Annotated in this window: 36 protein-coding genes; 9 read left to right on the plus strand and 27 right to left on the minus strand. The window is 76.6% G+C overall.

Going from position 1 to position 42,582, the window contains the following annotated elements:
• Window positions 1–1,627 (minus strand): CoA-acylating methylmalonate-semialdehyde dehydrogenase (locus ACRYMN_RS14355; protein ID WP_432496436.1); only part of this gene is annotated, 1,627 nt, incomplete at its 3' end.
• A gap of 275 nt (window positions 1,628–1,902) precedes the next feature.
• On the opposite strand from ACRYMN_RS14355, the gene ACRYMN_RS14360 reads away from it, so the two are divergent.
• On the plus strand, window positions 1,903–3,825 hold the full coding sequence (locus ACRYMN_RS14360; RefSeq protein ID WP_432496355.1) for a glycosyl hydrolase family 28-related protein: 1,923 nt from the start codon (window positions 1,903–1,905) through the stop codon (window positions 3,823–3,825).
• Between the two features lie 88 nt (window positions 3,826–3,913).
• On the opposite strand, the gene ACRYMN_RS14365 is transcribed toward ACRYMN_RS14360, so the two are convergent.
• Window positions 3,914–4,954, minus strand: coding sequence for a LacI family DNA-binding transcriptional regulator (locus ACRYMN_RS14365; protein WP_432496358.1), 1,041 nt, complete (start codon window positions 4,952–4,954; stop codon window positions 3,914–3,916).
• A 101-nt stretch (window positions 4,955–5,055) separates the two neighbouring features.
• Between ACRYMN_RS14365 and ACRYMN_RS14370 the strand changes: the two genes are divergently transcribed.
• The gene (locus ACRYMN_RS14370) at window positions 5,056–6,081 is read left to right on the plus strand and encodes an AAA family ATPase (RefSeq protein WP_432496361.1); all 1,026 of its coding nucleotides are present in this window, start codon (window positions 5,056–5,058) and stop codon (window positions 6,079–6,081) included.
• A 37-nt stretch (window positions 6,082–6,118) separates the two neighbouring features.
• Here the strand turns inward: ACRYMN_RS14370 and ACRYMN_RS14375 are convergent, their stop codons facing one another.
• The 14 genes from ACRYMN_RS14375 to ACRYMN_RS14440 all read right to left on the minus strand — a co-directional run bounded on the left by ACRYMN_RS14375 (window position 6,119) and on the right by ACRYMN_RS14440 (window position 24,143).
• Window positions 6,119–6,985: an Lsr2 family DNA-binding protein gene (locus ACRYMN_RS14375; RefSeq protein WP_432496363.1), complete on the minus strand. Its 867-nt coding sequence runs from the start codon at window positions 6,983–6,985 to the stop codon at window positions 6,119–6,121.
• Window positions 6,986–7,051: 66 nt separating this feature from the next.
• Window positions 7,052–7,768, minus strand: coding sequence for a biotin transporter BioY (locus tag ACRYMN_RS14380; protein ID WP_432496366.1), 717 nt, complete (start codon window positions 7,766–7,768; stop codon window positions 7,052–7,054).
• A 19-nt stretch (window positions 7,769–7,787) separates the two neighbouring features.
• On the minus strand, window positions 7,788–8,462 hold the full coding sequence (locus ACRYMN_RS14385; protein WP_432496369.1) for a carbonic anhydrase: 675 nt from the start codon (window positions 8,460–8,462) through the stop codon (window positions 7,788–7,790).
• Between the two features lie 93 nt (window positions 8,463–8,555).
• A complete protein-coding gene (locus ACRYMN_RS14390) occupies window positions 8,556–9,137 on the minus strand; it encodes an ATP-binding cassette domain-containing protein (protein WP_432496371.1) in 582 nt (193 codons plus the stop codon).
• A 400-nt stretch (window positions 9,138–9,537) separates the two neighbouring features.
• Window positions 9,538–10,488, minus strand: coding sequence for a universal stress protein (locus ACRYMN_RS14395; protein ID WP_432496374.1), 951 nt, complete (start codon window positions 10,486–10,488; stop codon window positions 9,538–9,540).
• Between the two features lie 247 nt (window positions 10,489–10,735).
• Window positions 10,736–13,342, minus strand: a complete 2,607-nt coding sequence (locus ACRYMN_RS14400; RefSeq protein WP_432496376.1) for an ExeM/NucH family extracellular endonuclease — start codon at window positions 13,340–13,342, stop codon at window positions 10,736–10,738.
• A 90-nt stretch (window positions 13,343–13,432) separates the two neighbouring features.
• Window positions 13,433–15,358: an ABC transporter ATP-binding protein gene (locus ACRYMN_RS14405; protein ID WP_432496379.1), complete on the minus strand. Its 1,926-nt coding sequence runs from the start codon at window positions 15,356–15,358 to the stop codon at window positions 13,433–13,435.
• Complete coding sequence (locus tag ACRYMN_RS14410; RefSeq protein ID WP_432496382.1) at window positions 15,355–17,082, minus strand: ABC transporter transmembrane domain-containing protein; 1,728 nt, start codon at window positions 17,080–17,082, stop codon at window positions 15,355–15,357. Before ACRYMN_RS14410 ends, ACRYMN_RS14405 begins: the two co-directional genes overlap by 4 nt.
• A 166-nt stretch (window positions 17,083–17,248) precedes the next feature.
• Complete coding sequence (locus ACRYMN_RS14415) at window positions 17,249–17,989, minus strand: 3'(2'),5'-bisphosphate nucleotidase CysQ (protein WP_432496439.1); 741 nt, start codon at window positions 17,987–17,989, stop codon at window positions 17,249–17,251.
• A 74-nt stretch (window positions 17,990–18,063) separates the two neighbouring features.
• Window positions 18,064–18,891 (minus strand): SUMF1/EgtB/PvdO family nonheme iron enzyme, encoded by an 828-nt coding sequence (locus ACRYMN_RS14420; protein WP_490054839.1) that lies wholly within the window; start codon window positions 18,889–18,891, stop codon window positions 18,064–18,066.
• 161 nt (window positions 18,892–19,052) lie between these two features.
• The gene (locus ACRYMN_RS14425; protein WP_432496388.1) at window positions 19,053–20,489 is read right to left on the minus strand and encodes a sulfatase family protein; all 1,437 of its coding nucleotides are present in this window, start codon (window positions 20,487–20,489) and stop codon (window positions 19,053–19,055) included.
• Window positions 20,486–22,375 (minus strand): adenylyl-sulfate kinase, encoded by a 1,890-nt coding sequence (gene cysC, locus ACRYMN_RS14430; protein ID WP_432496391.1) that lies wholly within the window; start codon window positions 22,373–22,375, stop codon window positions 20,486–20,488. Before cysC ends, ACRYMN_RS14425 begins: the two co-directional genes overlap by 4 nt.
• Entirely contained in the window at window positions 22,375–23,286 is a 912-nt protein-coding gene (gene cysD / locus ACRYMN_RS14435; RefSeq protein WP_432496442.1) for a sulfate adenylyltransferase subunit CysD, read from the minus strand. The genes cysC and cysD overlap by 1 nt, the downstream gene beginning before the upstream one ends.
• A gap of 53 nt (window positions 23,287–23,339) precedes the next feature.
• Entirely contained in the window at window positions 23,340–24,143 is an 804-nt protein-coding gene (locus tag ACRYMN_RS14440) for a Stf0 family sulfotransferase (RefSeq protein ID WP_432496394.1), read from the minus strand.
• Between the two features lie 274 nt (window positions 24,144–24,417).
• Between ACRYMN_RS14440 and ACRYMN_RS14445 the strand changes: the two genes are divergently transcribed.
• The 3 genes from ACRYMN_RS14445 (at window position 24,418) to ACRYMN_RS14455 (ending at window position 27,252) form a co-directional block, all read left to right on the plus strand.
• Entirely contained in the window at window positions 24,418–24,522 is a 105-nt protein-coding gene (locus tag ACRYMN_RS14445; protein WP_432496396.1) for a putative leader peptide, read from the plus strand.
• 140 nt (window positions 24,523–24,662) lie between these two features.
• Window positions 24,663–25,589, plus strand: a complete 927-nt coding sequence (locus tag ACRYMN_RS14450; RefSeq protein ID WP_432496399.1) for a sulfite exporter TauE/SafE family protein — start codon at window positions 24,663–24,665, stop codon at window positions 25,587–25,589.
• A gap of 130 nt (window positions 25,590–25,719) precedes the next feature.
• A complete protein-coding gene (locus ACRYMN_RS14455) occupies window positions 25,720–27,252 on the plus strand; it encodes a hypothetical protein (RefSeq protein WP_432496402.1) in 1,533 nt (510 codons plus the stop codon).
• A gap of 118 nt (window positions 27,253–27,370) precedes the next feature.
• On the opposite strand, the gene pyrF is transcribed toward ACRYMN_RS14455, so the two are convergent.
• From pyrF to pyrR, 7 genes are read right to left on the minus strand one after another with little or no spacing between them, the layout of a single operon-like run.
• Entirely contained in the window at window positions 27,371–28,231 is an 861-nt protein-coding gene (pyrF, locus tag ACRYMN_RS14460; RefSeq protein ID WP_432496445.1) for an orotidine-5'-phosphate decarboxylase, read from the minus strand.
• Window positions 28,232–28,236: 5 nt separating this feature from the next.
• Complete coding sequence (gene carB / locus ACRYMN_RS14465) at window positions 28,237–31,542, minus strand: carbamoyl-phosphate synthase large subunit (RefSeq protein ID WP_432496404.1); 3,306 nt, start codon at window positions 31,540–31,542, stop codon at window positions 28,237–28,239.
• A complete protein-coding gene (gene carA / locus ACRYMN_RS14470; protein WP_432496406.1) occupies window positions 31,542–32,753 on the minus strand; it encodes a glutamine-hydrolyzing carbamoyl-phosphate synthase small subunit in 1,212 nt (403 codons plus the stop codon). Before carA ends, carB begins: the two co-directional genes overlap by 1 nt.
• Window positions 32,750–33,292, minus strand: coding sequence for a PH-like domain-containing protein (locus ACRYMN_RS14475; protein WP_432496409.1), 543 nt, complete (start codon window positions 33,290–33,292; stop codon window positions 32,750–32,752). The genes carA and ACRYMN_RS14475 overlap by 4 nt, the downstream gene beginning before the upstream one ends.
• Entirely contained in the window at window positions 33,289–34,626 is a 1,338-nt protein-coding gene (locus ACRYMN_RS14480) for a dihydroorotase (protein WP_432496411.1), read from the minus strand. Before ACRYMN_RS14480 ends, ACRYMN_RS14475 begins: the two co-directional genes overlap by 4 nt.
• Window positions 34,623–35,615 (minus strand): aspartate carbamoyltransferase catalytic subunit, encoded by a 993-nt coding sequence (locus tag ACRYMN_RS14485; protein WP_432496414.1) that lies wholly within the window; start codon window positions 35,613–35,615, stop codon window positions 34,623–34,625. Before ACRYMN_RS14485 ends, ACRYMN_RS14480 begins: the two co-directional genes overlap by 4 nt.
• The gene (gene pyrR / locus ACRYMN_RS14490; protein ID WP_432496417.1) at window positions 35,615–36,166 is read right to left on the minus strand and encodes a bifunctional pyr operon transcriptional regulator/uracil phosphoribosyltransferase PyrR; all 552 of its coding nucleotides are present in this window, start codon (window positions 36,164–36,166) and stop codon (window positions 35,615–35,617) included. The genes ACRYMN_RS14485 and pyrR overlap by 1 nt, the downstream gene beginning before the upstream one ends.
• Before the next feature lie 266 nt (window positions 36,167–36,432).
• On the opposite strand from pyrR, the gene bldD reads away from it, so the two are divergent.
• The gene (bldD, locus tag ACRYMN_RS14495; RefSeq protein WP_166609695.1) at window positions 36,433–36,927 is read left to right on the plus strand and encodes a transcriptional regulator BldD; all 495 of its coding nucleotides are present in this window, start codon (window positions 36,433–36,435) and stop codon (window positions 36,925–36,927) included.
• Window positions 36,928–37,019: 92 nt separating this feature from the next.
• On the opposite strand, the gene nusB is transcribed toward bldD, so the two are convergent.
• Both nusB and efp read right to left on the minus strand, forming a co-directional pair.
• Window positions 37,020–37,430, minus strand: a complete 411-nt coding sequence (nusB, locus tag ACRYMN_RS14500; protein ID WP_432496419.1) for a transcription antitermination factor NusB — start codon at window positions 37,428–37,430, stop codon at window positions 37,020–37,022.
• A gap of 1 nt (window position 37,431) precedes the next feature.
• A complete protein-coding gene (gene efp / locus ACRYMN_RS14505) occupies window positions 37,432–37,992 on the minus strand; it encodes an elongation factor P (RefSeq protein ID WP_432496422.1) in 561 nt (186 codons plus the stop codon).
• Window positions 37,993–38,147: 155 nt separating this feature from the next.
• On the opposite strand from efp, the gene ACRYMN_RS14510 reads away from it, so the two are divergent.
• Window positions 38,148–39,296: a hypothetical protein gene (locus tag ACRYMN_RS14510; protein ID WP_432496425.1), complete on the plus strand. Its 1,149-nt coding sequence runs from the start codon at window positions 38,148–38,150 to the stop codon at window positions 39,294–39,296.
• Complete coding sequence (locus tag ACRYMN_RS14515) at window positions 39,290–40,459, plus strand: hypothetical protein (protein WP_432496428.1); 1,170 nt, start codon at window positions 39,290–39,292, stop codon at window positions 40,457–40,459. The genes ACRYMN_RS14510 and ACRYMN_RS14515 overlap by 7 nt, the downstream gene beginning before the upstream one ends.
• On the opposite strand, the gene aroB is transcribed toward ACRYMN_RS14515, so the two are convergent.
• Together aroB and ACRYMN_RS14525 are read right to left on the minus strand one after the other, a co-directional pair.
• The gene (gene aroB / locus ACRYMN_RS14520; protein ID WP_432496430.1) at window positions 40,446–41,555 is read right to left on the minus strand and encodes a 3-dehydroquinate synthase; all 1,110 of its coding nucleotides are present in this window, start codon (window positions 41,553–41,555) and stop codon (window positions 40,446–40,448) included. The two genes, ACRYMN_RS14515 and aroB, sit on opposite strands and share 14 nt — an antisense overlap.
• Entirely contained in the window at window positions 41,552–42,067 is a 516-nt protein-coding gene (locus ACRYMN_RS14525; protein WP_432496432.1) for a shikimate kinase, read from the minus strand. The genes aroB and ACRYMN_RS14525 overlap by 4 nt, the downstream gene beginning before the upstream one ends.
• Before the next feature lie 207 nt (window positions 42,068–42,274).
• On the opposite strand from ACRYMN_RS14525, the gene ACRYMN_RS14530 reads away from it, so the two are divergent.
• Window positions 42,275–42,481, plus strand: coding sequence for a hypothetical protein (locus tag ACRYMN_RS14530; RefSeq protein WP_432496434.1), 207 nt, complete (start codon window positions 42,275–42,277; stop codon window positions 42,479–42,481).
• Window positions 42,482–42,582 lie beyond the last annotated feature (101 nt).

The following is a 42,582-nucleotide window of genomic DNA, read 5'->3' on the forward strand; positions in this document are numbered from 1 at the left end:
TACGCCCGCCCCCGCCCGGGGGGCGGGGGGGGGGGGGGGGGGGTGGGGGGGGCGGCCCCGGGCCCCCCCGCCGGGGCCCCCCCCCCCCCCCCCGGTTCTGCGGGAACCCCAGGTTCAGCCCGCCGTGGGAGGGGTCCGGCCAGCGCTCGGTGACGACCTTGCCGCGGGTGAAGAAGTGCACGCCCTCGGTGCCGTGGGCGTGGGTGTCGCCGAACAGGGAGTTCTTCCAGCCGCCGAAGGAGTAGTACGCCACCGGCACCGGGACCGGCACGTTGATGCCCACCATGCCGACCTGCACCTCGTTGCGGAAGCGGCGCGCCGCTCCCCCGTCGTTCGTGAACAGCGCGACGCCGTTGCCGTACGGGTTGGCGTTGATCAGCTCCAGACCCTCCTCGTACCCGCCCACGCGCAGCACCGAGAGCACGGGGCCGAAGATCTCGTCGGTGTAGATCGACATGCCGGGGCACACGTGGTCGAAGAGGGTCGGGCCCAGCCAGAACCCGTCGGCGGCCTCGACGCCCTCGGCGACGTCGGGGACGACCTCGCGCCCGTCGACGACGAGCGCGGCGCCCTCGGCCACGCCCGCGGCGACGTAGCCGGCCACCCGGTCGCGGTGCTCACCGGTGACCAGCGGGCCCATGTCGCAGCCGCGGCGGCCGTCGCCGGTGCGCAGCGTCGCCACGCGCTTCGCGATGCCGGCGACGAGGTCGTCGGCGACGGCGTCGACCACCACCAGCGCCGAGACGGCCATGCACCGCTCACCGGCGGAACCGAAACCGGCGTTGACGGCCGCGTCGGCGGCCAGGTCCAGGTCGGCGTCGGGCAGGACCAGCATGTGGTTCTTCGCGCCGCCCAGCGCCTGCACGCGCTTGCCGCGCGCGGTGGCGCTCTCGTACACGCGGCGGGCGACGGGGGTCGAACCCACGAAGGAGACCGCGGCGACGTCCGGGTGGGCCAGCAGCCCGTCCACGGCGACGCGGTCGCCGTGCAGGACGTTGAACACCCCGTCGGGCAGGCCGGCCTCCCCCCACAGCCGCGCCAGCAGGTTCGCCGCGGAGGGGTCCTTCTCGCTGGGTTTGAGCACCACCGCGTTGCCCGCGGCGATCGCCAGGGGGAAGAACCACATCGGGACCATCGCGGGGAAGTTGAACGGGGAGACGATCGCGACCACACCCAGCGGCTGGCGCAGGGAGTACACGTCCACCCCGGTGGAGGCGTTCTCGCTGAAACCGCCCTTGAGCAGGTGGCTGATCCCGCACGCCAGCTCCACCACCTCCTGCCCGCGGGCGACCTCGCCGGCGGCGTCGGCCAGCACCTTGCCGTGCTCGGCGGTGATGAGCGCCGCCAGCTCGTCGCGGTGGGCGTCGAGCAGCTGGCGGAAGCGGAAGAGCACCGCGGTGCGCCGGGCCAGGGAGGTGTCGCGCCAGGCGGGGAAGGCCGTGCGCGCCGCGGCCACGGCGGCCTCGACGTCCTCGGGCTCGGCGAGCACCACGTGGCGGCTCAGGCGCCCGGTGGCCGGGTCGTGCACCTCGCCGCGGCGCGCGCCCCGGCCGGCGGTGGGACGGCCGGCGATCCAGTGCTCGACCAGCTCGGGCGCACCGGGGGACGGGGTGCTGCGCTCGCTCATCGGGGTCTCCTCCTCGCCGGTCGCGGCCGGCGGGCCGTGGTGGACGGGCGTGCGCACGTGCCGGCTCCTCCGGAGGCGGCCCCGCCGGGGCCCTCCCGCGCCCCACCCTGCTGGCCGGGGGTGCGCGCGTCAACGCCCACGGGCGCCGGCCCGGCTGCGCGGGCGCCGTGCGCTCACCCGGAGCGACGTCTTGACAACCAGGAGCGCGCACATAGCCTGTGTCGACAGTGACACGAGTCACCTGGTTGGTGTCGGACTCGATGACGAGGACTCAGATGAACTCCCCAGGTACCCCGGCGCGCGCTGCGTCGCCAGCCCGCCACGGCCGCCGGCGCCTCGCCGGCCTGCTCACCCTGACGGTCGCGCTGTCGATCGTCCCCGCCGCGGCCGGCGCCGTCGCAGCGGCGCCCGCGGCCGGCGCCGCACGGCCCGACCTCGGCGTCAACGTCACCGTCTTCGACCCCAGCATGCCGGTCGAGGTCATCCAGGCGAAGGCCGACGCGATCCACGCCCAGCAGGTCGACGACGAGATGGGCACCCAGAGGTACGCGCTGCTGTTCGAGCCGGGGACGTACGGCACGGACGAGGACCCGCTGCAGATCAAGGTGGGGTACTACACCGAGGTCGCCGGCTTGGGCGCCTCGCCCGAGGACGTCGTCATCAACGGCAAGGTGGAGACCTACAACCGCTGCACGTCCACCGACCCCGACGGTCAGCCCGGCAACTGCATCGCCCTGGTGAACTTCTGGCGCACGCTGTCGAACCTCACCATCGACGTCAACGCCACCGGCCAGGACGGCTGCCGCGGCACCGCGAACTTCTGGGCCGTCTCGCAGGCGGCGTCGATGCGCCGGGTCAACGTCGTCGGCGGCACCCTCTCGCTCATGGACTACTGCACGCGCGGGCCGCAGTACGCCAGCGGCGGCTTCCTCGCCGACTCCAGGGCCGGCACGGTCGTCAACGGCTCGCAGCAGCAGTGGCTGACCCGCAACAGCACGATCGGCAGCTGGTCGAACGCCGTCTGGAACCAGATCTTCTCCGGCACCGAGGGCGCCCCCAGCGACGCGACCTACCCGACCCCCCCGTACACGACGGTCGAGCGCACCCCGCTCAGCCGGGAGAAGCCGTTCCTGTTCGTGGACGAGCAGGGCACCTACCAGGTGCGCGTCCCGCGGGCCCAGACCGACAGCCGCGGGGTCTCCTGGGAGGACGGGCCGACCGCCGGGCGCACGGTGCCGCTGCACGAGTTCTTCGTCGCCGGCCCCACGACCCCCGTCAAGGAGATCAACAACCAGCTGGCCCGCGGCAGGAACCTGCTGCTCACCCCCGGCGTGTACGACGTCGCGCAGAGCATCGCCGTCAAGCGTGCGGGCACGGTCGTCCTCGGCCTGGGCCACGCGACGCTCACGGCCGTCGGCGGCTCGATCCCGCTGACCGTCGCCGACGTCCCCGGCGTCGTCGTGGCCGGCGTCACGATCGACGCGGGCACGGTGGAATCGCCCGTCCTGCTGCGGGTGGGGACGAAGAACGGCAACAACGGATCGAAGAAGAGCGACCCCGCGAACCCGACCACGCTGTCCGACGTGTACTTCCGCGTCGGCGGACCCCACGTCGGCAAGGCCGACACCAGCCTGGAGGTGAACAGCGACCACGTCCTCATCGACCACACCTGGGTGTGGCGCGCCGACCACGGCGTCGAGGGTTTCACCGCCGGCGTCAACGGCGACACGGACCGCTGGAACACCAACACCGGACGCACCGGCGTCGTGGTCAACGGGGACGACGTCACCGCGACGGGGCTGTTCGTCGAGCACTTCCAGCAGTTCAACACGGTGTGGAACGGCGAGAACGGCCGCACGATCCTCTACCAGAACGAGCTGCCGTACGACCCGCCGACCCAGGCGGACTGGAACCGCCCGGACGGCACCCTCGGGTGGGCGGCGTACAAGGTGGCGGACGACGTGAAGACCCACAGCCTCACCGGCGGCGGCGTCTACGTCTTCAACCAGAACGACCCCTCCATCGTCACCGCCAACGGCTACGAGGTGCCGCAGACGCCGGGCGTGAGGTTGCACCACGTCATGACGGTGAACCTGACCGCCGGGACCATCCAGCACGTGGTCAACGGCATCGGCGGGCAGGCGGACGACAGCAACACCGGCTCGCCGCAGTTCGTCGTCGACTACCCGGCGCCGTGATCGACGCCTAGCACCAGCGCCACCACGCGCGCCGGTGGGCCGGAGCGGTCCTCGCTCCGGCCCACCGGCGCGTCCGCCGGGGCACCGCTCAGGCCGACTCGCGCACCACCAGGCGCAGCACGTCGGCGGGACGCGCTGGTTCGGAGCCCCCGTCCAGCGCCGCGACGACCGCGTCGCACAGGTAGCGGGCCTGCAGGTGCACCGACTGCGACACGGTGGTCAGCGCCGGCGCCGAGAGCCGAGCGGCGGGCACGTCGTCCACGCCGATGACGGCGACGTCCTGCGGCACGCGCAGGCGCAGGGCGCGCAGGCCCGCGAGGACCGCCAGCGCCACCTCGTCGTTGTACGCGGCCACGGCCGTCACCGGGTGGGGCGAGGCCCGCCAGGCGGGTGCGGCAGCCGCACCGGACTCGACGGAGACCTCCACCGCCCGCACGCGCGGGGCCGGCAGTCCCAGGCGCCGGCACTCCTCGCGCACGCCGGCCAGGCGCGGGACGGCGAAGTCGACCACGCGGGGGTCGGTGGTCTGCGCGTAGCCGAGGGAGCGGTGACCGGCGGCGGCCAGGTGCCGCACCTGCATCCGCCCGACCTCGGTCTGCGAGACGGCGAACGCACCCGGGTGGCGCGGGTCGTCGTCGAGCACGGTGCCGATGGCCTGGATGCCGGCCCGCTGCATGGCGCGCTCGTCCTCGGCGGAGAACGCGGTGAAGCCGACGACGGCCCGCGGGGTCACCGCGCGCCACAGGTCCGACAGCGGTCGCTGCTCGCGGCGGTGGTGCACGAGCACGGACAGGCCGCGGGTGGCCAGCTCCCCGGTCAGGTGGTCCAGCAGGGAGTCGATGACCGGGCCCACCGGCCAGTCCGGCAGCGCGCACAGCACCAGGTCGCTGCGTCCACGGCGCAGCGCCCGCGCCGCCGCCGACGGCACGTACCCGAGCCGCTCCGCCGCGGCACGCACCCGCTGCCTCGTCGCCGCGGAGATCGCGGCGCCCGCCGTGTCGTTGAGGACGTAGCTCACCGTGGTCCGGGACACACCGCTCTCGCGCGCGACGTCCGCGGTGGTGACCCGTGACACGCCTGTGCCTCCACTCCTCCCGACCCGCGGGCGCGGCCGCCCCGGCAACATCATGCCGGACGGGTCACCGCGACCCCCCGGAGCGGCTCGGGCCGCCCGGGAGGGACCCGGGCGCTCGGGGCGCCGCCCACCGGACCGGCCCCTAGGCTCGCGCCATGGCCCTGGACCGCAAGGCGCTCGACGAGCTGCGCGAGCGGGTCGCCCGCATCGGCGACCGGCTCGGGCGCTCCGGTCTGCGGGGGGTGGACGAGCTGGTGGGCGAGCGCCTCGCGGGCCGTGCCGGACCGGCCCGTCCGCTGCCGGTGCTGCAGGCCGAGCTCGACGGGCTCGTCGGGCTGGACACGGTCAAGGAGCAGGTGCGCGCGCTCGTGGCCTTCCTGCAGGTGCAGGCGCGCCGCAAGGCCCACGGGCTGCCCGAGGCGGCCACGTCCCAGCACCTCGTGTTCCTCGGCAACCCCGGCACCGGCAAGACCACCGTGGCGCGGCTGCTGGCGGAGATGTACAGGGCGGTCGGCCTGCTGCAGCGGGGCCACCTGGTGGAGGTGGACCGGGCCGCCCTGGTCGGGCAGTACGTCGGCGAGACGGCGGTCAAGACCGACCGGGTGATCCGCCGGGCCCTCGACGGCGTGCTGTTCATCGACGAGGCCTACTCGCTGGCGCCGGAGGGCGACGGCCGGCTCGACTTCGGCCCGGAGGCCATCGAGGTCCTGCTCAAGCGCATGGAGGACCACCGGCACCGCCTGGTGGTGATCGTGGCCGGGTACCCGCAGCTGATGGAGTCCTTCCTGCTCTCCAACCCCGGTCTGCGCTCGCGGTTCGCCCGCGAGGTCGACTTCCCCGACTACTCCACGGACGAGCTGCAGGAGATCTTCAGGATCATCGCGGACCAGCACGAGTACGAGCTCGCGCCCGGCGCGGAGGAGGCGCTGCGGCGCATCCTGGCCGGCCTGCGCCCGGGTGAGGACTCCGGCAACGCCCGCTTCGCCCGCACCCTGTTCGAGCAGGCGCTCAACCGCCAGGCGCTGCGGCTGACGCGCGACGGCGGCCGCAGCGCCGAGGAGCTGGACCGCGCCGACGTCGTGACGCTCACCGCCGACGACGTCACCGAAGCCGCCCGCGCGCTGGGCGAGGAGCCGGCCCCGGAACCCGACCCGTCCGGTTGGCGGCGCTGGCTGGGGTGACGAGCGGGCCGGCGCACCCGCCGATCCGCCCCCGGTCTCAGCGGGCGGCCAGGTACCGCTCGCGCACGGCGGCGCTCAGCGGTCCCCGCGGTGGGACGTCGATGCCGTTGGCCGCCGCCCACCGGCGCACCGCCCGGGCGTCCAGGCGGGCGGTATCGGCACCCGCGGCGGGGACGGTGGAACTCGCCGCCCTCGCCGGCGCGGACGTCACCTCCCGCGCAGCCGGCTCCCCCGCCCGGCGCGGCGGGGCCTTCTTCGCGCTCCGGCGCGTGGTGCCGGCGCGAACCGCGCCCCGGGCCGCCGGGACGGGTTCGGAGGTGGACGCGGAACCGGCCAGGTCCACCACCGGCGTCCGTCCGGACGCCGCGCCCGCGGCGGCACCCCCGACCAAGGCCGCGGTGCTCGAGCCCGCGCTGGACCCGGTCGAGCCGGAACCGGTCGAGCCGGAACCGTTCGAGCCGGAACCGTTCGAGCCGGAACCGGTCTCGGTACCGGAGCCGTCGGTGGCCGGGGCGGTCAGGCCCTCCAGGGGCAGCGGCTGCTGCCCCGGCACGTGCACGCTCCCGCCGTCGTCCGCACCGGTCCCCGCGCTCGGGTTCGGCACCGCGCCGGGACGTCCGGTGGCCTGGCGGGCCGCGCGGGTCGAACCGCGGCGCGCGCCGCTGCTGTTCGCCGCGCGCGCCTCCCGCGGGGGCGCGACCGAGGCCAGGGCGCTGGGCAGGTCCTCCCAGCTGACGTCGACCGCCGGCCTGGACGTGGCGGGTTCCCAGCGCACGCCCGCGCCGGAGACGGTGAGCACGCCGACGCGGCGGCCGCCTCGCCGGACGGGCAGTTCCACGGCGCGCGAGCCGACGGCTATAGCGGTGGGGGTGCTCAGCGAGACGGCGTGGTCGGCCTGGGCCATGGCGGGGCTCCGGTTCTTCTGCGCGGCGCTGCGGCTGGGGGGTCGCCCCCAGTGAACGCGGGGCGATCACCGACCGCAAGCGGTACCGGCGGCGCGTGCCCGGCGGGTTCCGCGGGCCGGGGCGGGGCGGCGGCACGTCGCGCCGGCGAGGGACCTCGGGGAACCCCGTCCCGCCCGGTGGTCCGGCGCGCCCGGGAACAGGCCCACCAGGCGCCGCGCCCCCCGCACCAGCAGCGCTCCCGACGCGGCCTTGAGCAGGGCGCCGGGAACGAAGGGGAGGAACCCCGCGCGCAGCGCCTCGCGCGCCGTGAGCCCGGCGCTGAGCGCCAGCCACGGCACCCCCACGGCCAGGACGACGCCCTGCCCGGCGGTGAACAGCAGCAGCGCGCTCCCGACACCGCGGTCCGCCCCGCGCCGGGCAGCCAGGCCGACGAGGAGCGCGGCGGGCACGAACCCCACGACGTAGCCGCCGGTGGGGCCGAGCAGCGCCCCGGGCCCACCCTCGCCGTCGGTGTCGAGGGGCAGCCCGGCGAGCGTCCCGAGCAGGTGCGCCACCTGCACGGCCGTGCCGCGAGCCGGTCCCAGGCAGGCGGCGGTCAGCACGACGGCGAGGCTCTGGCCGCTGACGGGCACGGGCGTGCCGGGCAGGGGTACGGACACCCGCGCCAGCGCGGCGGTCAGCGCCACCCCGCCCACCACCAGCAGGACGCTGCGGGTGGGCGAGGTGGCGAGGGGGTCCAGCAGGGCACCCGGGTGCGGCGGGGCGGGCGTGGTGGTGCTCACGGGCGCGGGCTCGCGCGCCTCAGAGGAGCTCGACCCGGCCGGTGTCGAGGTCGTAGCGCGCGGCCTGCACGCGCAGGGCACCGGAGCGCACCGCCCGGCGGATCGTCCGGCTGCGGTGCACCAGCTGCCCGGCGACCATCCGGGTGTTCTCGCGCACGGCGTTCTCCACGAGGTCCCCGGGCTGGTCGCGCACCGCCTCGACCGCCGGGCGGATCGCCTCGACGATGCTCTGCACGTGCTCGGGCGCGCGAGAACCGCTCTCGACGGCGTCGACGGTGGCGCTGACCGCGCCGCAGCGCTCGTGCCCCAGCACCAGCAGCAGCGGCGGGGCGAACTCGCCCACCGCGAACTCGATGCTGCCCAGGATCGCGTCGTCGACGATGCCGCCGGCCACGCGCTGGTCGAAGACGGCGCCGACGCCCTCGTCGAAGACGACCTCCGGGGGCACGCGCGAGTCGGAGCAGCCCAGGGCGATGACGAAGGGGTGCTGGCCCTGCGCGGCGGCGTGCACGGCGTCCACGTCCTGCCCGCGGTGGCGCGCGCGCCCGGCGGCGAAGCGGGCGTTGCCGGCCAGCAGGCGGCGCAGGGCCGCGTCGGCGCTCGCGGGCCACTCCTCGGCGCCGGGCGCGGCGGCGGCGGGGGCGCCGGCCCCCACGGCCGTCGCGGCCCCGGCCAGCGCCAGGGCGCCGATCACACCGCGCCGTCCGAGATCAGGTCGTGCAGGCACCAGAGCCTCCCCGTCGTCCACTCCGCGAGGCCGTTCGATCGAGCAACGGCTTCGGCGATGCTAAGCAGCCGGTCGCGCGGTGTCCACACCCCCGCCGGGACCGCGCACGGCGACGACGCGGTCGGACCAGGCGGTGGCGACGTCGACGTCGTGCACCAGCAGGACCACCGCGCGGCCGAGCTCGTCGGCGCTGCGGCGCAGCAGCCGCACCACCTGCACCGCGTGGCGGACGTCGAGGTCGTTCGACGGCTCGTCCAGCAGCACGCAGCGGGTGCCCCGCGCCAGCACCGTCGCGATGGGGGCGCGCCGGCGCTGCCCGCCGGAGAGCTCGTCGAGGTGGCGGTGCTGCAGGCCGGCGAGCCCCGGGAACCCCAGCTGGCGCAGCACGGAGACCACGTGGGCCACCTCGGCCGAGCCGGTGCGGTGCACGTCCAGGTCGGCGCCGTCGCGCCCGGCGCCGAGGACCGGGGTGGAACCCCACACCTCCCGCTCGGCGACGAACCGCCGCGCCGTGGAGGCGTTCGGGTCGTCGCCGGTGGCCGCGTCGCGGTCCGGCACGACCACCCGGTGCGGGTTCAGCTGGGCGCCGTCGTCGACGTGCCCGCCGGTGGCCACGGCCAGGGACACCGCCTCCCCGTCCACGGCGGCGGTGGCGCGCTCCTGCGCGGCCTCCAGCGCGGTGACGAGCTCGGCGCCCGCCTCTGCTCGCCGAACACCTCGCCGAGCACGGTCCTCCGCGCCGCCAGGCCGGCGACGGAACCGCCCTCGGCCTCGGCGTCCGGCGAGACGTCGATGGTGGGGGCGATCCTGGAGAGTTCCCCGGTGTGCTCGCCGAAGCGGTCGCCGCCGATGAGGAGGTCCGGTTCAGAGGTCCGGTTCAGAGGTCCGGTTCAGAGGTCCGGTTCAGAGGTCCGGTTCAGAGGTCCGGTTCAGAGGTCCGGTTCAGAGGTCCGGTTCGGCGGCGTCGATCTGCTCCACGAGGGCTCCGCGGTGGGCGCCGACGTCGGCGATCGACTCGTCGGCGACCCGGTCCTCGAGCGCGCTACCCGCGCCGCTCCGCGTCCGGGACGACCGCCACGGGCCCGTGCGCGTGGTGCACGACCTCGTGGCTGGTCGAGCCGAGCAGCGCGCGCGCGAACGCGCCGCGCCCGCGCGAGCCGACCACGAGCAGGCGCGCGCCGGCACCGGCGGCCAGCAGCGCCTCGGCCGGGTGGGCGTCCTCGACCAGGCGCCCGTGCACCACCAGCCCCGGGACGGCCGCGCGCACCCGCTCCAGCGCGCCCTCCAGGCCGTGCTCGGCCTCCAGGCGCGCCTGCTCGCGGGCGGCGGCGCTGACGTCGGCGTCCACCCGCGAGCGCGGCACCGGCGAGCGCCACACCCGCACCACGGTCAGCGCCTCGCCGTGGGCGCGCGCGTGGGAGGCGGCGAAGGCCTCCGCGGCGCGCGCGGCGCCGGAGCCGTCCGAGCCGAGCACGACGCCGCTGCGGGAGCGCTCGGCGCCCTCGCCGCCGGCGCCGCTGCGCACCACCACCACCGGGCAGCTCACGTGCGCGACGAGAAAGAGGCTGGTGGAGCCGAGCAGCAGCTCCCCCAGCGCGCCGCGCCGGCGCCCGGGACCGGTGACCACCAGGCGGGCCCCCGCCGAGGCGCGCAGCAGCGCGTGCCGGCGGTTGTCGTGCACCACCTGCACCCGCACGTCCAGCTCGGGGACCTCGTCGTGCACCTTGCCCGCCAGCCGGTGCAGGCGCTCGCGCGCGTCCCGGTCCAGCTGCTCGGCGACCTCCCCCGCCCACACCGCGCCCATGGAGTCCCCGGCGAAGGGGTAGGGCTCGGCGTGCAGCAGCAGCAGCGGCGCCGAGCGCCGCCAGGCCTGCTCCGCCGCCCACAGCACCACCGGCAGGCACTCCTCGCCGGAGTGCACGCCGACCACCACGGCCCCGCGCGCCGCCCCCGCAGGGTCCACGTCCACGCCGAACTCGTCCGCACCGCTCACGTCCACCGCCTCCTCGCGCCGTCGTGCCAGCCGCGCCGCGGGGCCGCACCAGCGCGGGCCGCGTCGTGCCCCCAGGGTGCCGCGCGGGAGGCTCGCACGACAGGGGTTCGGCGCACCCGGTGGGCGCGCCGGCCGGTGCGGCGCTGCCCACCGCCGGAACGCGCAGGAGCCCGGGACCCCTTGGGGGGTCCCGGGCTCCCGGGGTCCCGGCGCTCGGGGGCGCCGGTTCAGCGCGGTGCCCGCAGCGTCAGGACTCCGCGCCCTCCTGCTCCGCGCGGCCGCTGCCGCGGCCCTGGTCCAGCACGTCGGTGACGGGGCCGCCGACGAGGACGTCGTCACCGTTGGCGCCGGCCAGGCGGTCGGCGCCGAACCCGCCGAGGAGGACGTCCTCGCCGTTGCCGCCGTCGAGGCGGTCGTCACCGGCGCCGCCGCACAGCACGTCGTCGCCGTTGCCACCGGTGAGGACGTCGTCCCCGCCCAGACCCACGATGACGTCGCGGCCGTCGGTGCCCTTGAGCACGTCGTTCCCGGCGGTGCCGCGGATCGTGGGCACCAGACCCTGGCAGCGCTCGTCGAGGTCGATGCCGAGCACCAGCGGGTCGTGGTCGCTGGCGCGGTAGGGGTTCGGGGCGTACAGGGCCGGGTCGCCGACGTACTGGTAGGCGAACGACTCGACCGAGTTGATGTTCCAGTGCGCCACGCCCGTCACCTTGCGGGTCAGCTCGGCGGTGCCCAGCGCGTGGTCCAGGGAACCGGACAGCTCGTCGAAGACGTAGCTGTAGCGGCCCGGGTCGAACTCGCTGCCCAGGTCGGTCAGCCCCGCCCGGCGCAGCGCCTCGATCGGGTCCTCCTGCGTGTACGCGTTGAAGTCGCCGAGGGCGACGACGTCCGCGTCACCGCTGCGCTGGCGCAGCGTCGCGATGAACGCGGCGAGGGACTGCGCCTGGCGGACGCGGTCGCCGTTCCACTGCCCCTGCCCGTCACCGCTGTCGAGGTTGTCGCCCGTGGCGGCACCGGTGCTCTTGGACTTGAAGTGGTTGGCCACGACGGTGAACGCGTCACCGTCCTTGACGAACGTCTGCGCGATCGGCTCGCGGGCGTTCTTCCACACCGCCTCGTCGACCAGGCCGGCGGGGGCGCCGACGGGCTGCACGACGCCCCGCTTGTAGATGATGGCGCTGCGGATGACGTCGCGGTCGACGGCGTACAGCTCCTGCGGCATGGGCACGTACGCCCACTCCTCGGAACCGGCGGCGGTGTTCAGGCGGCGCACCAGGTCCGCCAGCGCGCCGTCGGCGTTGCCGGGGCTGGCGCCGGTGGAGTCGGTGTCCTCGATCTCCATGAGGGTGACCACGTCGGCGCCCAGGGCGCGGATGGCGGGCACGATCTTGCCGGCCTGCTCCTCGAAGTCCGCGGGGTTCGTCGCCCCGCGGCCCTGACCGCCCAGCGTGGTGAAGTAGTTCAGCACGTTGAACGCGCCGACCCGCACGTCGCCGCCGACGGCCGACGGGGCGGCCGGACGGGTGTTCTGCGGCGCGAAGACGCCGTCGGCGGTGCCGTCCCCCGGCTGCAGGCGCCACTCGGCGAACCCGTACCCCAGCACGAGGGGCTCGGTGAAGCGCACCGCGTCCCCCACGCGCACCGGGGTGCTCGGGGAGAGGTACGGGCGGTCCGTGGTGCCGGTGCGGGCGTTGCTGGCGTCGTCCAGGAGGACCTTGCGGGCGGTGTTGTCGGCGACGACGGCAGCGGCCTCGGGCGTGCCGGGGCGCGCCACCTCGGTGGGCTGCACGAGCAGGCCGCCCTGCGAGAGGGTCAGCTCGCCGTAGGACGTCAGGGCGTAGACCTCGCTGACGGTGAGCTGGTCGGCGGGGGCGACGAGCATCCCCTCCAGGCGCTCGCGGGCGGCGTCGCCGGCGGGCAGGTCCAGGGCGGCGGGCGCGGGCAGGTCGGCCGCGGTGCCCTCGGTGACGACCGCGACGGAGGAGGCGCGGAGTTGCGTCTGACCGCCGAACTCCTGGGCCTGGCCGGTCACGGTGACGGTGTCGCCGAGGTCGACGGCGGCGGAGCTGAAGATGAACACGCCGTCGGAGGTGGCCGGGTCGCCGTCGCCGTCGCGATCCTGCAGGTAGAAGCCGGACAGGCCCGGGGTGTCGCCGACGACGACGCCGGTGACGGCGACCTGCTGCCCGTCGAGCGGGGTCGTCGCCTCCCGGCCCTGGACGGCGCCGATCTCGACGGGGCGGGCCGGGGCGGGCGGCTGCGGCGTGGCGGCGGGGGCGTTGACCGCACCGCGGGTGGCGGCGGCCGGACCGGCCCAGGTGGAGGTGCCGTCGGCGGTGACGGTGCGCGAGAGGGACCGGCCGACGGCCTCGGTGCCCTGCTCGGCGAAGCCGATGTCGGTGCTGGTCGTCCCCGCGGCGGGACCGTTGGCGGCGGTGAACATGCCTTCGTAGGACAGGAACTCGAGGACCTCGCCGCCGCGCACGAGGGCCACGCCGTCCGGCGCGCCGTTCTGGATGCCGTTGCTGGCGTAGTTCACGACCGCGACGGCGGGAGCGGTGGCCTCGGCGGTGACGGCGGGCAGGGCGTCGGTGTCGTAGGTCGACCCGTTGTCGCCGTTGTAGAGCACGATCGACAGCCCGGTGGAGCTGGTGCCGGCGGGCAGTTGGACCTCGACGAACTCGCCGGTGTCGGTGCCGGTGTTGTCGTAGTGGATCTCGGAGATGAACGGGGTGCTCGGCGCGGCCGCGGAGGCGGTGGCGACCGGCAGGCCGAGCGCGGTGAGCGCGGCGCCGGCGACGCCGAGGGCGGCGCAGCCGCCGGTCAGGCGGGCGGCGCGGGTACGGCTGGGCATGGAGGACCTTCCGGAGGGGAGGTGGTTGCGCCGGGACGGTACCCCGCCCCGGGGACACCACGAGCACGGCCGGTGACGCGCCGGTGAACGTCAGGGGACGAGAGGGTGCGCGACGGGCGTGGCGGACGCGTCCCCGGACGCGGGCGCGGGCGCCGCCGCGCTCCACGTCGCCCACAGCCGCGCGTAGCGCCCGCCCGCGGCGACCAGCTCGTCGTGGGTGCCCAGCTCCACCAGCCGACCGGCCTCGAGCACCGCGACGCGGTCGCAGGCGCGCGCCTGGCTGAGCCGGTGCGCCACCACCACGGCGGTGCGCCCGGCCAGGACGGCGCGCGCGGCGACCTCCAGCTCGCGCGCGCCGGCGCTGCCGGCCTCGGCGGTGGCCTCGTCCAGCACCACCAGCGCCGGGTCGCGCAGCACCACGCGCGCCAGCGCGAGCTGCTGCTCCTGCGCGGCGGTCAGCGGGTGCTGCCCGGCGCCGACGCGGGTGCCCAGGCCCCGCGGCAGGGCCGCCACCCACGACGCCGCACCCACCGCCGCCAGCGCCCGCAGCAGCTGCGCGTCGCCGGCGCCGGGCGCGGCCAGCGCCAGGTCCTCGCGCAGGGTGCCGGTGAACACGTGCGCCTCCTGCGTGACGACGCACACGTGCTCGCGCAGCTGCCGCGGGTCCAGCAGCGCCAGGTCGGTGCCGTCCAGCAGCACCCGCCCGCCGCCGGGGGTCAGCACCCCCCCGACGAGCGAGGCCAGCGTGGACTTGCCCGCGCCGGACCCGCCCACCACCGCCAGGCTCGCCCCGGCGGGCACCTCGACGTCCACGCCGTGCAGCACCGGCGGCCCGCCCGGGTGGGCGTGGGTCAGCCCCCGCACCGACAGCGCCGCGGGGTGGCACACCGCGCGGCGCGGCAGCCGCGGCGGCGGCTCGACGTCGGCGACCCCGACCAGGCGGGCCAGCGCGGCACCGGCGCGCTGGACGTCGTCGAAGCTGAGCAGCAGCACGCCCAGCGGCCCGAAGAGGCGGTGGAAGAGCAGCGCGGCGGCGGTGACGTCGCCGACGCTGACCTGCCCGGAGCGCACCAGGTGGAAACCCGTCAGCAGCAGCGAGCACAGCCCCACCGCCTCCGCGGCGTTCATCGAGACCGACAGCCGCGCGAAGACGCGCAGCGCCGCCACGGCCGCGCCCACCCCCCGGCTCGAGGCCCGCTCGACGCGGCCGGCCTGCAGCTCCTCGGCGCCGTAGGCGCGCACGGTGCGCGCCCCGCGCAGCGACTCCAGCACCACCCTCGAGCGCTCGGCGGCCACGGCCCGCTCGCGCGCGTACAGCGGCGCCGCGCGCGGCAGGTAGCCGCGCAGCGCCAGCGCGTAGACGGGGAAGACGGTGCAGAACGCCAGCGCCAGGCGCCAGTCCAGCGCCGCGAACCCGGCCGCGGCCAGCACCACCGTCAGCAGCGAGGTCAGCACGGTGGCCACCAGCTCGGTGGAGGAGGTGAACAGCTCCACGTCCTCGGTCACGCGCGAGGCGACGTCGCCGCCGCCGGCGCGCTCCAGGCGCTGCGCGTCCATGCGCAGCGCGCGGTCGACGACCCGCTCGCGCAGGTCCGCGGCCACCTCCACGCCCAGGCGCTCGGAACGGGCGCGCGAGAGGGCGGCGAAGACGGCGGAGAGCACCGCCACCACCGCCAGCACGGCGAAGAGCACCCACAGCCGCTGCTGCTCGGCCGCGGACGGCGCCGCGGCGGCGGACCCGGCAGCGGACGCGGCGCCCGCCGCGGGTCCCGCCGCGCCGCCGAGGACGTCGGCGACGACGTCGACGACGCGCCCGAGCAGCAGCGGCACCAGGACGAGGCCGGCGCCGGCGGCGGCGGTCGTGCCCAGCGCCGACAGCAGCGTGCGCCGGTGCGCAGCGGCGGTGGCGGCCAGCACCGCGGCGCTGCGCCGGGCACCGGCCACCGGCAGCGCCGCGCCCGCCGCGCCCGCCGCGCCCGCCGCGCCCGCCGCGCCCGCCGCGCCCGTCGCGCTCACCGCAGCACCGCGGCGGCGTAGGAGGGCTCGGCCAGCAGCTCCTCGTGGGTGCCGGCGCGGCACCCGTCGGCGCGCAGCAGCACCACGCGGTCGCAGCGGGCCAGCAGCAGCGGCGACGTCGTCACCACCAGCGTGCTGCGCGCCCCGCACCCCCCGTCCTGCCGAGCACCGTCCCGCCCGCCGTCCCGCCCGCCGTGCCGCAGCGCGCGCAGCCCGGCCGCCACGGCGTCCTCGGTGACGGCGTCCAGCGCCGTGGTCGGGTCGCGCAGCACCAGCACGGGGCGGTCCGCGGCCAGCGCGCGCGCCAGCGCCAGCCGCTGCAGCTGACCGCCCGACAGGTCCGCGCCTCGCTCGAGCAGCGCGGCGTCCAGGCCGCCGGGCCGGGCGCGCACCACCTCGTCGGCGCGCGCCGCGACCAGCGCCGCGTCCAGCACGTGCGGCGCCGCGGCACCGCCGGTGTCCAGCGCCTCGCGCACGGTCGCGCCGAGCAGGGTCACGGTGTGCGGCTCGACGAGCAGACCCGCGGCGCTCGGCGCCGCACCGCCCACGCGCACCGCGCCCGCCTCGGGCGCGCGCCGCCCCGCGAGCACGTCCACCAGGGCGTCGGCGAGGGCGACGTCGGCGGCGACCACCCCCACCAGCTCCCCCGGCTCCACGCGCAGGTCGAGCCCGCGCAGCGGACCCGCGCGCACCCCCTCCACCGACAGCGCCGGCACCCCCGGGAGCGCGGGCGCCGCGCCGGCGGGCGCACCGCCGGCGGGACCGCCCGGCACGCCCGGCGCGGCGGCGAGCACCTCGGCCACCCGGCCGGCCCCGGCGCGCGCGACGGCCAGGCCCTGCACGCACGCGGTGATCGTGCGCACCGGGTCGGCGAGGAAGGCCGCGGCACCGACGACGGTGACCAGCTCGCCGACGTCGATGCGCCCGCGCACGGCCAGCGCGGTGGCCGCCGCCGCGGTGCCCAGCAGCAGCAGGCCCGTGGCCAGCGTGCTGGCGCCGACCACGAGCGCCGTGGCGCCCGCGGCCCCCACGGCCGCGTCGCGCGAGGTGCGGCTGACCGCGCCGTAGCGGCGCACCGCCTCGGGCACACCGCCGAAGCCGCGCAGGGGGCGCGACCCGGCCAGCAGGTCCGCGGCGGTCGCCGCCGCCAGCCCGGCGGCCTCCTGGCGGGTGCGCACGCGCCGCTCCAGGCGCGGGGCCAGGCGCTGCAGGCCCAGCACGAGGGCCGGCACCGCCACCAGCAGCCCCAGCCCCAGCACGACGTCCACCCGCAGCAGCACCACCGCGGACACCGCCGTGCCCACCCCGGCGGAGACCAGGTAGCCCAGCAGCGACAGCACGCCCGCGGCGTGGCGGGTGTCGGAGGTGGCCACGCTGAGCACGTCGCCGTCGCGCAGCGCCGGGGCGCCGGCCGGGCGGTGCAGGGCCGCGCGCAGCACCGCCACCCGCAGGTGGTGCGCCTCGCGGAACTGCGCCCCGTCGAAGGTGAGGAACGCCAGCGCACCGGCGGAGCTGAGCACGGCGAACAGCCCCAGCACGCCCACCACCGACCAGGTGGCCGCGCGCACGTCCCCGGTGGCGACGGCGCGCTCGACGACCAGGCCGACGGCCACGGGCACGAGCGCCTCGCAGACCTGGTGCACGGTGGAGGCGGCGCACCCGAGCAGGCCCGCCCGGCGCCGCCGGCGCAGCACGTCCCGGAGCAGCCGGTGTGGAGCAGTCACGCCCGACGACCCTAGCCCCGTGCAGCAGCCCTGTTGGTTCACGAAAGTCGCGATAACCGGAACTTACATGTGAAAGCCTCGTGTACTCGTCCTCGGCCGCCGACCTCGGCGGAGCCGCCGGCGGCGGGGCGGTGCGCGCACAGCGCCCGGCCGAGGCCGGCGCGGGTCACCGGGCGGCCGCGAGCACCCCCAGCACGGCCTCGGCCACCTCGGGCCGGCACACGAGCAGGTCCGGCAGGCTCGGATCGGGCCGGTTGTAGCGCAGCGCGGAGCCGTCCAGGCGGCTCGCGTGCAGCCCGGCGGCGCGCGCGACGGCGACGGGGGCGGCGGAGTCCCACTCGTGCTGCCCGCCCGCGTGGACGTACGCGTCGGCCTCCCCGTGCACCACCGCCAGCGCCTTGGCGCCGGCGGAACCCATGGGGACCAGCTGCGCACCCAGCTGCTCGTGCAGGGCGTGCGCGAGCGCGGGCGGTCGGCTCCTGCTGACGACCACCCGCAGCGGGCCGGGCGCGCGCGCCGGCACGGGCACCGCGGCGCCCGTGCCGGCGGCGCGGCCGGCCGCGGGCGCCTCGACGGCACCGGCCACCAGGTCGCCGTCCTCCCACAGGGCCACGTGCACGGCCCAGTCGGTGCGCGGCGGCTCGCCGTACTCGCGGGTGCCGTCGAGCGGGTCGACGATCCACACGCGCCGCGACGCCAGGCGCACGGGGTCGTCGGCGGCCTCCTCGCTCAGGACGGCGTCGCGCGGGCGCAGGCGGCCCAGCAGCGCGGCCAGGACCTCCTGACCGCGCGCGTCGCCGCGCGCGCGCAGCTCGGCGGGCGCGACGGCACCGCGCAGCGCGAGCAGCTGCCGGCCGGTCTCGGCGGCCAGGGCCGCGGCCACGCGGTGGTCGTCGGCGCCGGCCAGCCCGCCGGCCACCGCCGCCAGGGCCCCCGGGACCGCGGGGTCCGCGGGCCCGCCGGCGCGCTGCCCGGGGCCGCTCACGGGGCGCTCCCCACCGGAGCGCCCGCCGGGGCGGGGACGACGCGCTCCGGCGGCAGCACGCAGCGGAAACCGAGGTTGGCCAGCGTGGCGTCGGGGTCGTTGCAGGTGCGCGCCGAGACGCGGTAGCGGTTGCAGTACGAGTCGTGGCACAGGAACGAACCGCCGCGCATGGAGCGCCGGTCGCTGCGGCGCTGGCGCGGCGTCCACCACGTGTCGGCGCACCACTCCCAGACGTTGCCCGCGCACTGGTAGAGCCCGAAGCCGTTGGGCTCGTACCAGCGCGCCGGCGCGGTCCCGGCGAAACCGTCCTCGGCGCTGTCGTGCTCGGGGAAGCGGCCCTGCCAGGTGTTGCAGCGGTGCCGCCCCCCGGGGGTCAGCTCGTCGCCCCACGGGAAGCGGCGCTGCTCCAGCCCTCCGCGGGCGGCGCGCTCCCACTCGGCCTCCGTGGGCAGCCGGCCGCCGACCCAGGCGCAGTACGCCTCGGCGTCGAGCGCCGAGACGTGCACGACGGGGTGGTCCCACCGCCCGCGCAGCGTCGAACCCGGCCCCTCCGGCGCCCACCAGCACGCCCCGGGGACCGCCGCCCACCACGGGGCCGCGGCCACGCGCGGCACCTCCTCGCGCAGCGCCGGCGGCAGGGACCCCGCCACGACGAGGGACCAGCCGTGCCGCTCGGCGTCGGTGCGGTGGCCGGTGGCCGCGACGAAGGCGGCGAACTGCGCGGCGGTGACGGTGGTGGCGCCGATGCGGAAGGCCTCCACCCGCACCGGGCGCACGGGACCCTCGGCGTCCAGGGGGTTCACGTCGGCGTCCTCGCTGCCCATGAGGAACGTGCCGGCCGGGACGGGGACCCACTCCCCCGCCGGCGCGCCCGCGGGGGGCGGTGCCGGTGGCGCGGGCGGTGCCGGGACCGCGGGACCCACGGGTGCGGCGTCTGCCCGACTCGCGGCGGGACCCGCGGGCGCCGGGCGCGGCGCGCAGCAGCTCACGCGCGGCCCCCGGCGCCGCCGGTGTCGGGCGCGGCGCTGGCCGGGGAGCGCAACGGCCCGACGATCCCGCGCCCGCTGCTGCGCGGTTCGCGCGGCGGGGCGCCCAGGCGGGCCAGGTGGGCGGCCATGAACCGCGCCGCCACGGCCTCGCCCTCCTCCAGGGAGGGCAGGACGTCCCCGGTGGACTCGCGCCAGCGGTGCAGGCGCTGCGCCAGGTCGCGCTGCAGGTCGGCCACCTCGGGGCGGTCGGCGAGGTTGCTGCGCTCGTGCGGGTCGCTGCGCAGGTCGTACAGCTCGCGCTCGGGGCGCGGGCGGCGGTGCTCCGGCCCGAGGGAGGCCCCCGAGGGGCTGCCGGCGATGTCCAGCGGCAGGTCCAGGCGCGGGCGGGGCGCGTAGCTCTCGATGTAGCTGTGCGTGGCGGTGCGCACGGCGCGCACCGGGTCGTAGCTGTCGTGGAACGTCTTCTGCGTGAACACCTCCGTGCGCACGGGCGGCACGTCCGCGCCGGCGGCCAGCAGCGCGGGCGCGTGGGACAGGCCCTCGACCTCCTCCGGCACCTGCACGCCCAGCACGTCCAGCAGCGTGGGCACCAGGTCCACCCCGCTGAACAGGCCGTCGTGCACGTGCGGCGGGACGCGGCGGCGCCGCGGCGGGCGCACCACGACCGCGATGCCGGTGCCCGCGTCGTACAGGGTCGACTTCGCCCCGGGGAACGCCTCGCCGTGGTCGGTGACGAAGACGACCCACGTCGTCGCGTCCAGCCCGAGCCGCTCCAGCGCCGCCAGCAGGCGGCCGACCGCCGCGTCGGCGACGGCGATGGAGCCGTGGAACGCCGCCAGGTCCTCGCGCACCGACGGGTCGTCGTGCAGGTACCCCGGGACCCGCAGCGCGCCGGGGTCGGCGGACGGGTAGTCCTCGGGCGGGTAGGGGCGGTGGGTCTCGAAGAACCCGGCCGTCAGCAGGAACGGCGCGCGGGGCCCGGGGCCCAGCTGCTCCAGCCACTCCTCGCTGCGCCGCACGACCCAGTCGCAGCGCGAGTCGGTGACGTCGAACTCGTCGAAACCCAGGCGTTCGGGACGGGCCGTCTCGTGCTGCATCCCGAACAGCGCGGTGCGCCAGCCCGCCGCGCTCAGCAGCGCCGGCAGGGTGCGCACGTCGTCGTGGTACTCGAACCCGTGGTGGGCCAGCGCGACGAGGCCGTTGCTGTGCGGGTAGCGGCCGGTGAACAGCGATCCGCGCGCCGGCGAGCACAGCGGCGCGGTGGCGTGGGCGGCGGTGAACAGCACGCCCTCGGCCGCCAGCGCGTCCAGGTGCGGGCTCGGCGCCCCCGCCCCGTAGCAGGACAGGTGCCGGCCCAGGTCGTGCCAGTGCACCAGCAGGACGTCCTCGCGCGGGGCGTCCTCGCGCGCGGGCACGTCGCCCGGCGCGCTCACGCCCGCCCCTCCTCGTGCTGCTCGTGCTGCTCGCGCGCGTGCAGGGCGGCCAGCACCCGCTGCACGAGGTCGTCGAGGTCGGCGCCGGTGGTGTCGATGACGACGTCGGGCGCCTCGGGGGGTTCGTAGGGCGCGTCGACGCCGGTCAGCCCGGTCAGCTGCCCGCTGCGGGCGCGCGCGTACAGGCCCTTGGGGTCGCGCCGCTCGCACTCCTCGACGGGGGTCGCCACGTGGACCTCCAGGAAGGGGATGCCCGCGGCCTCGTTCATCGAGCGCGCGACGGCGCGGTCGGAGCGCAGCGGGGAGACCATCGAGGCGATCGCCACGACGCCGGCGTCGGCGAACAGGCGGGTGAGGTGGCCGACCCGGCGCACGTGCTCGGCGCGGTCGCCCGGGGAGAAGCCCAGGTCGTCGGACAGGCCGTGCCGGACGTTGTCGCCGTCCAGCAGGTACGCCACGCGGCCGGACTCCACCAGCGACCGCTCCAGCGCGACGGCGACGGTGGACTTGCCCGAGGCGGGCAGGCCCGTCAGCCACACCGTCGCCCCGCGCTGCCCGGTGGCCCGCACCCGGTGCTCGCGGCGCAGGGACGAGGGGTGCCAGGTGACGTCCTCGCGGTGGCGCTGCGGCGCCGGGGCCGGCGAGGCGCGCAGCACGGTGCCGGCGCCGACGGTGTCGTTGGTGTGCTCGTCGACGAGGATGAACGCGCCGGTCTCGCGGTTGCGCTCGTAGGGGTCCGCGAGCACGTCGGAGCTGGTGCGCAGGGTGACGGTGCCGATGTCGTTGAGCTCCAGGTGCACCGGGTCGGGGAACTCGTGCAGGGTCTCCGGGTCGAGGCGGTCGTGCAGGGCCTGCACGGTGGCGCGCACGGTGCGGGTGGTGTGCTTCAGGGCCAGCCGGTCCCCCGCGCGCAGCGGCGTCTCGCTCATCCAGCACACGCCGGCGACCAGCTCGCGCGCCGGGACCGGCTCGTCGCCGGCGCGCACGAGCAGGTCGCCGCGGCCGACGTCGACCTCGTCGGCCAGCTCCACCGACACCGACAGCGGGGGCACGGCGACGGTGCGCCCGGGGTCGAGGGTGTCGATCGCGCTGACGCGGGTGCGCACGCGCGAGGGCAGCACGAGCACCTCGTCGCCGGCGCGCAGGGTGCCCGCGGCCAGGCGCCCGGCGTAGCGCCGGCGCCGCCCGTCCTCGGGGCGCGAGACCCACTGCACCGGCAGGCGCAGACCGCCCGCGCCGTGGTCGGGAGCGGTGACCTCCACGTCCTCCAGGTGCTCCATGAGGGTCGGGCCCTCGTACCAGGGGGTGCGCTGGGAGCGGTGCACCACGTTGTCGCCGTGCTTGGCGGCGATGGGCACGACCGTCAGCTCCACCCCGCCCAGCAGCGCGGCCAGCTCGCGCAGCTCCGCGGCGACCTCCTCGAAGCGGGCGCGGTCGAAGTCGACGAGGTCCATCTTGTTCACCGTGGCCACCAGGTGCGGCACGCCCAGCAGGGTCGCGATGCGCGCGTGCCGTCGCGTCTGGCGCACCACCCCGGCGCGGGCGTCCACCAGCAGGACGGCCAGGTGGGCGTTGGAGGCGCCGGTGAACATGTTGCGGGTGTAGCGCTCGTGGCCGGGGGTGTCGGCCAGGATGAAACCCCGCTTGGCGGTGGAGAAGAACCGGTAGGCCACGTCGATGGTGATGCCCTGCTCGCGCTCGGCGCGCAGGCCGTCCGACAGCGCGGCCAGGTCGGGCACCCCGGCGTCGTCGATCACCGCCTCCAGGTGGTCCAGCGGCAGGGAGCCGGTGTCGTGCAGCAGCCGCCCGATGAGGGTGGACTTGCCGTCGTCCACCGACCCGGCCGTGGCCAGCCGCAGCAGTTCGCGCGGCGCCGGTGCACCCATCAGAAGTACCCCTCTCGCTTGCGGTCCTCCATGGCGGCGACGGAGGTGCGGTCGTCCGCGCGGGTGGCCCCGCGCTCGGAGACGGTGGCGGTGCCCAGCTCGGCGATGACGGCCTCGACGTCGGCGGCCTCGGAGCGCACCGCGCCGGTGATGGTCAGGTCGCCCACGGTGCGGTAGCGCACGAGCTCCTCGCGCACCTCCTCGCCCGGCCGCAGCGGCGTGTGCGGCGACTCGGCCAGCAGCATGCCGTCGCGCTCGAACACCCGGCGCCGGTGGGCGAAGTAGATGCTCGGCAGCTCCAGGCCCTCCAGCGCCACGTAGCGCCACACGTCCAGCTCGGTCCAGTTGCTCAGCGGGAACACCCGCACCTGCTCGCCGCGCCGGATGCGCCCGTTGTACAGCGACCACGGCTCGGGGCGCTGAGCACGCGGCTCCCACTGGCCGAACTGGTCGCGGAAGCTGAAGACGCGCTCCTTGGCGCGGGCGCGCTCCTCGTCGCGGCGCGCCCCGCCGAACGCGGCGTCGAAACCGCCCTCGGCCAGGGCGTCGAGCAGGGTGCGCGTCTGCAGGCGGTTGCGCGAGGCACCGGGGCCGTCCTCGCGCACCCGCCCGGTGTCGATGGCCTGCTGCACCGAGGCGACGACCAGGCGGTGCCCGCCGCGCGCCAGGCGCCGGTCGCGGAAGTCGAGCACCTCGGGGAAGTTGTGCCCGGTGTCCACGTGCATCACCGGGAACGGCACCGCTGCCGGTGCGAACGCCTTCTCCGCCAGGCGCAGCAGCACGATGGAGTCCTTGCCCGCGGAGAACAGCAGCACGGGCCGCTCCAGCTCCGCCACCACCTCGCGGATCACGTGGACCGCCTCGGCCTCCAGCACCCGCAGCTCGTCCACGCGCAGCTCGTCGCCGCGCAGCTCGTCCCCGCGGCTGGCGTCCGCGCGCAGCGCGCCGGTGGGCGCCGCCGCGCTCACGCCGCTCCTCCCGCGCCGGCCCGCTCGGAGCGGTAGCGCTCGGCCCACTGCTTCGAGCGGCCGTCGCCCTGCCGGCGCATCGTGGGCGGGGACACCGGCACGCCCGGCAGGCCGACGGCCTCCAGCACGCGCGCCGCGGCGGCGCGCACGTCCGCCTTGAGGTCGTCGAACCCGATGCGCACCGGCTCGATCCCCTCGTCCTCGAACCAGCGCCGCCAGGAGCGCTCCTGCTCGAGCAGGACCGCCTCCAGGTGGGCGATGCCGTCGGCGTGGTAGACCGCGCCGTCGTCGCCGGCCGGTGCGCCGTCGTCGCGCCAGCGCTGCGTCTGCACCGCCCGCCACATCGACACCGCCTGCGCCACGACGTCGGGGCGGTGCACGTGCACGTAGACGGGCTCCTCGCCCAGCAGGTCGGCGACCGCGCTGCGCAGGTCCGTCCCGCTGCGCCCGGGCAGCCCCTCGAGGCGGGCGAGGAGCTCACCCACCTGGTTCCACATGAGCTTGCCGCCCCACACGCCGTTCGGCGTGCGGCCCTCGGCCAGCACCCGCGAGCGCCACTCCACCGGGCCCTCGCTCGGCGGGGAACCCTGCTCCAGGGGTGCGAGCAGGGCCAGCAACCCGGGGTCGTCCACACCGGCGAACCACTCGCGCGGCTGCGGCGGCCGGCCCGAGGTGCGCAGGAACTCGAAGTGCTCCAACGGGTTCCCGGCGACCCCGGTGGAGCGCAGGGTTTCGCACAGGACGGTGCTGCCGCTGCGTTGCGACGCGCACACCAGGTAGGGGCGCAGGGCGGGGGGCATGTCCCCGGAGGTTACCCGCACCGGCCGTGCGCGCACCCCGGTCCGGGAACCCCGCCGCGAACGCCCCTCAGGAACTCCCCGTGCGAGCTCCCGAGCGGGAAACCCTCCAGGAGCTCAGCGGGTCCACCTCCGCGGGGACCCGCGGCGCCGCGGGGCCCGGCACCTCCCGGTCGGCGCGGTGGTCGGCGCGGTGGTCGGCGACGCGTCGGCGGAGACCGGCGTGGCGTCGACGAGGTGTTGACAAGGTGGACGGGGCTGGGCAGTCTCAGGTCCCATGCGCACGGGCGGGCTCCGGCACGGAGTGCTCCTCGTCGCTCGCACGCACGTCGACCTGCGACGCTGTGCGAGCGCGATCTGTTGCGCCGACGCGACCCGCTGACGGCCCTCCCCCCGCGGCCGCCGTCCGCCCCCCGGTCCTGAGCGCGCCCCCGGTCCCCCCGGGTGGTGCCCGGACCCCTCCTCGTCGATCGGCCCCCGCCCGCGCGCTCGTGCGGGCCCCTCGTCGGAAGGCCCCACCCCGTGCGCACCCTCATCGTCCTGGCCGTCGTGGGCCTGTTCGCCCAGCTCGTGGACGGCAGCCTCGGCATGGCCTACGGCGTCACGTCCAGCACGCTGCTGCTGGCCGCGGGCACGAACCCCGCGGCGGCCTCGGCCACCGTCCACCTCGCGGAGATCGGGACGACCTTCGTCTCCGGCGTCTCGCACTGGAAGTTCGGCAACGTCGACTGGAAGGTCGTCGCCCGCATCGGGATCCCCGGTGCGGTGGGCGCCTTCCTGGGCGCCACGGTGCTCTCCAGCCTCTCCACGGAGGTGGCCGCGCCGGTCATGTCCCTGATCCTGCTGGTGCTGGGCGTGTACGTCCTGGTGCGCTTCACCGCCTTCGGCCTGCCCGTCGGTCGGCTGGGCCGGCCGCTGCGCAAGAGGTTCCTGGGACCGCTCGGCCTCGTCGGCGGTTTCGTCGACGCCACCGGCGGCGGGGGCTGGGGACCCGTGGGCACCCCGGCGATCCTGGCCAGCGGGCGGCTCGAACCGCGCAAGACCATCGGTTCGATCGACACCTCGGAGTTCCTCGTGGCCCTGGCCGCCAGCCTGGGGTTCCTCCTCGGCCTGGGGACGCAGGGCGTGAACGCGAGCTGGGCCGCGGCGCTGCTCGTCGGCGGCGTGATCGCCGCGCCGATCGCCGCGTGGCTGGTGCGGCACCTGCCCCCGCGGGTGCTGGGCTCGGCCGTCGGCGGCCTGATCGTCCTGACGAACACCCGCACCCTGGTGCGCAGCGACTGGATCGACCAGGGCGAGAACCCCGCGCGCTTCGCCGTCTACGCGGTGATCGCGCTGGCGTGGGCGGCCGCGGTGGCGTACTCGCTGCGGCAGCACCGCAAGGCGCCCACCGACGTCCACAACGACGCCCGGCGCGCGGCGAGCGTGGCCGTCGGCGAGCCGGCCTGACGGGCACCGCCCCGCGGCCCTCCGACCCCCGCCGTCTCCCGGGCACCCCCTTGCGCTGCGCGGGCGGGTGACCGACCGTGGGTGCCGCCGCGCCAGGGACGGCCGGACGAGGCGGAGGGAGCAGCCAGCGATGGGCCCGCAGCACCCGAGCCACCCGTACCTGTCCCCGCCGCTGCTGCGGGAGCTGGCCGGGCGGTGGGAGGCCCGGCGCGCGGCCGAGCAGGGCGGCGCGCCCGTGGACCCGGCCGACCCGCGGCGGCTGGTCGAGGTGGCTACGCGGGCCGCCGACCGGCGCACCAGCCGCCTCGACGACGTCCTCCCGCCCCTGCCGGGCTCGTACGTGCGCGCCCGCCTGCCGCTGCTCGAGCAGCGCGTGGCGGTGCTGCGGCACCTGCACGACGACGCCGGCGGCCACCCCGTCGTCGGCTACCTCGGGTGCGTGGCCACCGCGCGCGGGCCCGTGTGCCTGGCCATGGTCGGCTCCACCCACCACCGCGCGGGCGGCGACGACCTGCCGGTGGGCGCGGGCACCAGCACCGCGTGGAGCGCCCTGTACGACCTCGTCGAGCAGGTGGTCAGCGACCGCCCCGGCACCCGGGTCGACCCCGCCGCCGCCGAGCGCAGCCGCCAGGACGCCGCGCACCACCCGCGCGGCTACGCCGAGGCGGCCCTGGCGGCCTTCCAGGCCTCGCGCTTCACCGGCCCGCGCACGGACGCGGACGTCCTGCTGCGCGTGCACCTGGCGCAGGAGGACGTGACCGTGCCGGTCACGGACGCCCTGGGCCGCCACGGCTACCAGCGCCTGCACCGGGTGGTCATCGGCACGCCCGTGTGGATCGGCGCACCCGGCGCCACGGGCGCGAGGGGGCAGGTGCGGGCGCCGGTGGCGACGGGCGCCGCGGACCCGGCGCCGGGGGCCGCGCCGGGCGACCTCCGGCGGGCCTGCGACGAGGAGGCGTGGCGCCTGAGCCGCGAACTGCTCGCCGCCCCCGCCCCGGCGCGGGTGACGGCCGAGCGCACCGCCCCGCCGGTGCTCGCCCCGGACGCCTCGACGCCGCGGGCGTTCGCGGAGGTCGCCGCCTGGTACGCCGAGCGCGCCGAGCGCCACGGCCGCCGCCCCGTCACGGCGCTGCGCCCGGAGCGGGCGGCACCGGCGCGGTGGCGGCGCGCGGCGCGGCGGGGCACCGCGACCGCGCCCCGCTCGGCGGAGCGGGCGGCGGGGTGGCGCCCGTTCGCCACCGGTCACCTGCTCGCCCTGCCCCCCGCGCCCGGGGACCGGCCGGCGCGCACGGGGCCGGCCCCGGTGCCCGGCCAGCGCCGCGACCCGGACCTGCGCGAGCCGGACCTGCGCGAGCCGGACCTGCGGGGCCTGCCGGCCTGCTACCTCGTGTGCGCCGACGGCGCGGTCCACCCGGTCGACTACGCGTCGTTCCACGGGCCCGAGGCCGACCGCCTGACCCAGGAGTGGCACTGGCACGAGGAGGACCCCGTGCCGGACGACGCCGACCGCACCGTGCGGCTCGCGCGGGGCGCCGACCCCGGTGCCGACCCGTTCGCCGACCCGGTGCCCCTGGCGCCCGACGCGGCCGTCGTGGAGGCGGCCCTGCTGCAGGCGGCCCTGTGGGCGGCCGGGGCCATCACGCCCGACGCGCGCACCGGTTGATCGTCCGCTCCGCTCGCCGGTCCGGCGAGCGCACTGGCCGCGGTAACCGGAAGTTACGAACGAACGAGGCGGTGCGCCAGGGAGCGGTCCTCGCGGTTCGGGACCCCGCCCCGGGCGCTCAGCCGGCGGTGAGCGCGGAGCGCACCGCGTCGGCGGTGCGCCGGGCCGCCGCGCGCAGGGCGGACGGGTCCGGCCCGGCGGCCAGCACCTCGCGCGAGCTGGCGGCGAGCACGGCGCCGCGCGCGGCGCCGAAGACGGTGCGCAGGTCCTCGGCGGTGGCACCCTGCGCCCCCACCCCCGGCGCCAGCAGCCAGCCGTTGACGGCGGCCAGGTCGATGCCGAGCTCGCCGACGGCGCCGCCGACGGTGGCGCCGACGACGAGGCCCACGTCGCCCACCGGCTGCGCGCCGGCGTTCTCCGCGGCCGCGGCCTCGGCGACCGCGCGCGCCACCGCGCGCCCGTCGGCGTCGCGCGCGTGCTGCACGCCGGCCCCCTCCGGGTTGGACGTCAGCGCCAGGACGAACACCCCTCGCCCGTGCTCGGCGGCGACGTCGAGCAGCGGGCGCAGCGAGCCGAAGCCCAGGTACGGCGAGGCGGTGACGGCGTCGCCGGCCAGCGGGGAGTCGCCGGCGAAGGCGTCGGCGTAGGCGGCCATGGTGGAGCCGACGTCGCCGCGCTTGGCGTCGACGACGGTGAGCACGCCGGCGTCGCGGGCGTCGGCCAGGACGCGCTCGAGCACGGCCAGCCCGCGCGAGCCGTGCCGCTCGAAGAACGCCGCCTGCGGCTTCAGGGCCGCGACGTGCCCGGCGAGGGCGTCGACGACGGTGCGCGAGAAGCGCTCCAGGCCGGCGATGTCGTCGCCCAGGCCCCACGCCGCCAGCAGGGCGGGGTGCGCGTCGATGCCCGCGCACAGCGGGCCGTGCGCGGCGACGGCCGCGGCCAGGCGCGCGCCGAAGCGCTCCCCCGCCGCGGCCGGCACCGCGCTCACGCCCGGAAGCCGTCCCAGGCGGCGGCCAGGGCCGCGGCGTGCTCCTGCAGCGGCGCGACGCTCGTGCCGTGCCCGGCGCGCAGCGCCTCGATGGCCTGCACCGCGGCGGCCAGCTCCTGCACCGTGGTGATGATCGGGGCGCCGACGGCGGTGGAGGCGGCGCGAATCTCGTAGCCGTCGGCGCGGGCCTTGTCCCCCGAGGGGGTGTTCACGACCATCGCGACCTGCCCGGCGCCGATCTGCCCGACGATCGTCAGCTCGCCGCCCTCGCCGGTGCCCTCGGAGTGCTTGCGCACCACGGTGGAGGCGATGCCGTTGCGGCGCAGCACGTCCGCGGTGCCCTCGGTGGCCAGCAGGGTGAAACCGAGGTCGGCCAGGCGCTTGACGGGGAAGACCATCGCGCGCTTGTCGCGGTCGGCCACGGAGATGAAGACCGTGCCGGTGGTGGGCAGGCCGCCGTAGGCGGCGGTCTGCGCCTTGCCGAACGCCGTGGGGAAGTCCGCGTCGATGCCCATCACCTCGCCGGTGGAGCGCATCTCCGGGCCCAGCAGGGAGTCCACGACGTCGCCGCGCGCGGTGCGGAAGCGCGCGAACGGCAGGACGGCCTCCTTCACCGACACCGGCGAGGACGGCGGCAGGACGCCGCCGTCGCCGCGGGCGGGCAGCAGCCCCTCGGCGCGCAGCTCGCGCACGGTGGTGCCGGCCATCAGGCGCGCGGCGGCCTTGGCCAGCGGCACGCCGGTGGCCTTGGAGACGAACGGCACGGTGCGCGAGGCGCGCGGGTTGGCCTCGAGGACGTAGAGCACCCCGGCGGCCAGGGCGAACTGCACGTTGAGCAGGCCGCGCACGCCCACGCCGCGGGCGATGGCCTCGGTGGCGCGGCGCACCCGCTCCAGCTCCGAGCGCCCCAGCGTGGCCGGGGGGATCACGCACGCGGAGTCGCCGGAGTGGATGCCGGCCTCCTCGATGTGCTCCATGATCCCGCCGAGGTACATCTCCTCGCCGTCGAAGAGGGCGTCGACGTCGATCTCGACGGCGTCGTCGAGGAAGCGGTCCACCAGCACCGGGCGCTCCGGGGAGACCTCGGTGGCGGTGGCCATGTACTCCTCGAGCGAGGCCTCGTCGTAGACGATCTGCATGCCGCGACCACCGAGGACGTAGCTGGGGCGCACCAGCACCGGGTAGCCGATGCCGGCGGCGATGGCGCGCGCCTCGGGGAAGGAGGAGGCGGTGCCGTGCTTGGGGGCGAGCAGCCCGGCGCGCTCGAGGACGCGGCCGAAGGCGCCGCGCTCCTCGGCCAGGTCGATCGCGGCCGGGGAGGTGCCGATGACCGGCACGCCGGCCTCCTCCAGCTTCGCCGCCAGGCCCAGCGGGGTCTGCCCGCCGAGCTGGACGATGACGCCGGCCACCGGGCCGCAGCGCGTCTCGGCGTGCACGACCTCCAGCACGTCCTCCAGGGTCAGCGGCTCGAAGTACAGCCGGTCGGAGGTGTCGTAGTCGGTGGAGACCGTCTCGGGGTTGCAGTTGACCATGACGGTCTCGAACCCGGCCTCGCGCAGCGCGAAGCTGGCGTGCACGCACGAGTAGTCGAACTCCACGCCCTGCCCGATGCGGTTGGGCCCGGAGCCGAGGATGACGATGGCGGGCCGCTCGCGCGGGCGGGTCTCGTCCTCCTCGTCGTAGCTGGAGTAGTGGTACGGGGTGGCCGCGGCGAACTCGGCGGCGCAGGTGTCGACGGTCTTGTAGACCGGGCGGATGCCCAGGGCGTGGCGCACCCCGCGCACGACGGCCTCGTCCATGTGCCGCAGCTCGCCGATCTGGGCGTCGGAGAACCCGTGGCGCTTGGCGTGGCGCAGCAGGTCGGCGGTCAGCTCGTCGGCCTCGCGCACCTCCACGGCGATCTCGTCGAGCAGGAAGAGCTGGTCGAGGAACCACGGGTCGATGCGGGTCGCCTCGAAGAGCTCCTCGGGGCTGGCGCCGGCGCGCACGGCGCGCATGACCAGCCCGATGCGCTCGTCGGTGGGCTGGCGCACGCGCTGCAGCAGGTCGCGCAGGTCGCCGGGGTCGCCGGCCCAGGTGAAGGGGGCGCCGCGCTTCTCGGTGCTGCGCAGCGCCTTCTGCAGCGCCTCGGTGAAGTTGCGGCCCATCGCCATGGCCTCGCCGACGCTCTTCATCGTCGTGGTCAGCGTGGGGTCGGCGGCGGGGAACTTCTCGAACGCGAAGCGCGGGACCTTGACGACGACGTAGTCCAGCGTCGGCTCGAAGCTGGCCGGGGTGGAGCGGGTGATGTCGTTGGGGATCTCGTCGAGGGTGTAGCCCACGGCCAGGCGCGCGGCGATCTTCGCGATGGGGAACCCGGTGGCCTTCGACGCCAGCGCCGAGGAGCGTGAGACGCGCGGGTTCATCTCGATGACGATGATGCGCCCGTCGGCGGGGTTGACGGCGAACTGGATGTTGCAGCCGCCGGTGTCGACGCCGACCTCGCGGATGACGGCGATGCCGATGTCGCGCATGCGCTGGTACTCGCGGTCGGTCAGCGTCATCGCCGGGGCCACCGTGATGGAGTCGCCGGTGTGCACGCCCATCGGGTCGAAGTTCTCGATGGAGCAGACGACCACGACGTTGTCGGCGCGGTCGCGCATGAGCTCGAGCTCGTACTCCTTCCAGCCGAGGATGGACTCCTCCAGGAGCACCTCGGTGACCGGCGAGTGGTGCAGGCCCTGCCCGGCGATGCGGCGCAGGTCCTCCTCGTCGTAGGCGAAGCCCGAGCCCAGGCCGCCCATGGTGAAGCTGGGGCGCACCACGACGGGGTAGCCGAGGTCGCCGGCGGCGGCGAGGACCTCGTCCATGGAGTGGCACAGGTGGCTGCGCGCGCTCTCGGCGCCGCAGCGCTCGACGACGCCCTTGAACAGCAGCCGGTCCTCGCCGAGCTTGATGGCGTCGACGTCGGCGCCGATGAGCTCCACGCCGTGCTCCTCGAGGACCCCGGACTCGAACAGGGCGATCGCGGTGTTCAGCGCGGTCTGCCCGCCCAGGGTGGCCAGCAGCGCGTCCGGCTTCTCGCGGGCGATGATCGCCTCGACGGCGGCGGGGGTGATGGGCTCGACGTAGGTGGCGTCGGCCACCTCCGGGTCCGTCATGATCGTCGCGGGGTTGGAGTTCACCAGCACCACGCGCAGGCCCTCGGCCTTGAGCACCCGGCACGCCTGGGTGCCGGAGTAGTCGAACTCCGCGGCCTGGCCGATGACGATCGGCCCGGAGCCGATGACGAGGACCGAGGAGATGTCGGTGCGGCGGGGCATCAGGCGTCCTTCTCGGTGGTGTCGGCGACGCCCGTGTCGTCCACGAGCCGCGCGGCGGGGGTGCCCTCCATGAGGGCGAGGAAGCGGTCGAAGAGGTAGGAGGCGTCGTGCGGGCCGGCGGCGGCCTCGGGGTGGTACTGCACGCTGAACGCCGGGGCGTCCAGGCAGCGCAGGCCCTCGACGACGTCGTCGTTCAGGCACACGTGGCTGACCTCGGCGCGCCCGTACGGGGTCGAGCGGACCTCGCCGGCGCGCCCCTCGACGGCGAAGCCGTGGTTGTGGGCGGTGACCTCCACCTTGCGGGTGGCCAGGTCCATCACCGGCTGGTTGATGCCGCGGTGGCCGTACTTGAGCTTGTACGTGCCGAAGCCGAGGGCGCGGCCGAGCAGCTGGTTGCCGTAGCAGATGCCGAAGAAGGGGATGCGCCGCTCCAGCACCCCCTGCAGGACCTCGATCTCGTGGGTGGCCGCAGCCGGGTCCCCGGGGCCGTTGGAGAAGAACACCCCGTCGGGGGCAGTGCCGCCCGGGCCGGAGGTGAGCACCTGCTCCAGCGAGGCGGTGGAGGGCAGCACGGTGACCTCCACGCCGCGCTCGGCCAGGCGCTGCGGCGTCATCGACTTGATGCCCAGGTCCACCGCGGCGACGCTGAAGCGCCGCTCGCCGGCGGCCGGCACCACGTAGGGCTCGGGGGTGCTCACCAGCGAGGCGAGGTCGGTGCCGGTCATGCCCGGCGCCTCGCGCACGGCGGCCAGCAGCTGCTCGGCGGGGCGCTGCGCGGCCTCGCCGGAGAAGACGCCCACGCGCATCGCGCCGCGCTCGCGCAGGTGGCGGGTCAGGGCGCGGGTGTCCACGCCGGAGATGCCGACCACGCCCTGGGCGTCCAGCTCGGCGTCCAGGTCGCGCCGCGAGCGCCAGCTGGAGGGCACGCGGGCGGGGTCGCGCACCACGTAGCCGGCCACCCAGATGCGCGAGGACTCGTCGTCCTCGTCGTTCCAGCCGGTGTTGCCCACGTGCGGGGCCGTCATGACGACGACCTGGCGGTGGTAGCTGGGGTCGGTGAGCGTCTCCTGGTAGCCGGTCATCCCGGTGGAGAAGACCGCCTCGCCGACCGTCTCGCCCACGCGCCCGTAGGCGCGGCCGCGGAACGTGCGCCCGTCCTCGAGCACGAGCACCGCCGGCCCGCGCGCCCCCCGGGTGGTCGCCTCGCTCACTCCGCACCTCCGCTGTCGTCCGTACCGCTGTCGTCCGTACCGCTCGCCCGGCGCGTGGCGCGCACGAGCTCCTCCACCTGCTGGGCGAAGCGGGCCCCCTCGGCCGGGTGGCGCGGCTTGACGCCGGTGTCGACCACGCGGTCGCCCAGGCGCCAGCGCAGCACCACCAGGCCGTCGGGGCGGCCCACCCACTTGCCCACCATGCCGGGCCCGTGCCCGACGCCGACCACGTCGCGGGCCGGCACCACGAACGAGCGGGCCCCCTGGCGCAGGAAGCCCACCCCCTCGGGGACGAACCCCAGCAGCACCGCGCTGCGGGTGCCCAGGCCGTGCGCGGCGATGCGGTCCAGGGCGTTCTCCGCGTCCGTGGTGGACACGTACACGCCCTCGAGGGCGTCGTGCATGGCCTGCCAGTCGCTGGAGCCCACCGGTCGCGGCAGGGTGCGCTGGCGCAGCGCGCGACCGCGGTAGCCGGTGAACATCATGCGCCACAGCAGCAGCAGCGCCACGAGCAGCACCGCCGCCCAGACGAACCTCACGGCCGGCTCCCCTCCACGTCGCCCCCGGGCCCGCGCCCGCCCTCCCCCTCGACGAGGCGCCCGTCGCGCACCGTGGCGCGCCCGCGGGAGAAGGTGGCCACCACGCGCCCGGGCAGCTCGGTGCCGCGGAAAGGCGAGTTGCGCCCGGCGGTGGCCATCGCCGCCGGGTCCACCGTCCAGCGGGCGGCGGGGTCGACGAGGACGAGGTTCGCCTCGGCGCCGACGGCCAGCGCGCCGTGCCCGGCCAGGCGGCCGATGCGCGCGGGGGCGGTGGACATCCGGTCGGCCACCTCGGCCCAGGTGAGCAGGCCGGTGTCGACCATGGCGTGCTGCACGACCGACAGGGCGGTCTCCAGGCCCGTCATGCCCATCGCGGCGGCGGACCACTCGCAGTCCTTGGCCTCCACCGGGTGCGGGGCGTGGTCGGTGGCGACGACGTCGATGGTGCCGTCGGCCAGGCCCTCGCGCACCGCCTCCACGTCCGCCTGCGTGCGCAGCGGCGGGTTGACCTTGTAGACGGGGTCGTAGCCGCGCACCAGCTCGTCGGTCAGCAGCAGGTGGTGGGGGGTGACCTCGGCGGTGACCCGCACGCCGCGCGCCTTGGCCCAGCGCACGATCTCCACGGAGCCGGCGGTGGACAGGTGGCACACGTGCAGGCGGGAGCCGACGTGGTCGGCCAGCAGCACGTCGCGGGCGATGACCGCCTCCTCGGCGACGCTGGGCCAGCCGCGCAGGCCCAGCACGGAGGAGACGACGCCCTCGTTCATCTGCGCGCCCTCGGTCAGGCGCGGCTCCTGCGCGTGCTGGGCGATCACGCCGTCGAAGGCGCGCACGTACTCCAGCGCCCGGCGCATCAGGACGGCGTCGGCCACGCAGTGCCCGTCGTCGGAGAAGACGCGCACGGCGGCGGCGGAGTCGGCCATGGCGCCCAGCTCGGCCAGCTGCTGCCCGGCCAGGCCCACGGTGACGGCGCCGACGGGGCGCACCCGCACCCACCCGGCCTGCTCGCCCAGGCGCTGGACCTGCTCGACCACCCCGGCGGTGTCGGCCACGGGGTAGGTGTTGGCCATCGCGAAGACGGCCGTGTAGCCGCCCAGGGCCGCGGCGCGGGTGCCGGACTCGACGGTCTCGGCGTCCTCGCGGCCCGGCTCGCGCAGGTGGGTGTGCAGGTCCACCAGGCCCGGCAGGGCGATCAGGCCCGCGGCGTCGAGGACGTCGGCGCCCTCGGGGGCGCTCAGGCCCGCGCCGACCTCGGCGATCGCGCCGTCGCGCAGCAGCAGGTCGGCGACCTCCCCGCCGAGCACGCGCGCGCCGGTGACCAGGGTGGTGCTCACGTCTCGCTCCCGTCGGTCCGGCCGTCCGGCGCCTCGCCGGCCAGCAGCAGGTAGAGCACGGCCATGCGCACGGCCACGCCGTTGCCGACCTGCTCCACGATGGTGGAGCGGGCGCCGTCGGCGGCGTCGGCGGAGATCTCCAGCCCGCGGTTCATCGGGCCGGGGTGCATGACGATGGCGTGCTCGGGCAGCAGCGCGGTGCGGCGCCGGTCCAGGCCGTAGCGGCGGCTGTACTCGCGCGCGGAGGGGAAGAAGCCCCCGCCGCTGCCCGTCATCCGCTCGGCCTGCACCCGCAGCATCATCACCGCGTCGGGCGCGCCGTCGCTCAGCGCCGCGTCGAGGTCGTGGGAGACCGCGCACGGCCAGGTGCCCACGCCCACGGGCAGCAGGGTGGGCGGGGCCACGAGGGTGACGTGCGCGCCCAGGGTGTGCAGCAGCAGCACGTTCGAGCGCGCCACCCGCGAGTGCAGCACGTCGCCGACGACGGCCACGCGCACGCCGGTGAGGTCCTCGCCGGCGCCCCGCCCGCCCGGGCCCGGGCGCAGGTGCCGGCGCACGGTGTAGGCGTCCAGCAGCGCCTGGGTGGGGTGCTCGTGGGTGCCGTCGCCGGCGTTGACCACCGCCCCGCGCGTCCAGCCGGCGTGCGCCAGGCGGTGCGGGGCGCCGGAGGCGGGGTGGCGCACCACGACCGCGTCGGCGCCCATGGCCTCCAGGGTCAGCGCGGTGTCCTTCAGCGACTCGCCCTTGGACACGCTCGAGCCCTTGGCGGAGAAGTTGATCACGTCCGCGGACAGCCGCTTGGCGGCGGCCTCGAAGGAGGTGCGGGTGCGGGTGGAGTCCTCGAAGAAGAGGTTGACCACGGTGCGCCCGCGCAGCGTGGGCAGCTTCTTGATCTCGCGGCGCTGGGTGGCGGCCATCTGCTCGGCGACGTCGAGCACGTGCACGGCGCCGTCGCGGTCGAGGTCGGCGGCGGAGAGCAGGTGGCGCATCAGGACGCACCGCCCGGGGTGCTGATCTCCACCGCGTCGCGCCCGTCGTGCTCGGCGAGCAGGACGCTGACGCGCTCGGCGGAGGAGGTGGGCAGGTTCTTGCCGACGTGGTCGGCGCGGATGGGCAGCTCGCGGTGGCCGCGGTCGACGAGGACGGCCAGGCGCACGGCGCGCGGGCGGCCCAGGTCGTTCAGGGCGTCCAGCGCGGCGCGCACGGTGCGCCCGGAGTACAGGACGTCGTCCACCAGCACCACGACCCTGTCGTCGACGCCGCCGGCGGGCAGCTCGGTGGGCAGCAGGCCCCGGGTGGGGTGCCGGCGCAGGTCGTCGCGGTACATGGTCACGTCCAGGGAGCCCACGGGCACCTGCGCGCCCTCGACCTGCGCGATGCGCGCGGCCAGCCGCCGCGCCAGCGGCACCCCGCGGGTGGGGATGCCCAGCAGGACCAGGTCGCCGGGGCCCTTGTTGGCCTCCAGCAGCTCGTGGGCGATGCGCGTCAGCGCCCTGGAGACGTCGGCCCCCTCGAGGAGCACGCGCCGGGCAGCGGTCACCACCGACCTCCTTCCCCGCCTCACGGGACGGATCCTTAAAGGACGTCTGGGGCGGCCCGGTGCACCGGGCCGCGGTCGTCGCCACCCTACAGGGGGCCGGTGGTGCCCGTGCGGGGCGCTCCCACCTCGCGATCACTGTCGTTGTGAGATCAAGCGCTCACATGGAGTAACAGGTCGAGTGCCGGGAGGGTGGAAATACCCCGTCGGGACGCTGCCCACGGGGGGTCGGCTTGACGAAGGTCTTCACGCTCCGTGACGATTCTGGCATGGCATCGGACTACTCCCGCGCACTCGGATCGCGCCTTCGCGCCATCCGTACCCAACAGGGGCTGTCCCTGCACGGCGTCGAAGAGAAGTCCGAGGGACGGTGGAAGGCCGTCGTCGTCGGCTCCTACGAGCGCGGCGACCGTGCGGTGACCGTCCAGCGGCTGGCTGAGCTGGCCGACTTCTACGGGGTCCCGGTCTCGGCCCTGCTCCCCGAAGGCGCCCCGCAGGGCAGCACCGAGCCGCCGGCGCGGCTCGTGCTCGACCTCGAGCGCCTGCAGGAGGTGCCCGCCGAGAAGGCCGGGCCCCTCGACCGCTACGCGAAGACCATCCAGTCCCAGCGCGGCGACTACAACGGCCGGGTGCTGAGCATCCGCGCCGACGACCTGCGCACCCTGGCCGTCATCTACGACGTGCCGGCCACCACCCTGTGCGACGAGTTCATCGCCTGGGGGGTGCTCAACCCCGACGCCCGCCGCGCCGTCGAGCACGGCTGAGCGGGCACGCACCGCACGCACGACGGCCCGGTCACCCCGCGGGGGGTGGCCGGGCCGTCGTGCGTGCGGCCGCCGTGGCGGCGCGGGGCGCCTCAGGCCGTGAGGGTCTCCTTCAGCTCCGCCACGCGCGCCAGCAGGCCGTTGACGAACTTCGGCGACTCGTCGGTGGACAGCTCCTGGCTCAGCGCCACGGCCTCGCTGATGGCGACGTGGTCGGGCACGTCGTCGGCGTGCAGGACCTCCCACACGCCCATGCGCAGCACGGCGCGGTCCACCGCGGGCATCCGGTCGACCGTCCAGCCCATGGAGTAGGTCGAGAGCACCTCGTCGATGCGCGCCAGCTCGGCGACCACGCCCTCGACGAGGGTGACGGCGTAGTCGCCGACCGGCGGGTCGGCCCGCAGGATGCGGTCCCTGAGCACCGACAGCGGCTCCAGGCCGCGCTGGTCGGCCTCGAAGAGGACCTCCAGGGCGCGGCGGCGGGCCTTGCGGCGGGCGGCCACGTCAGCTCACGCGGCCGAGGTAGTCCCCGGTGCGGGTGTCGACCTTGACCTTGGTGCCCTGCTCCAGGAAGAGCGGCACCTGGATCTCCGCGCCGGTCTCGACGGTGGCCGGCTTGGTGCCGCCGGTGGAGCGGTCGCCCTGCAGGCCCGGCTCGGTGTAGGTGATCTCCAGCACCACGGAGGTGGGCAGCTCCACGTACAGCGGGGTGCCCTCGTGGGTGGCGATGATCACCTCCTGGCTCTCCAGCATGTAGTTCGCGGCGTCGCCCACCGTGGCGGCCGCGACGGTGATCTGGTCGTACGTCGAGGAGTCCATGAAGACGAAGTCCTCGCCGTCCTTGTACAGGTACTGCATGTCGCGCTTGTCGACCGTCGCGGTGTCGACCTTGGTGCCGGCGTTGAAGGTGCGGTCGACGACCTTGCCGGAGAGCACGTTCTTCAGCTTGGTGCGGACGAAGGCGCCGCCCTTGCCGGGCTTGACGTGCTGGAACTCGACCACCGACCAGAGGTTGCCGTCGAGGTTCAGCACGGTGCCGTTCTTCAGGTCGTTCGTCGATGCCACGTCGTCTCTCAGTCCGTCTCGTCGTCCGTGCGCGTCCCGCGGGCCGGGACCGGGCGCGGGGGTGGTTGGCCCCATCGTACCGAGGACGGGGAGCGCCGGGCCGCCCGCGCGCCCCGGGGCCTACGGTCGGGTGCCGCACGTGCCGATCACTCCTCGTGCACCCCGCCCCGCGCTGGTCGCTGCCCGCGGCCCCACCGCCCCGGCTGGCCGCCGTGGCCCGGGCCCGCTCCGTCCTGCTCGCCGCCGCCGCGCTCGTGCCCGCGCTGGTGCACCTGCGCGACGGCGCCCTGCCCGGTGACTGGCCCTTCCTGGCCGGCGGCGTCGAGGTGCTGCTGGGCCGCTCGGGCACCGCGCCGCTGGACCTGTACGCGGCCTCGCCCGCCACCCAGATCGGCCCGCTGCCGCTGCTGGTGGCCGCCCCGCTGGTCCTGCTGCCCGCCCCGGTCGGCCCGGCCCTGCTGGTCGCCCTGCTGGCGCTGTGCCTGCCCGCGTGCTGCGCGCTCCTGGAGGGGAGCGCCCGTGCGGCGCTCGGCGACTCGCCGTGGGTGCCGTGCGCCACCCTGGCGGGCGGGCTGTTCGCCGCCGTCTACTGGTGGCGGGTGGCCGCGGAGTACGCCCACCCCGAGGACGTGCTGGTCGCCGTCGCCCTGTGCGCCGCGCTGCGGCACCTCGCGCACGGGCGCGCCGGCGCGGCAGCCGTGCTGCTGGGGCTGGCGGCGTCGGGCAAGCCGTGGGCGGTGGGGCTGGTGCCGCTGGCCGCGGCGGTGCCGGGCGGCGGTGCACCGCGGTGGCGCTGCGCCGCCGCGGCCGCGCTCGTCGCGCTCCTGCCCTGGCTGCCCTTCCTGCTCGGCTCGCCGGACACGCTGGGGGCGCTGGGCGGCTTCCGGGTGGACGTGTGGCACACCTCGCCGCTGGGGCTGCTGGGCGTGCCGGCCGGGCCGGTGCCCGGCTGGGTGCGCCCGGCGCAGTTCGCCGCCGCCGGGCTGACCTGCGCGCTGGCCGTCGCGCGCGGGCGCTGGGAGCTCGGCGCCGTCGGTGCGATCGCCGCGCGCCTGGCCCTGGAACCGCAGGCGTGGGACTACTACTTCGCCACGCTGGTGGTGGCCGCGCTGGCCGCGGACGTGCTGCGCCGCCGCCACCGCGGCCCGTGGCTGACGATCGCCGCGGTCGTCGTCCTGCACGACGCGCGCTGGCTGGCCGACGGCGTCGCGGTGGTCGCCGCCCTGCAGGCGCTGCCGCTGGTGGTGGTGCTCGCGCTGCTCGTGCCCGGCGGGAGCGGGCGGAGGGCGGTGGCGCCGTGCTGAGGCTGGCCGCGCGCCTGCTGCACCACCGGCACCTCGTCGTGGCGGGTGCGGCGCTGGCGGTGGTGCTGACGAACCTGGTGGTCTCCGGGGCCCCGGACGACTGGTGGTACTTCCAGGAGGCCGCGCGGGTGCTGGCCGGGCGCGACCCGCAGGTACACCCGTGGGAGTTCTACGCGGCGCACCCGGGCACGTGGATCGGTCCGCTGCCGCTGCTGGTGGCCACGCCCCTGGGGCTGCTGCCCGACGCGGTGGGCGGCTGCGCGGTCGCCGTGCTCAGCGGGCTCGCGCTGGGGGTGCTGACGCGCACCGCCGAGCGCTGCGCGCAGCTGCTGGGCGCCCCGGCCGGTGCGAGCCGGGTCGCGGTGCTCGTCGGCGGCTGCCTGGCCACGCCGGTGTGGACGGAGTTCTGCACGACCTACACCCACCCCGAGGACGTGGCCGTCGTGCTGCTGGGCGCCCTGGCGCTGCAGGCGCTGCTGGAGGGTCGGGCGGGCGCGTGCGGGGTCGCGCTGGGGCTGGCCGCGGGCGGCAAGCCGTGGGCGGTGGGCCTGCTGGTGCTGGTGCTGGCGCTGCCCACCCGGCGCGGGCGGCTGCGTGCCGCGCTGGCGGGCGCGCTCGCCGCGGGCCTGCCCTGGCTGCCCTTCGCGCTGGTGCCCGGCGCGCTCTCGGCCGTGGGATCCTCCACCGCGCGCGTCTTCGGCGGCACGCCGCTGGGGGTGGCCGGGTGGGCCGACGAGGTGTACCCCACCACGGCGCGGCTGACGCAGTTCACCTTCGCCCTGGTGCTCGTGCTGGCCGTGGGCGTGCTGCGACGGCGACCGGAGGCCGCGCTGTTCGCCTGCGTGGCCGCCCGGCTGCTGCTGGAGCCGCAGGTGCTGCACTACCACTGGGCCTCGCTGGCCGGTGCGGCCGTGCTGGTCGACGCCGCGGCGCGCCGTCGCGCACCGGTGCTCTCGCTGCTGGTGGCCGCCGCCTACCAGGGAAGCCGCACCGTCGGCGAGGAGTGGGCCCTGGCGGCCGCGCAAGTGGTGCCCTTCGCCGCGGTGCTCGTGCTGCTGCTGGCGCCGGGGCCGGCGGGCGCACCGGCGCCGACCGTGGCCGTCGTCCCCCACCCGCGCACCGGCCGGGTCGCCGGCCGGCGAGCGCGCCTCAGCCGGCGCTGATCTCCGCGTACGCCGCCTGCAGCAGGGCCGGGTCCGGGCCCTCCAGGCGCCCGGGGCGCCCGATGCCGTCGAGCACGACGAAGCGCAGCAGCGCCCCGCGGGACTTCTTGTCGCGCCGCATGGCCTCCAGCAGCTGCGGCCAGCGGTCCCCGCGGTACGTCACCGGCAGGCCCAGCGAGCTCAGCACGGCGCGGTGCCGCGCGGCGTCGGCGTCCGAGAGGCGCCCGGCCACCCGGGCCAGCTCGGCGACGTAGACGAGCCCGACGCTGACGGCGGCGCCGTGGCGCCACTGGTAGCGCTCGACCAGCTCGACGGCGTGGGCGAAGGTGTGCCCGTAGTTGAGGATCTCGCGCAGGTCGGACTCCTTGGGGTCCTCGCCCACCACGCGCGCCTTGACCGCGATCGCCCGCTCCATCAGCTCCGCCAGCACCGGCGAGCGCGGGTCGGTGGCCGCCTCGACGTCGGCCTCGACGAGCTCGAGGATGCGCTCGTCGGCGATGAAGCCGCACTTGACGACCTCGGCCATCCCGGCGCGCAGGTCGTTCGGCGGCAGGGTGTCCAGCGCGTCGAGGTCGCACAGCACCCCGGCCGGGGGGTGGAAGGAGCCCACGAGGTTCTTGCCCTCGGCGGTGTTGATGCCCGTCTTGCCGCCCACGGCGGCGTCGACCATCGCCAGCAGCGTGGTGGGCACCTGCACCACCCGCACCCCGCGCAGCCAGGTGGCCGCCACGAAGCCGGCCAGGTCGGTCACCGCTCCCCCGCCCACGCCGACGACGGCGTCGGAGCGGGTGAAGCCGGACTGGCCCAGCACCGTCCAGCAGAACGCCGCCACCTGCGCGGTCTTGGCCTCCTCGCCGTCGGGCACCTCCGCCAGCACCGCCTCCAGGCCCTGCGCGGCCAGGTCGTCGCGCACCGCCTCGCCGGTGGCGCGCAGCGCGCGCGGGTGCACCACGAGCACCTTGGCGACGCGCTCGCCGAGCAGGCCGCGCAGGCGCCCCAGCAGCCCGCGACCGACGAGCACGTCGTAGGGGGCCTCACCGGGCACGGTGATGCGGGTGGGCTCGCCGGTGACGCTCTCGGCGCCGGTCTTGCTCATCGGTCCTCCGGGTCGGGCTGGGTGGTGTCGCCGTCGAGGCGGGCCAGGACCTCGCGGGCGACCTCCTCGGCCGTGCGCCCGTCCGTGGCCACGCCGACGGTAGCGACCTCCTCGTACAGGCGCTGGCGGGCCGCGTGCAGCTCGGGCAGGTCCGGGCGGCGCAGCACCGGGCGGCCGGGGTCGTCGCCGGTGCGCGCACGGGCCTGCTCCAGGCCCACTCGCAGGTGCACCACGGTGTGCGCGCGCAGCCGCTCACGGGTGGCGGCGCGCCCGCAGGCGCCCCCGCCGAGGGAGACGACCGCCTCGCCGCCGGCGAGGACGTCGGCCACCGCGCGCTCCTCGAGGTCGCGGAAGGCCTCCTCGCCGTCGGTGGCGAAGACCTCGGCGACCGGCCGGCCGGCGCGCTGCTCGACCACGTGGTCGGTGTCGGTGAACGGCAGGTGCAGCTCGCCGGCGAGCAGGCCGCCGACGGTGGTCTTGCCCGCGCCCATGAAGCCGACGAGGACGATCACGGGCGCTCTCCTGCGGGTGGGCGGCGGGCTGGCCGCCCGATCCTAGGCCGCCTCCTCCGCGGCGCGTCCGGCACTCACCACCGCTGCTCCGAGCGGGTGGCGCTGCGTGCGCTCCCGGAGCAGGGGGCTCACGAGCGCGCGAGGGTGTCCACCGGCGGTGGGCCACCGGTGAGCCACCCGTGGGAGGCGGGAGACGGAGGGGTGGGCGTGGAGCAGGTCGAGCAGGAGGCGTTGGACGTCGTGACGACCAGCGTGGACGGCAGGCACCACGCGCGCCGGCGCGGTCACCGCGAGCTGGAGCCGGCTCCCTGGCTCGATGGCGCCGGGCACCGCGTCCTGGACCTGGCGCGCGACGGGCGTACGGCCCTGCTGCAGAGCAGCACGGTTAACAGACCGTTGCAGAAGTTGGTCTGAAGCTCTGGCGTGTCGCGCTGAGCCAGGCGCAGCCTGGATCGCATGGCCACCGACGCCTCTGTTCAGCCTCGTCAGCTGATCACCGACGAGCTGTGGGAGCT

Origin of the sequence: Kineococcus gypseus, assembly GCF_050871305.1 — a bacterium.
Lineage (GTDB): Bacteria > Actinomycetota > Actinomycetes > Actinomycetales > Kineococcaceae > Kineococcus > Kineococcus gypseus.

Coding starts and splice junctions, on each gene's coding strand:
- ACRYMN_RS14360 (WP_432496355.1), top strand. CDS start 1,903: ATGAACTCCCCAGGTACCCCGGCGCGCGCTGCGTCGCCAGCCCGCCAC.
- ACRYMN_RS14365 (WP_432496358.1), bottom strand. CDS start 4,954: ATGATGTTGCCGGGGCGGCCGCGCCCGCGGGTCGGGAGGAGTGGAGGC.
- ACRYMN_RS14370 (WP_432496361.1), top strand. CDS start 5,056: ATGGCCCTGGACCGCAAGGCGCTCGACGAGCTGCGCGAGCGGGTCGCC.
- ACRYMN_RS14375 (WP_432496363.1), bottom strand. CDS start 6,985: ATGGCCCAGGCCGACCACGCCGTCTCGCTGAGCACCCCCACCGCTATA.
- ACRYMN_RS14400 (WP_432496376.1), bottom strand. CDS start 13,342: ATGCCCAGCCGTACCCGCGCCGCCCGCCTGACCGGCGGCTGCGCCGCC.
- ACRYMN_RS14420 (WP_490054839.1), bottom strand. CDS start 18,891: ATGGGCAGCGAGGACGCCGACGTGAACCCCCTGGACGCCGAGGGTCCC.
- cysC (WP_432496391.1), bottom strand. CDS start 22,375: ATGGGTGCACCGGCGCCGCGCGAACTGCTGCGGCTGGCCACGGCCGGG.
- ACRYMN_RS14440 (WP_432496394.1), bottom strand. CDS start 24,143: ATGCCCCCCGCCCTGCGCCCCTACCTGGTGTGCGCGTCGCAACGCAGC.
- ACRYMN_RS14445 (WP_432496396.1), top strand. CDS start 24,418: ATGCGCACGGGCGGGCTCCGGCACGGAGTGCTCCTCGTCGCTCGCACG.
- ACRYMN_RS14455 (WP_432496402.1), top strand. CDS start 25,720: ATGGGCCCGCAGCACCCGAGCCACCCGTACCTGTCCCCGCCGCTGCTG.
- carB (WP_432496404.1), bottom strand. CDS start 31,542: ATGCCCCGCCGCACCGACATCTCCTCGGTCCTCGTCATCGGCTCCGGG.
- ACRYMN_RS14485 (WP_432496414.1), bottom strand. CDS start 35,615: ATGCGCCACCTGCTCTCCGCCGCCGACCTCGACCGCGACGGCGCCGTG.
- bldD (WP_166609695.1), top strand. CDS start 36,433: ATGGCATCGGACTACTCCCGCGCACTCGGATCGCGCCTTCGCGCCATC.
- aroB (WP_432496430.1), bottom strand. CDS start 41,555: ATGAGCAAGACCGGCGCCGAGAGCGTCACCGGCGAGCCCACCCGCATC.